This is a genomic window from Pseudodesulfovibrio thermohalotolerans, assembly GCF_021353295.2.
GTDB classification, from domain to species: Bacteria; Desulfobacterota; Desulfovibrionia; order Desulfovibrionales; family Desulfovibrionaceae; genus Pseudodesulfovibrio; species Pseudodesulfovibrio thermohalotolerans.
In genome coordinates, this window is the sequence record NZ_CP120635.1 from 3,831,391 (window position 1) to 3,887,578 (window position 56,188).

The following is a 56,188-nucleotide window of genomic DNA, read 5'->3' on the forward strand; positions in this document are numbered from 1 at the left end:
GTTCCCGATGGGTTTGCCGTTCAGGGACAAGACCGAATCCTCACCCACGCCGGAGAGGCTGTACGCGAGCCCGTCGAGCGCCTTCTCAAGGTCCTCTTCGGACCAATTCCAGGCTCCTTTCCCGAGCTTCCAGGCCACGGACCGGAACATGGCCCCGGTATCCAGGTAGGGAATGGAAAGCAGCCGGGCCAGACGCTTGGCCATGGTGGACTTACCCACACCGGCCGGGCCGTCGATGGTCACGATCAGCGGGCTACCCATTGAGGATGTCCCCCATCGCCTCGATGAACTGCCGGTTCTCCCCGTCCGTGCCCACGTTCACGCGGATGCAGTCGCCCAGGCCGAAGCTCCCCAAGTGGCGGACGATGATGCCCCGCTCCAGGAGCGTCTGGAAAATCGACTTGGCGTCCATGGGCGGACGGAACATGACGAAGTTGGACTGGCTCGGCCAGACCTTGCAACCGAGCCTGGTCAGCTCCTTCGTGAAATACTCGCGTCCGCGCATGACCACGCTCAGGGTCTCGTTGAAGAACACCTCGTCCTCCAGCGCGGCCAGCCCGGCCTCCTCGGCCAGCAGGTTGACCGTGAACGGAATGCGCGCATTGGCGAGCAGCGCGGCGAGGTCAGCGGGCATGATCCCGTACCCAAGCCGCATACCAGCCAGGCCGTAAGCCTTGGAAAAGGTCCGCAGGCAGACCAGATTCTCAAACTTGTCGAAGGCCTGCACCGGAGAATAGGACTCGGGCGGCCAGGCGAACTCGATGTACGCCTCGTCCACCACCAGCAGGCAATCCTTGGGCAGCACGCCCGCAAGCACGCTCAGGTCCTCGACCCCGGCGGCCAGCCCCGAAGGGTTGTCCGGGCTGGTCACGATGACCATGGCCGTGTTCTCGTCCGCGGCCTCGGCCATGGCGTCCAGAGGCAGCTCGTACCCTTCGCCGCGCGGAACCTCGCGGTACTCCAGCCCGCACAGCTTGGCGCACATGCGGTACATGGCGAAGCAGTGCTCGTAGCAGACCACATTGGACTTGCCGGGGATGCCCTTCATGCGGAAAAGCATGTCGATAATCTCGTCCGATCCGTTGCCCACCAGTACGCACTCCGCAGGCACTCCCGCGTTCGCGGCAATGGCCTCTACCAGCCGGGGCGTATGGTTCTCCGGGTACCGGAAGGCCCGCGCGGCGTTGCGCTCGATGGCCTTCTTCACCAGCGGCGACGTGCCGAGCGGATTCTCGTTGCTCGCCAGCTTGATGACCGAGGTCAATCCGTAACGGGCCTGAATCTGCTCGATGGTCAGACCCGGCACATACGGGGCGAAATCCAATATCTCCGGACGAACGGTAAATTTCCTCATCATGCTCTCCTCAAAAAAAGGTGGCCTTGTCGGACGGGCGTCTCCGACGGCCAGGGCGCCGCCCTGGACCCGCCAGAGAACCTTTTGAAAAAGGTTCTCTGGACTCTCCAAAACTTTTTATGTGCCTTCGGCAGACTTGTATGAACGCGATTGGTCATACGATCGACATTCCATTCCCATATCCTCACCCGCGAAGCGCCCAACAAGTGTAGGACGGGAGAGAGGATGGGGGTCCGGGGGAAGGGGAGAGGGAAAGCCCTTTTCTCAAAGGGTTTCCCTCTCCCCTTCCCCCGGCCGCCGGAGGCCGCAAAAAAAGGAACGGTCGAGACCGTTCCTTTATATGGTTTAGGTCAGTCCGTAAAGGAACTAGCTGGGCCGGACGGTGAGGACCGGAGCCTTGGAGCTCTTGACGACCTTTTCGGCCACGGAGCCGAAAAGGATGCGGTCGATGCCCTTGCGGCCATGAGTGCCCATGACGACCATGTCGCAACCCTCGGCTTCACTGATGGCGAGAATCTCCTCGGCGGGATAGCCGGTGACGACCTTCCCTTCGACCTTGATATCGCTAAAGTTTTCCTTAACAAAGGCATTCATGGTGTCTTCGGCGCCGGTGACGATCTCACCCACGAAGCTTTCGATGGAGCTGGGCGGCACGTGGAAGCCCACGTACTGGCTGAGGGAAGGCGCGACATAGAGCACCAGGACTTCCGCCCCGGAACTCTTGGCCATCATACCCGCATAATCAGCGACCATCGGGCTGTAGTCCGAGAAATCGACAGCGCACAGAATCTTCTTGATTTCGACCATGGGTTCTCCTCCTTATGTTGTTTTCCCCGCCTAAAGCGAAGGAAAGAATTCTTGCCTAATTCATTTATGCCTTTCCAGCTCCCGATAGACAACCTTTTTCTTCTACATTAGTGTGTATCCGAAGCAGGCCGTCTTTCCACGATCGGCGGCAGAATTTGCCGGGCCTCTCACAAAAAAAGAATAATACTTTACAGCAAGTTGTCAACGTTCAGCCATTGGCAGGCTTCTTGCTTTATTTTAGGCAAACCACAGGATAGGAGTTGAAGTATGAAGATCCGTCCTGATCAGATCGAGGGCGTCCAGCCGGAACAATTGCAACGCCGCAACAAGGCGGGGCAGTCCGAATCGGCCTTCGGGGATTTTCTCAATCGGGAAGTGGCGCGAGGTGAAACGACCGCCGCGTCGAACATTGCGCCGCCGCCGATCGTGAACCCCCTGCTCGCCGCCGGAGCGGTCGCCAACGTGCGTCCCGTGTCCGAGGACGGTGCCCAGGTCGCGGGTCAGGTGGAATCCATTCTCGACAAGTGGGACGACTACACCGCCGCCCTCGCCGATCCCGAGGCCGGACTCAAATCCGCCTACGGCACCCTCGACGAGATCGCCGACGATGTTGCCAGCCTCAAGGCCGGACAACCGGACCTGGCGAGCACCCACCCCGGACTCAAGTCCATCGTCGACGAACTGGAAACCCTCGCCGCCGCCGAACAGTTCAAGTTCAACCGGGGCGACTACGTCTAAACGTCACCAGGGACCCGAACCTATTTGCCCGGCCCGGCCCGCATCAGCGGACCGGGCCGCCTTCTTTTCCCATCCGGAAAATCCGCTTTTCCAACCCCTTGCATCCACCTGAGACCAAGTTCGATTTTTTTCGGGCAATCCCGGCAGCACCGCTGCTCTCAATGCCGCCAGGCGCATTGCGCAAAGAAAATCCCGAAGGGCCTTAAAAATGCTTGCGGATATAATCGAGTCGGCATAAGTCTCGCCTGCCTTTTGATTAGGCGATTGTGTTCGCGGACGGCCTCGGCCTTTTTTGGGGTCAGGAAAGAGCGGTTCTCATGCCTCCTTCAAGCCCCTGAACATGGGATTTGCCGCCCAAGCGAAAGCTCGGCAAATCTCTCCCGGCAGCTCGTTCTCACCACAATCAAGAAAGGACCGACATCCTCCACCTGGTATTACGGCTTTTCGTTTTCCTTGGGGAGGTTGGCCTGGGCGGGCATCCGTCCGCTCAGGCCTATATTTCAAGGAGATTGGGGATATGACTTTCCGCCTTTTTCGTCACACTCAGGCTGCGGGTTACTTCTTCATCACGCTGGGCATCATGTTCTGGAGCGGCAATTTCGTGGCCGCTCGCGGACTGGCCCAGGAACTTCAGCCGGCCACCATCAACCTGTTGCGATGGATTCTGGCCACCCTGATTTTCCTGCCCTTCGGCTGGCGGGCTTTCTGGCGCGAACGGGAGGCGGTGCTCCGCCACTGGAAAGTATTGAGCCTGCTCGCGCTGACCGGCATCTCCCTGTACGATACGGTCGTCTTCATGGCCGGACACACCACGGGGACGCTAAACATGTCGCTGATCGCGACCCTCTCGCCCCTGCTGACCGCTTTGACGGCCCAGTTCCTGTACAAGGAACGCATCGGCCATTCCATGTACCTCGGCATCGCCGTGAGCAGTTTCGGCGTGGCCTACCTGGTCACCGGCGGGCAGCTCGGACGGCTGTTGTCCCTGCATTTCACCCCGGGCGACCTGCTCATCCTGTCCACGACCTGCATGTCCGCCGTGTACAACACCGCAGTGAGCAAGGTGGCGAACAAGCTCAGCCAGACGACCCTCTTTCTCTCCATCAGCCTGCTGGGCACCCTGTACCTCGTCCCCCTGTACCTGTGGGAAACCGGGGGCCGTATCACCCTGCCGCCGATCTCCGGCGACGTGGCCGTCTCCCTGATCTATCTGGCGGTGCTCGCCTCGATTCTCTGTTTTCTTTTCTGGAACTCCGCCGTCCAGATCCTCGGCGCGCCCAAGGCCATGTTGTTCTATTACACCCTGCCGCCGGTCAGCGCGCTGATCGCCTGGTTCGTCATCGACGAGCCGGTCAACAGGACCCAACTCCTGAGCGGAGCATTGATTCTCGGGGGAATATTCGTCGCTCTCTACGAGGGCGCCCCCCGATCGGCCGGAAAGGGAGGCATGAGAAGACAACACGCAATGGGAGTCGCCCATTGACGTCCCGACCGGATGCGGCCGTCCCAAGCCCTTGGGAACGCCGGTACGCCATGGCTCGCTCCGGCATAGCGGAACGCCCTGATTTCATTTAGGTGTCATAGCCTGAATGCAAAGGATGACAGCGCTTCGCCGCGCTGGAAACAGGCTGTCGGGAATAATGCGGACGCGCCGCCCGAAGCACTCCGCCCCGGGGCAACGCCTTTACCCGCCTATTCTCCCAGGTACGCCTTGCGGATGTCGGGATTCGCGAGCAGCTTCCGGGCATCGTCTTCCATGACGACGTTGCCCGTCTCCAGCACATAGCCGCGCGTTGCGGCCTGGAGCGCGAGGTTGGCGTTCTGTTCGACCAGAACCACCGTGACGCCCTGCTCGTTTATCATCTTGACGATGTCGAATATCTGCTTGACCAGAAGCGGGGCCAACCCCATGGACGGCTCGTCCAGGAGCAGGACCTTGGGGCGGCTCATGAGCGCGCGGGCCATGGCGAGCATCTGCTGTTCGCCGCCTGACAGCGTGCCGCCCAGTTGCTTGCGCCGCTCGCGCAGCTTGGGGAACAGCTCGAAGACGCGTCCCACGTCCTCCTTTACCTCGACGGCGTCACGGCGGAAAAACGCGCCCATGTCGAGATTTTCGAGCACTGTCAGACGGGGAAAGATCCGCCGCCCCTCCGGCACCTGGCACAGCCCCATGGTCGGCAGGACGTCGGAGTTCACTTCGTTGATCCGTCGGCCCCGGTACATGATGTCGCCGGACACCGCCTTGACGATGTTGCAGATGGTCATCAACGTCGTGGACTTGCCCGCGCCGTTGGCTCCGATAATGGAGACCACCTCGCCCTCGAACACCTTCAACGAGATGCCCTTCAGGGCCTGAATCCGCCCATATGCGGAAACCACGTTCCGCATTTCCAGAATCGGTGTATTTTCAGCCATGTATTGTCGCCTCCGGTCCCCCGGCCCGTATCCCGTCCGGGACGCTGCTTCGCCGTTTCCGGGGGTGGGGTGGTTATCCGTGTTTCAACTTAGTACGCGCAGTCTGAACGCGCCGCGCCGCCGTATGGATCGTTGTTCAACTCTCTTCCGCTCGACGTGCCGGGGGGCGGGAGCCGAAGATGACCGCGATGGAACGGCCCGCTCCGGTTTTCCGGCGTTAATCCGCTTCCTCCGATCTGCGGCCGACGCGCTTGGCGGGCCAGATGCCCGCCGGGCGGATCAGCATCATGAGAGTCATGACGCCGCCGAACACGAGCATACGGTACATCTCGAACTCGCGGAACAACTCGGGCAAGGCCACCAGGGCGAGGACGCCGAGGATGACGCCGGGAATGGACCCCATGCCGCCGAGGATGACCATGGCGAGCACCATGGCGGATTCCAGGAACGTGAACGACTCCGGGCCGACGAACTTCATGCGCGCCGCGAAAAACGCCCCGGCGAACCCGGCGAACGTCGCGCCCATGGCATAGGCCAGGAGCTTGAGCAGAAACGTGTTCACGCCCATGAGCTCTGCCGCGGTCTCGTCCTCCCGGATGGCCTCCCAGGCGCGCCCTATGCGCGAATAATTGAGGCGGTAGACAGAAATTATGGTCACCACGGCCAGTCCGAGGACGACGTAGTACATGCTCGACAGGGAACGAAACTCGTAGCCGAGGAACTCGGGCCTCGGGATGGACAGGATGCCGTTGGGACCGTTGGTCAGGGACATCCAGTTGTTCAGGATGAGTCGGACGATCTCGCCGAATCCCAGGGTGACGATGGCCAGATAGTCGCCGCGCATACGCAGGGTCGGATAACCGATGATGCAGCCCGCTATGGACGCGACAAAGGCGGCGATGGGCAGGCAGAGCCAGAACGAGATGCCGAAGTGCAGACTCACGAGCGCGTAGGTGTATGCGCCCACGCCGTAAAAGGCGATGTACCCGAGGTCCAGCAGGCCCGCCAGGCCGATGACGACGTTCAGGCCAAGACCGAGGCAGACGTAGATGAGCACGCTGATGGCCACGTCGTGCGCGTAACGTCCCGTGAGCAGGGGAAAGACGATGGCTCCGGCCATGACGATACCCAACAGCACCCAGTTGGGCGTCTTTTCGTAGATCGTGCCAATGAGGCCGGTGGCGTTTTTCGCGGGTTTGCCCACGGAATCGAGGTAGCCCGCCTCCTTCACCTGATAAAAAAACATGATGAAGATCGCGGCCACGGCCACGTAGCCGAAGACCTTGAAGGTCGTGGCGAACTCCAGTCCATCCGGCTTGATGCCGAGCATGGGCCACAGCAGGATAAGGAACCAGACCAGCCCGACGCCGCAGGCCAGCCACAGGCGTTTAGACTCGCGTATCGTCAACGTTCTCTCCCATGATGCCGGTGGGTTTGAAGTACAGCACGCCGATCAGGATGATGAAGGCGAAAACGTCCTTGTACTCGCCGGAAATATATCCGGCGGCGAAAATTTCGACCATGCCGATAATGAGCCCGCCCACGAGCGCGCCGGTGATGTTGCCGATGCCGCCCAGCACGGCTGCGGCGAACGCCTTGATGCCCGGCACGAACCCCATGGTGTAGTTGACCGAGCCGTAATACAACCCGACCATGATGCCCGCGGCGGCGGCCAATCCCGCTCCCACCGCAAAGGTCAGGGCGATGATCCGGTTGGAGTTGATGCCAACCAGAGCGGACATGACCTTGTCCTGGGCCGTGGCGCGCATGGCCCTGCCGATCCGCGTCCTGAACACCAGGACGTTCAGCCCGACGAGCAGCAGCGCGGTCACGGCCACGATAAGAATTTGCATGTAGGAGATCGAGATCGCTCCTATGGCGAATCCGCCGGAGGTGATCTCCGTGGGGTAGGCCCTGTCGTACACGCCCTGCGTCAGCATGAGCCCGTTTTGCAGGAAGATGGACATGCCGAGCGCGGAAAGCAGCGCGGCCAGCCTGGAAGCCTGCCGGAGCGGCTTGTAGGCGAGCTGCTCCACGGCCATGGCCAGCAGGGCGCAGTAGCCCATGGACAGGACCAGCGAAATGGCCAGGCAGGCGTACGGGTGCAGTCCCTGCGAGGAAAGATAGGAGATCAGGATCACGCCCATGTACCCGCCTGCCGCGAAAAACTCGCCGTGGGCGAAGTTGATGAGCTGAATGATGCCGTACACCATGGTGTAACCCAGAGCGATGAGGGCGTAGACCCCGCCGAGGGTGATGCCGTTGATGAGCTGCTGAAGAAAAAAGTCCATATTGTTCCGGTGCCCGGGGTCCCGCCTGGACGGGACCCCGGTTGGTTAGACGGATTAAGTCCTAATACTTCTCGCCGGTCAGGGAATTCCAGTAGGGCACGAACTTGCCGTCCTGGACCTTGTACACGGTGTAGTTGGAGCCGGAGTCACCGTTCTCCTGGTAGTTGATCTGCTTGGACGCGCCGGTGAAGTCGAGCTTCAACAGCTCTTCGCGGACCTTGGCGGGATCGGTGGTACCGGCCGCCTTGACGGCCATCAGGTACGCGGTGGCGGAGTCGAAGGAGTACGCGGAATACGCGCCGGGCTCATTGCCGGCCAACGCCTTGTACCTGCTCTGGAACTCCTTGAACTTCGGGGCGTCCTTGTCGATGGCGCCGAAGGTGCAGTACATGCCCTCGGAATCGCCCTTGGCGATCTCGATGAGTTTGGGATGGTAGACGGCATCCTGGCCCATGAGGATGGCGGTGATGCCCATGCGCTTGGCCTGGATGACCATGAGCGCGCCGGTGGCGGAGTTCTGCAGGGAGATGTAGAACAGGTCGGGGTTGGCGGCCTTGACCTTGGTCAGCACGGCGGAATAGTCCTTGTCGCCCTGGTTGACGTGGTCGTGCTCCAGGACCTTGATGCCCGCGGCGGTGGCGGCGGCGGCCACGCCCTCGGCCAGTCCCTGGGAGTACGTGGTCTTGTCGTCCACGATGAAGATGCTCTTCACGCCCTCGACGTCCTGCATGAATTTGACGGCGGCCGGAGCCTGGTGGTCGTCACGCCCGCAGGTGCGGAACATGTAGGGCAGGCCGCGCTCGGTGACCTTGGGGTTGGTGGAGGCCGGGGTCAGCATGATGATGTTTTCCTCGGCGAGGGTCTCGGAAGCGGGGATGGTCGAGCTGGAGCAGTACGCTCCGACCACGGCGGCGACCTTCTCGTTTATCAGCTTGTTGGCTGCCGCGACGGCCTGCTTCGGATCGCAGGCGGTGTCCTCGGAAACGATTTCGATCTTGGAGAAGCCGGGAATGCCTCCGGCCTCGTTGAAGACCTCGACGGCGATCTCCGCGCCCTGGCGAATATCGTTGCCGTCGGCGGCATAGGGGCCGGTCAGCGGCGACATGGTGCCTATCTTGAGGACCTGTTCGGCCTTCTCCTCTTCGCCGCCGCAGCCCGCGAGGAGCAGGCCCAGAGCGAGCATGGCCACTGCGAATACCAGTAAACGTTTCATAACCACTCTCTCCATTCGTTGCGGTTCAGCCAGCCTCTCTTACTGGCCCAAATATGCCTCGATCACGTCGGGATTCCGCTGAATTTCCTCAGGCCGCCCCTCGGCGATCATTACTCCGTGGTCAAGCACGACGATGCGGTTGCAAATGCCCATGACGACCTTCATGTCGTGCTCCACCATGAGCACGTTGATGCCCAGGCCGGTAATCCTGCCGATGGATTCCATGAGCTCCTTGGATTCAGCCGGATTCAGTCCGGCCGCGGGTTCGTCCAGCAGGATGGTATGCGGCTCGCTGGCCAGGGCGCGGGCGATCTCCAGCCTGCGCTGATGGCCGTAGGGCATATTGGAGGCCACCTCGTCGGCCCGGCGGCCCAGCCCCATGAAATCGAGCGCCTTTTGCGATTTCTCGATGATCCGCTTCTCCTCGCGCCGCTGGCTGGGGCTGCGCAGAATCGCGCCCGCCACGCCGGATTTGGACCGGCTGTGCTGGGCGACCATGCAGTTTTCCAGCGCGGTCATGTTCTGAAAGAGGCGGATGTTCTGGAAGGTCCGGGCGATGCCCATGGACAGGACCTGGTAGGGCCGCATCCCGGTGATTTTCGTGCCGTCGTAGGAGACCGAGCCGCTGGACGCCTTGTATACGCCGGTGATGACGTTGAAGACCGTGGTCTTGCCCGCCCCGTTGGGACCGATCAGTCCCACGACCTCGCCCTCGGCCACGGAAAAGGCCACATCGGTCAGAGCCTGCAAGCCGCCAAAGCGGACACAGATGTCGTCTAGAATGAGATTTGCCATATCAACCCAATAAAATAGAAGGAATCACCCGTCATGACAAAAGGGGCGCGCCCCTTCCGGCATTTCCATCGCATGAAGCGCCAATCATTTTGGGATTAGACGTAACTTCTTACCTTATCTGGGGAAAAATGTCTAACTCTCGGCGTATTTCTTGTTCATCAGGTGAAAATTTGGCGATTCCGAGGCTATCATGAATTTAATTCGTCGACAGGTGACCGAGGCTGAATCTATACTGTGTTTTAGTGTGAATTCGTGACTTCCAAACACAATCATGACAAGGTATCTAATACACCACCGGAGCCGCCACAGGCGGCCCCTCGATTAAAAAGGGAAAGGAGATCACAATGGCGAAAACCATACTCATCACCGGCGCAACCGCCGGATTCGGCCAGGCCATGGCCCACCGATTCGCGGCCGAGGGCTGGAATCTTGTCATCACCGGCCGCAGGGCCGAACGGCTTGAGGACATCAAGGCGGAGCTCGCACCCGCCAAGGTACATACCCTGGCCTTCGACGTGCGCGACCGCGAAGCGTGCGAGCAGGCCGTGAAGTCCCTGCCCGACGAGTTCGCGGCCATCGACGTCCTGGTCAACAACGCGGGCCTGGCCCTTGGACTGGAACCCGCCCAGGCGTGCAACCTGGACGACTGGGAATCCATGATCGACACCAACATCAAGGGCCTGACCTACATGACCCGCGCCATCCTGCCCGGCATGGTTGAACGCGACCGGGGACACGTGGTCAACCTCGGTTCCGTGGCCGGAACCTACCCCTATCCGGGCGGCAACTGCTACGGCGGCACCAAGGCCTTCGTGAACCACTTTTCCAAGAACCTGCGCGCCGACCTCCTCGGCACCAAGGTCCGCGTGACCAACATCGAACCCGGCCTGTGCGAAACCGAGTTCTCAGTGGTTCGCTTCAAGGGCGACAAGGCCGCAGCCGACAAAGTCTACGAGGGCACCCAACCCATCACGCCCGAAGACATCGCCGAATGCGTCTTCTGGACCACCAACCTGCCCGCACACGTCAACATCAACTCCCTCGAAGTCATGCCTGTTCAACAGGCATTCTCCCCCTTTGCCATTTCCAGGGACAAATAGGCGCCTCCGGCGGCCGGGGGAAGGATGCTTTGCCAGAGAGTGAATCCGTTCACGGAGAAGGGGGGCCAGTCATGGTCGGCGGCGCGGTCTAGGACCGCTTTCCGATCGGCGATGCGGGGTTTGCGCACTCTGCCGAGGGTGAGGTGCGGCCGGAACCGTTTCTTTTCGCGGGGGATGGAGACGGCGTACAGTTTGTCTTCGATGACCCGGGCCAGAGCCGCGCTTTCCTTGGCTCCCTGGTCGAGCCCAAGCCAAAGAGTCTTTGGGCGTTTGGCGTCGGGGAACGCTCCGGCGGCACCTGCCCGCATGGTGAAGGCAGGGAAGTCGATGGCGGACAGGGCGTTTTGGATGGCCGGGATGCGTGCTTCGTCGGTTTCGCCGAGGAACTTGAGCGTCAGGTGCCAGGTTGTGGGCCTGGACCAGTTGATGCTGGTATCGGTAAGTTCGGAAATGCTCTTTATAAGAGGGGAAAGCTGTTGTCGGTAAGTGCCCGGTAGCCTCATGCCGATGAACAGCCTTGGCACGTTAGCTGTCCTTTTTATTTAGTGCCTGGCCGAAGATGGCCAGATCGCCGAGGACGTCGGCCATGGCCGCGCTCAGCGGCTCGGGCAGCCGGTCGTTCCCGGCTATTTCCAGCAGCCGGTCGGGATCGATGCCGTTTCGTTCGGCCAGTTCGCGCAGTTCGTCGAGGGTGGTTTCATCCATGGGACGAACATAGATGACATCGGCCGGGCAGGCAACGTGGAGGATGTGAATCTCTTGGGCGCCCCTGTCGTCCGATAAGTTTGCGGTTTCAAAAAAAAGGCCCCGCTCCGAACTTTGGAGCGGGGCCTTTCATTTTGGTCAGAAGGCTAGATGTCGTAGCCGAATGAGTCCACCACCAGTTTGGTTCGGGCCTTGGAAGCGGCCATGCGGGCTTCCAGGTCTTTGGCGTACTGGTCGAGGTCCAGCTCGACCTGGGCCACGCCGGTGTCCATGGCGGCCTTGGCCACGGCCGGGGCGAGCCAGGTCAGGACGCGCGGGTCCAGCGGCTTGGGGATGATGTAGTCGATGCCGTATTCGAGCTTGTCCACGCCGAACGCCTCGCAGATTTCCTTGGAGACCGGCTCCTTGGCCAGACGGGCCAGGGCGTCGGCGGCGGCGAGCTTCATCTCCTCGTTGATGGTGGTGGCGCGGCAGTCGAGCGCGCCCCGGAAGATGAACGGGAAGCCGAGCACGTTGTTCACCTGGTTGGGGAAATCGGACCGGCCGGTGCCCATGATGATGTCGGGGCGCACTTCCTTGACGTCCGGGTAGGGAATCTCGGGATCGGGGTTGGCGCAGGCGAAGATGATGGCGTTTTCGGCCATGGTCTTGACCATGTCCTGGTTGATGGCGTCCTTGACCGAGAGGCCCAGGAACATGTCGGCTCCGACCATGCAGTCGGCCAGGGAGCCCTTGTCTTCGGCCTGCGCGTAGGCGCGCTTGAATTCGTTGAGGTCGGTCCGCCCGGCATGGATCAGGCCGCGGGAGTCGAACATGAAGATGTTCTCGCGCTTGACGCCCATGTGCACGTAGAGGTTGGAGCAGGCGATGGCTGCCGCGCCCGCGCCCGAGACCACGATCTTGATCTCGTCGATCTTCTTGCCGGAAATGTCCAGGGCGTTGATGATGCCCGCCGCCGAGATGATGGCCGTTCCGTGCTGGTCGTCGTGGAAGACCGGGATGCCCATTTCCGCTTTGAGTCGGGTCTCGATCTCGAAGCATTCCGGGGCCTTGATGTCTTCAAGGTTGATGCCGCCGAAGGTGGGTTCCAGCAGTTTGCAGAATCCGACAACCTCGTCGGGCGTTTTGGCGTTGATGTTCAGGTCGTAGACGTCGATGTCGGAGAAAATTTTGAACAGGACACCCTTGCCCTCCATGACCGGCTTGCCCGCCTCGGGGCCGATGTTGCCCAGGCCGAGCACGGCGGTGCCGTTGGACACAACGGCCACCAGGTTGCCCTTGTTGGTGTAGTCATAGACCTTTTCGGTGTCCGCGTGGATGGCGCGGCACGCCTCCGCAACGCCGGGGCTGTATGCCATGGACAGGTCCTTCTGGTTCCTGCACGGCTTGATGGAGATAACCTCCAGTTTGCCCTTGCGTTTGGCTGAGTGATAGTCGAGCGCTTCTTCCTTCGTGAACAATGCCATAAATCCAACCTCCTGAAATTTACAGTTTGTCCAATGTTCTAAAGAGGTTTTTCGCTTTCCGTCAAGCAGTATCGCCCCGGCCGGGGCCGGGCTGCGTTCGTTTGGACACGGCGTTGGGGCGGCGGCCGTTCTTCGAAGCGGCCGGGACCGCTACGGCATGAGGATGGGCGGGATGTCCAGTTTGTGTTCGGCCCAGAAGCGGAGCGCGCCGGGATGCAGGGGGATGGACAGGCTGCGGATGCCGTTTAGCAGGCTCATGTCAGCGGCTGCGCCGTGTACGCGTTGCAGTTCTTCGAGTCGTTTTTCGCTGAAAATGGCCTTGAGGCCGTCATATACGGCGTGGCCGTCCAGGCCGGAGCGGGCGCACCACAGTGCGGCGTCCTGGAAGGTGGCCACGGGCTCGGTCTGGCCGTAGTAGGTGCCTGCCGGGATGGTTGCCCGCGAATAGAACGGATAGAGCTGGTAGAACCCGGAGACCATGGCGGCCTCGTGCAGATTCAGGATGCGGACGGGCGTTTTTGCGGCCGCTTCCATGACCGAGGCGTTGGGGTGGCCAGCCAGAATCCAGAATCCGTCCACTTCGCCCCGGGCGAAGTCTTCGGCGGCCTCGGCATAGCCTGTGGGCAGGTGGTTGAAGCTGGTCCAGAGTTTGATGTGGCGGAAGAAACGCTCGGCGGACAGGGCCGCGCCCGAGCCGGGGTTGCCCACGGCGATGGTCTTGCCCCGGAGGTCCAGGACGGTGTGGATGCCGGAGTCCATGCGCACCACGAGTTGCGCCGGGGTTTCGTAAAGAAAGGAAATGGCCTGGACATCGGCGAACTTCTTGTTGGTGCAGCGCAGTTTGCCGGTGCGCCCCAGGAACGCGTCGCCCGCATTGACCAGGGCCATGTCCGCCTTGCCCGAGCAGAGGGCGAGGAGATTCTCCACGGAGCCGCCGGAGGGCTTGGTCTGGACGTTCAGGCCGGGCGCGTCGGCGGAGATGACCTCCGCTATCTTGTTGGCGAAGTGGTTGAAGGTGCCGCCGCGCGGGCCGCCGTAGAAAGTCAGGGCCTGCGTGGCCGTGGCCTTGGGCGCGGCCGGGTCGTTTCCGGGCTCGGCAGAGCAGCCCGCTATCGGGGAAAGCCCCAGGCAGCAGAGCAGTAACAAGGCGTGGAAGAGACGTGGCATCGGACCTCCGGCCGGTGATTCGGTGTGCCGCCCCATGCGGCGTCAACCGGGACAGTTCGTTTTTGCCATACCCCTGCGTCGAAGACAATGCGCGTCCATTCCGCACCCGAATTTTATAACCTTGCGCGCAAGCTTCTCGTGAGTGGAGCGCGAAGAAAAGGGGCGGTTGGCCGCCCCTTTGGTTTTGTATCACATTGCCGCCGGATCAGGCTGTGGACATGCCTAGGAGGCGTTTGAGGGGGTTGACCCAGATGAAGCTGAGGAACCAGGCATAGGCGAACACCGCCACGGCAATGAGGGAGAACCACATGAGGATGTTACTGGTGGGCGCGTTCAGGGAGAAGGCCGGTACGTACGCGAAGAGGAATGGGGCGAGGTAGAGGAACTTGGCGAATTTGAATGAGGTGAAGGCGGTGCGCCACATGTTGGCCCCGGCAATGGTGGCGCCCGCAAATGCGGCGATGCAGACCGGTGGGGTGATGTTGGAGTCCTGGGAGAGCCAGTACACGATCATGTGCGCGGCCACTTCGTTGACGCCGAGGTGGGTCAGGGCCGGGACCGCGACCACTGCGGTAATCAGGTAGGCGGCGGTGACGGGCACGCCCATGCCGAGCACCAGGGAGGCGAGGGCCACGAGCAGGATGGTCAGAACCAGGTTGCCGTGGGCCAGTTCGATGACGATGTCCGCGAACGTCAGGACGAGCCCGGAGTACGTCAGCACGCCGATGATGATGCCGATGACGCCCACCGTCGCACCGATCTTGAGGGAGTTGATGGTTCCGTAGCGGGCCGCGACGACAAAGGCTCCGAGTTCGCTCTTGAGGCCTTCCACGGTCTGCCTGCGCCAGGCGAAGACCGCGGCTGCGGCGAGGAGGCCGTAGAGGAGCAGGATGCGGCCGGAGAGGAACGGCCGCACCGCCGCCGCCGCTTCTGGCCCGGCGGCCTTGCCGATGAGTTTGATGACCCAGGGGCAGAGGACCATGAAGGTCATGATGAAGAGCAGGGTCGGGTCGATGCGCGAGCCCTCGTCCTTGAACGACAGGCCGATGCACGCGGCCAGCCCGACGATGGCGGAATAGCCCGGGGAGTATCCGGCGAGCATGAAGATGGTGATGAGGATGAGCGGCAGGGTGTAGAGCCATTCCTTGCGCAGAATCTCCATGGCCCCGAGCTTGTACCGTTCGCCCACGATGTTGTTCTTGCGGGCTTCGTAGTGGACCATGACGAAGACCGAGAAGAAGTACATGATGGCCGGGAAGATGGCCACGAGCATGATGTGGGAATACGGCAGACCGGTCATTTCGGCCATGATGAACCCGCCCGCGCCCATGATCGGGGGCATGAACATGCCGCCGATGGAGGCCGCAGGCTCGATGCCGCCCGCCACATGCGGCTTGAACCCGGCCTTCTTCATCATGGGAATGGTGAAGGTGCCGGTGGAAACGGTGTTGGCGATGGCCGAGCCGGAGATGGACCCGAACAGCCCTGAGGCTATGACCGAGACCTTGGCCGGTCCGCCCACCTTGTGCCCCACTGCGGCCAAGGGGAAGTCGATGAAGAATCGCTGCGCCCCGCATCTTTCGAGAAAGGCCCCGAAGAGCACGAACAGGATGATGTAGGTGGCCAGCACGTTGGCCATGATGCCGAACACGCCGTCCGAGCGGTAGAAGATGGAGGTGCACAGGTCCGGGAAGCTCGCTCCCGCGTGGGCGATGAGCTCGGGCATGTGTGCGCCGTACATGCCGAAGAGGATCATGATGACGCCGATGATGACGAAGACGTTGCCGACCACCCGGCGGGCCAGCTCGATGCCGATCAGCACGCCGACCATGGCCATGGTCTTGTCCATTTCCGTTTCGATGCCGATGCGGTAGTTGATGGCCTCGAAGTTCAATATCCAATAGCTTACGGAGACCAGTGAGGCCAGCATGAGCAGGTAGTCCACCAGCCGCATGAGGCGGCTGCGGGATTTGTAGATCAGGAAGACGAGCATGTACGTGATGATTACGTAGATGCCCCGGTGATACTGTGTGGCCGCCGGTTCGAAGATCGCCGACCAGGAGTAGAAGAGGACCATCGAGACCGACAGGAAGTCGAAGAGAAATCTCTCGTATCTGTTTAATTTGTCATACATTGTAGCGCGCTCTCGGCTGCGGGGCAGCGGTTGGAGAATGTGCCGCGCCGTCAAGGCCGACCGCGTGCCGGGCGCCCATGAAGGGAGACCGGCCGTTCGGCCGGGCGGGGCGGATCGGGGCTGTGCGCGGTCCGGACGGACGTGGCCTGGGCCGCCGGGAACGCGCTGCGCGGGCGGACTCTCGGCCCGCCCGCACACGTTGTCGGGAGCGGGGAGCCTACTTCAGGACGCCCATTTCCTTCCAGAACTTCACCGCGCCCGGATGCAGGGGGGTCGCGGCGGGGTTGATGCCCTTGAGACCGTCGGCCAAGCTCATGGCCTTGAAGGTCTTCTTCTGGCCGACCATGTGCTTGAGGCCTTTCTCGGACCAGACGGCCTTGAGGAGCGCGTACACGTCCTCGGCGGGCACGTCGGCATTGGCCACGAGCAGTGCGGAATCAAAGAAGGAGGGAGTGTCGTGATCCACCCCGCGGTAGGTGCCCGCCGGGATGGTCAGCTTGCCGAAGTAGGGGTACGCCTTGAAGTAGCCGGAATTTTCGGCGTCGGCGCCGACGTTGACCAGGTCGATGTCGTTGGTCTGGGCGGCCATGATGACGGCCCCGGACGGGAAGGCGGTGAGAAGCCAGAAGGCGTCGAGCTGCTCATTGCCGAAGGCCTGGGCCGCGTCGTTGTAGCCCATGGCGTTGCGCTCGATCTTGTCCCAGATGCCGAGGTGGGTGAAGAACCGCTCACAGTTGGCGAACGCGCCGGAACCGGCGTTGCCCACGCCGACCTTCTTCCCGACCAGGTCCTTGGCGGACTTGATTCCGGAACCCTTGCGGATGACCAGCTGGGCGGGCGCGCCGTAGAGGTAGCCCACGGCCAGGACGTTTTCATATTTGTTCGGGTCGCCGGTCAGCTTGCCGTTGCGGCCGAGGTAGACTTCGCCCGCGTACACGGTGCCGAACGCGCAGCGGCCGGAATTGACCGTGCGCAGGTTTTCGGTGGAGCCGCCGGAGGACTGGGCCTTGATGGAAAAATTGGGGTTGTCCTTGATGGGGCCGAAGACCTGGATGGCGTTGGCCACGATCTGGAAGGTGCCGCCGGCCGGACCGCCGCCGAAGACGTAACGTTTTTTGGCGTGCGCGTTGAAAGACATGCCGAAAACAACGGCAACAGCTAAGGCCAGGATGTAAATCCGTTTCATGTTTCCTCCTAGGGAACCACAGAAGTTAATATGGACCGCAACTTTTTCTACCTGTCCCGCATTGCACGGGCGGTAAAACACACCCCCGAGGGGAAGGCTCTTCCACTCGGTATGCTATTGTCGCACAGAATGGCGATTATTTCAACGCAATTCTCCAATGAGATGATTCCCACTACCTGAATTAATTATCTTTTATATAACCGGTTTTTATATTCGTATCCGGGGAAAACAGGACGTCTCCCGGCGGGGAAAAGCACGAAAGACGGCTTTTGACATCGCCCGGCGGTGTGGTACATGCGTCGTCGTCAACGCCCAAGGAGGGTACCCATGCTGGAAAATCTCGTGGTGGTCCTGTTCCGCCCAAAATATCCGGAGAATATCGGTTCCGCGGCTCGCGCCTGTCTGAATATGGGGGTGACCGAGTTGGTGGTGGTCGATCCCTATAATTTCAACATGGAAAAGGCCCTGCCCCTGGCCACGGCCCACGCCCGGCATATTCTGGAATCCGCGCGCATCGTGGACACCCTGGCCCAGGCCGTGGACGGCTGTACCGCGATTTACGGAACCACGGCGCGCACGGGCGGCTGGCGCAAGGGGATCATGAATCCCGACACCCTGGCGAACGTGGTCGACGATCGGCTGCGCGGCGGCGGAAGGGTCGCCTTGGTCTTCGGCCCCGAAGACAAGGGGCTGACCAACGAGGAGACCTCCATCTGCTCCGGGCTGATGACCATCCCGACCAGCCGCGACGGCACCTCCCTGAACCTGGCCCAGGCCGTGGTGGTGGTTCTGTACGAATGCTTCAAGCGTTCGCTGGCCCATCCGTTCGTGCCGGGCGGTCCGCCCGAGGAGCGTCCCACCACGGTGCGGGAACAGGAGGCCCTGTTCTCCAACCTTCAGGAAACCCTTTTGGCCATCGATTTTCTCAAGGACGACAACCCGGATTACTGGATGCTTCCGGTGCGCCGTTTCTTCAGCAAGGTCAACCTCAAGCGCAACGAGTTCAACTTGCTCATGGGCGTTTGCCGACAGGTGCAGTGGTTCGTGGATAAATACGGGCCGAAGAAGGGCGGCGGAGCCGAATAGAGGCTGTACCCTTCGGTTGCCTTTTGTCCGGCACGAAAAAGCCCCGTCCGACCCTGTCGGGCGGGGCTTTTTCACGGGCCGGATCAGCCGTTCTTTTTCGAAGGGCAGGTCAGGCGCGCCGCTTGCAGTTTTTCCCTGGTTCGGTCGGCCGTGTCGCCGCTGCGCCGCTTGAGGAGTTCCCTGGCCTTGGCCGCGCTCATGGGCTCGTGGAAGTAGAATCCCTGAACGCGGTTGCAGTTCAGGTCGAGGAGCAGGCAGATCTGCTCCGGGCTCTCCACGCCCTCGGCGATGACGTCGAGGTCCAGCGAGCGGCCCAGGGCGATGACCGCCTTGACGATCTCCATGTCCTCCGGGTCGTTTTTCATGCGCGCGATAAAGGTCCGGTCCACCTTGAGGGTGTCCACGGGCAGTTGCTGGAGCTGGGACAGGGAGGAATAGCCCGTGCCGAAATCGTCGATGGAGAAGCGCACTCCGGCGTCCCGCAGCCGGTTGAGAATGCGCAGGGACGACTCCGGGTTCCCCATGAGGGATGATTCGGTGATTTCGAGCCGCAGGCAGGAGGGCGGGAGCCCGTACTTGGCGAGAAGCGAGACCACGATGCTGTCCAGCTCGATGCGGGCGAACTGCTTGCTTGAGAGGTTCACGGACATGAATATGTCGTCCACGCCCTCGGTTTCGTTGCGCCATCCGGCCAGGGTCCGCAGGGCTTGCTGAAGAACCCTCTCGCCCAGTTGGACGATGAGCCCCGACTCCTCGGCCTTGGGAATGAATTCCGCGGGCGGGACGGCCCCCCGTTCGGAGTGTTCCCATCGGGCCAGGGCTTCGAAGCCGATGACGTCCGACCCGTCCAGGTCCATGATGGGCTGATAGACCACGTGGAACTCGTCGTCCGCCAGCCCCCGGCGCATGTCGTTTTCGAGGGTCATCTGGTCCACGGCGGTTTCAAGCATCCGCTCGGTGAAGACCTTGAAGCGGTTGCGTCCGGCCTCCTTGGCATAGTGCATGGCGATGTTGGCGTGCTGGAGCACGTCGGCGGCCTTGCGGTCCCCGACCGGGCTCAGGACGATGCCGAAGCTGGCCGAGGTCTGAACCTCGTTCCCGTTCAGGCGAAACGGCTCGGACAGGCGGCTGCGCACGCGCTTGATGATGCGGATGGCCTCGGCCGGGCTGGACAGTTCGTCCAGGAGCAGGACGAATTCGTCGCCGCCGAACCGGGAGACCGTGTCCAGGCCGCGCATCTCTCCGGCCAGCCGCAAGGCCGTTTCGGTCAGGACCATGTCGCCGAAAGTGTGGCCCAGGGAGTCATTGATGATCTTGAATCGGTCGAGGTCCACGAAGACCACGGCGAAGAAGTAGTTCTCGCGGCGTTTGGCGCGGCGCATGGCCTGCGCCAGGCGGTCCAGGCACAGGGTCCTGTTGGCCAGATTGGTCAGGGGGTCGTGCAGCGCCTGGTGCCGGAGCTGCTCCTCCATGTTTTTGCGCTCGGTGATGTCGCGGAAGCTCAGGCGCATTCCCAGCGGCTTGCCGCCGATGCCCGCCACCGCGCGGCCGACCGCGCCGAGCCAGCGTGTGTTGCCGTCCGCCGTCAGGATGCGGAAGTCAAGGGTGTCGCCCCTGTCGGAGTTGGCCTCCACCAGGTAGGCGTCCCAGGCGTCCCGGTCGTCCTCGATGACGATTTCCCTGACCAGGGACGGGGCCTCGAAGAACCGTTCGGGCGGGTAGCCGGTGATTCGTTGGCTGGCAGGAGAGCAGTAGTGGACGGCATTGTCCGTGCCGATCCACAATTCCCAATCGTAGCCGAAGTCCGCGATGGTCCGGTAGCGTTCCTCGCTTTCCTGGAGCACGCGCACGAGCTTTTCCCGCTGGCCCTGAATCTGGGCTTTCTTCTTTTCCGTGATGCCCGATTGGCGGATGATGTAAAGGGAGAGCAGGGTGATGACGAGCAGGACGGCGAGGAAGATGAGGGCGACGCCGTCGCGGTATTCATTGATCTCGGTGCGCACGTCGTCCATGTACAGCCCTGTGCCGATGATCCACCCCCATGGTTCGAACAGGCGTACGTGGGAGAGCTTGCGGGCGACGCGATCGGGCTGGTCCTGCCACTGCCAGTGGTACTCCACGAAGGCGTCCCGGCCCTTGCGGGCGGCGCGGGTGAACTCCATGAACACCCGCTTGCCGTCCTGGTCGCGGTAGTCGGTCAGGTCCAGGCCGTCCAGGTCCGGTCTGTACGGGTGCATTATCATGCGCGGGGTCAGGTCGGTTATCCAGAAATAGTCCTTGGATTCCGGACCATAGCGGGTGGTCCTGACGATCTCCGCGCCGAGCCGTTTGGCGTAGTCCCGGGAAATCTCGTCCCGGGCGGCCATATCCTCAAGGTGCGTCAGGGTGTCGATCAGCGTGTCGGTGATCTCGACGACCTTTTCCTTTTCGGCTTCCAGCAGGGCCGTTTCCATGGACGGGAGCAGGTACAGGAATATGGACCCCGCGATGAGCAAAAGCATTATCACCGAGGGGAGCAGGATGCGTACCGGGGCGAATTTCAGGTAGTGGGAGTGCTTGTCCTTCGGCATGGTGCGGCTGTCCTGTTCGGAGTGTCTGGTAATCGCATTCTCCATATAACGTAAGAATGGGGAAAAAGAAAACGGGACACAATTATTGTTTCCAAAGCGTCGGCGTGATTCCGGCGCGTGTGCGGTCAGCGCTTCGGCGTCGGAGGCCGGAATACGGCCACCTGGTTGCGGCCGCCGTTCTTGGCCGAGGTAAGGCCGGACTGGAGACGCTGCCGGAAGGATTCGGCCGTGTCGTCCGCTTCGGCCAGGGCCACACCGAGGGAGAGGGACATGCGGATTTTGCCCCCGAAGAGCTTGTGTCCCGCGAGAATGCGCATCTTTTCGGCCACGACGGCCGCCTTGTCGATGTCGGTGTGCGGGCAAAGAACGATGAATTTACCGCCGTGCCAGCGGAAGAGGAAATCGTTGGAGCGGAGCTGGGCGTCGAGACCTCGGGCCAGATCGGCCAGGACGCGGTCCCCGGCGCGGTCCCCGTGGGCCCGGTTGATGTCACGGAGGCCGTCCACGTCGAGCATGATTCCGGAAAGGGCGGGACCGTACCGTCGTACGTGGTCCAGTTCCCTGGTCGCGACATCTTCGAATTTGGCTCGGTTGTACGCGCGGGTCAGGGGATCGAGGACCGTGCGCCGTTCCAGCTCCCTGGCCAACTCGTCGGCCCTGGCTGCGTCCCTGCCCAGGAGCGGGACGACCTGTTTCAGGATGAGCAGGGCCTGGCCTCCGAGCACGAGAATCCCGGCCGCCATGCACAGATGGGAGAGGGCGAGAAGCCCCTCGTGGCTCTGTTCCGGTTCGGTGCGCAGGGTGAGGACTATGCCCGCGAAGACGCACAGGAGTGCGGCCATGGCCAGCACGCTTGCGATGTAAAGGACCTTGTAGCGCGTTCTGAGTCCGGGGGTGGCGATACGGTCCTTTATCATGTCTGGGCGGGGGCTATTGGGGGGAGCCTTCGAATGTGTAGTAGAGGCTGCCCGTGTCGTTGTCGTTGTTGTAGTTCAACTCGATGGAGAAGTCGGGCCACATCCAGCCGTAGCGGAAGCCGATGCCCCGTCCCGCACCGTAGCGCTGCATGAGCATGTCCTTGAGGAAGAACTGGTTGACCCGGCCCTTGAAGGCGATGCCCACGCGATAGAGCTTGTCTGCGTGGAAGTAGTAGGCGACGGACGTGATTTCGGCCTTGCCGTATGTCATGGGCTCGTCGCGTTTGAAGTAGGTGTCCTTGAAGCCGGGTTCCTGCACCGGGGCAAGACCGGGAATCTCGGATAGGGGAGTGCCCCAGGTGATTCCCCGGAAAGCGGTGGGGCGGGGAGCCTGGACATAGTCGGAAGCGGCGGCGGGCACGGCTGCGATTATCAGGACGATTAGTAGTGTCAGGGTGAACAGTTTGTTCATGACCGGTCTCTCTCTGGCAAAGTATATGGAAGCATCCAGAATGGACGCATTGTACGGATTTATGGACGAAACGCAAGAAGGAGGAAGGTCCGGCCCGCGTCGGCGGGGCCGCTTGCGCATTGTCAGCCCGATGGGGGTTGTGGTATCGCAGGGCAAGCGAAGGAGGCGCTCATGAAACGATTCGCGGCATTGGCCCTTGTGTTGTTCCTGTCCGCCTGCGGCGGCCCCGGCCCGGATGCCGGTCGGCTCGACGCCCTGGAAGCCGAGGTCCGGACTCTGAAAGAGGAAGCCGGAGCGCACGACAAGGCGTTTCGCGAGGAGCTTGCCCAGGTGCGCCAAAACCTCGACGCCATCCGGGCGCTGCTCGAAAAGGGGCAAGGCGGGGCGCTGGACCGCGAGGACACAGCCCCTGGCGCGGTTCCTTCGGACGAGGAGCTGGACGCCAAGGCCAAGTCCTTCGTGAGCGAGAATCTCGATCGGCTTATGGCGCTGACCCGCAAGCTTCTGGACAAGATGGAGTCCGAGCTGGACAACAAGCCCCGGGAGACCGGGGAGCCGCCCGCCCAGGGCGACGAAATTTGATGGAGACTATTCGATGAGGACATATATGAAATGGCTGCCGCTCGCGGCCCTGGTTCTGGCCCTGCTGACCGGGTGCGCCGCAGGCAACGCCATCAAACTGAAATACGCGCTCATCAGCACGGATTCCCCGTGCTCGGGCGAGGTGACGGTTTTCCGGTTCGAGGACAAGCGGCCCGCGGGGGTGCTGGGCAAGACCTCCGACAAGGAGACCATAACCACCCTGTCCGATGTGGCCGACTGGGTGGGCTGGGCACTGTTTGACGAGCTTGAGAACGCCGGGTGCAAGGCCCGGTACAGAACCACCGCGCTCACGCCCGCCGACGACCTTGTGGTTACCGGCGAGGTTCTCGACTTGACCCTGAATCAGACCGGCGTGACCACATACAAGGGCCGCGTGTCGGTTCGGATAGTGGTGTCCCGGAGCGGTAAAACCCTGCATACCGAGAAGTACACCAGCGAGGTGGAGGACGTGGTTGTGCCCGGCTATTCCTCCCAGGCCGACATCCTTGCCGAGGCCCTTCGCGGGGTCATGTACGAGGCCATCCCGGCCATTGCCGCGGCTGCCGAGAAATAGCCCGATTCCCCTTTCCTCCCGGTTCGCCGGGCCCAAGCCCCTTCGAGGAGCAAAGATGTTTGCCGACAAGGATATCTGCAAGCGCTGCGGCGCGTGTCTGGACGAGTGCCCCTTCGACCTCATCGTCGAAGACCGCGAGGGCTTTCCCAAGCTTCGCCCCGCTGCCAAGAAAACCTGCATCAACTGCGGCCATTGTGTGGCCGTCTGCCCCGTGGGGGCCGTGACGCTGCCCGAGATGCCCGTGACCGCCGGCCTGTCCCCGGCCCAGTGCGCCCCGTTCGACCGCGAGCTTAAGGTGACGCCCGAACAGGCCGACCAGTTCCTCAGCGGACGCCGCTCGGTGCGCACCTACAAGGACAAGGTCGTGCCCGGCGAGGTCCTGGAACATCTCTTTTCCGTGTCCGGGTTCGCGCCCAGCGCCAAGAACGGCCAGCCCGCGCGGTGGATCGTCACCCGCACGCCCGAGGCCACCCGCCGCCTGGCGGGCATGACCGTGGACTACATGGCCACCAACTCGATCATGCCCGGCGTGGTCAAGAACTGGGCGCGCGGCGTGGACAAGATTCTCCATGGCGCTCCCCACGTGGCCGTGGCGCACGCCCCGGAGGACGGTTTCAACCCGGCCGAGGACTGCGCCCTGGCCGCTGCCTACCTCGAACTGGCCGCCCACGCCCACGGCCTTGGCGCCTGCTGGGCGGGCTTCCTCATGGAGGTGGCCGAAGGGTGCTGCAACATTCGCCGTGAGCTGGGCATTCCCGAAGGCCACGGCGTCTATGCCGCCCTGATACTCGGTTATCCGAAGTACCGCTACAAGCGAATTCCCACCCGTCGTCCCGTGGAAATCGGCTGGCTGGATTGATAGGAACCTTTTCCCGGAGCCTGTCCCGGGCACGGAGAAGGCGAAATTCCATGAGAAAGGCCCCGCTCGAATAATCGAGCGGGGCCTTTCTCGCGCGTCCCGTCGGCTAGATGTCGAGGAGCGCGGCCTTGATGTTCTTTCTCCCGAACTCGCGGGCCCGGGATTCGTCCCACATGAAGATGTCGATGCGCTGGTGATAGCGCTTGTTCATGAGGTCGTTGATCTCGAAGATGCCGTAGCCTTCGATGCGGACCTTGCGTCCGAAGACCCATCCCTGATCGAAGAGGTCGCGGGACACGGCGATGGTGCCGGAACGGACCTTGCGCATGGAGGCGGCGATAAGCGGGTCGTCGTCGCACTGGTCGGTGGACGGGTTGTAGGCGGTCACGGTGACCGTGCGCACCGGGGATCGGTTCTTGGCCTTTTGGAGGAGGCGGGCCTCCTCGACCAGTATCTTGCGCGCTTCGGCGGTCTTCTGGACCAGCTCAAGGCGGTGGGTCAGGTCGTCGATTTTCTGTTGTTTCACGACGACGACTACCGCCAGGATCACGAGGGTCGCACAGAGGACCGGGGTGAAGGTGTAGTTGAAGAGTATTCGCATATAGGGATTGCTCCGTTGTCGTTTTTGGTCCGTGGCATATAATGATCGGAAAATAACTTGTCAACGCCAAAACCTTTTCGATGCAAGACGTGGGCCTTTCTTAGCTAACATATTGAATTTAATTATGATGTATGAATATCGTTCTTGCGATCAACCGGTGCCGTCAAGAAAGCGTTTCATTTTTTCAACAGCTTGGGAGACTCCGGTTTTTTCGATGAAATTATTTCTTGATATAGAATATCGCTTTCAATATAGTGTCAACGAAACGATAGCTATTTTCCTAATTTTATCAAGGATAATAATGGATTCGACAATGTTTAGAATGCTCCCCGCGTACAGTGGGGATGCCTGCCTGCTGACCACCCGCCGGGGGACATATCTTTTCGACGGCGGGATTTTGTGTGGAGATTTGTCCCGAATGCTGCGTGAGCGACGGGTGGGCAAATTGCGGGTCGCGGTGTGCACATCCGCGTCGCCTGAGCGGCTCGGCGGCATTCTCGATCTCATGGAGAGCGGGTATCCGGTGGGCGAATACTGGCTGCCGGACAGCCTGCGCGTCCTCGCCGCAGCGGCTCGCGACTTTGATGGCGGGTTTCCCGACTGGCTTGTCCGGTGCGGCTGGCCGGTGCCGGTGGAGGCGTCCTTTCCCATGCCCAACACCATGCCCCCGGTTCAGGAAGGTCATCCGCTGACCGCGTGCGCGGAGCTTGCCCTGCTCGGGACGGCCGCCTGCACGGGGCGGCTGCCGGTCGAACCTCGGCCGTTGGCTCCGGCGGAGACGTTCCCGGCCGTGTCGAGGATGCTATTGTCTTCCTTGGCGGAGACCGGGAACGGCGGACTGCTGCAACTGTGTCTGGATGCCCTGGGCAGGGACGAGAAGCGGAATCTCCCGGCAAGCGCGGTGCTTTGCGGCAGGCTGCTGGCCAATCGCGCGGAGGCGTTGCCTCCGTCCACGCACCGGGTGGCCCGGCAGGTGGGGATGACGTTTGCCCTGGCCGTCATGGCCGAGGGGTTGCTGGCGCGGGGCGGTATCCGGGTGCGCTGGTTCCGGCAGACGGGACGGCTTGAGGAGCACCTGGTGCCGAGGCATCCCGTCATGTGCCTGAACGGCGTGGAAGCGGCGGACAGGGGAGCGGAGCCGCGCCGGATGTCGGCGGCGTCCTTGCTCCAGGCGGCCAGACGCATTTCCGTGCCCGGGGCCGGGCTGGTCTTCCGCTATGGCGACGCGGATTGCGGCGTCCTTGTCTGCGGCAACTCCAGGCTTTCCTTTTTGGGACGGCGCGGAGTTCTTCCACTTGCCCGCCCCACCGTCATAACGGCCCCGCAACTGGGATCCCCCGGCGGCGAAGGGGCATACGGCCGCGTGCGGTCCGCCGATCCCGGGGCCGACGCCTGGGTGCGCGCAAAGTGTTTCCGGTCCAGGCGGGTGGCCGAGGGGTTTATGCGGCAGGCGGTCCGTTATTGCCTGTGCAACTGTAGGGACCGGACCCTTCAGGAAATTCTGCTCGTCTTCGATCGAGGCCGGTGGCGTCGGCTGGCCGGAGGCGTGTGCACCTGCCTCTGATCCGCTGCGGGGGCGGGCGGTCATCCCGGCACGGGCGACCCTCTTTCCAATTCGTCTGCAAAATGGTATTATATATGTCTATATATTATTGGAGGGGAGCAATGATGCGGGATTTGTTCGATGCCGACCATTTCCTGGACAGCGTTGTCCAGGACAGGGAGCTGGCCGTTGACCTCGTCGAAGCCTTTATCGAAGACTGCCCGGAACGGCTGGCCGAGTTGACCGAGGCTCTGGCCGAAGGCGACGCCGACAGGGGACGCAAGTTGGCCCATTCGTTGAAAGGCATGTGCGGTGTGGTCCGCGCCGGGGTGTTGAGCAGGCTGGCTTTGGAAATGGAGTCGGCCGCGCAGAAGGGCGATTTGGACGGCGTGCGCGAAAGGATGGGCATGTTCACCGAGGGCCTGGCCCGGGTCATGGCGCTCATGGAAGATTTCAGGAAACACGGCTGAGTCCGGGACGCCGGGGCGAAAAAAAGGCCTGTCCGTATTGGACAGGCCTTTTTTCGTGTCGATAGGGGAGCGCTATTTCGTGGCCTCTCCGCCCTCGGGAGCGGTCTTGGCGGGAGCCTCGGCAGGGGCCGGAGCGGCTTCCGGAGTCGGGGCATCGGTCTTGGGCGCTTCGGGACGGGTGAAGTCCACCTGCACCTTGTCCATGGCGGCCACGATATCCTTGGTGATGTCAACGGTTTCGCTGGACGCGATGATGGCCTGCCTGCTCAGGATCAGGGTCAACCCCTTCTCCTTGCGGTAGTTGTCCAGGACTTCGTTGAACTTGGCGTCCACCAGGCCGACGACGCGCTGCTGCTCGGCGGTCATGGTGTTCTGCAGTTCGCCCATGGCCAGCTTGTAGGCGGCCACGGTCTCTTCGGTCTGGTCGGCCTGCATGGCCTTGTAGGCGGCTTCGGCTTTTTCCTGCAGAGGCTTGCCCATCTCCTGGAGGTGAGCCATGGCCTCGGTGGCCAGCTTGTTGTCCTTGAAGGCGGCTGCTTCGTCCACAACGCCTATCTTGACCGAAGGTTCCTGGTTGCAGGCGCTCAGGCCGAGGACCAGAGCCGCGACGAGGAACAGGGGAAGAATCCGTTTCATTGCCATATCTCCATTGTTTCGTTTGAAGTCGATTGGATCAAGAAGTCGCGCAAGACTACGCGCGCCGGGGATATCTGGCAAGGGAAACATCGGATAGCCTGTTGTGGCGGCATCGCCTGGGCCGAGTCGGGCGCGGCAGGAAGTTCCATCGTTCAGTTCGTCGTTTCCCCTTGGAAATATGGGGGATTCGTGCTGGCACATCCCTTGCTTTCAATCTCATCGAGAAGGCATCGGGAACTTCTTGCCGGGGAATGGGTATCCCTGCGGTTCCCGCGAGTCCGGCCAGCGCCGGATCGGAGGAAGTATGAGTTTCGGAAGTATGTACGTGGGCGCCACCGGCGTGGTGGCCCATAGCGAAGGAATGCAGGTCCTGGCCAACAACCTGGCCAACGTCGACACCATCGGCTACAAACGCTCGGACATTCTGTTCGGCGATCTTATCAGCCAGCAGGTGGCTTCGGGCGGTGCATTGTACGAATCCGGTTCGGTCCGCACCAGCCAGTTGGGCAAGGGCGTGGGCGTGTCGTCCATCCGGGGCGATTTCACCAGCGGAGCCCTGTCCGGGACCACCTCCGCCACTGACCTGGCCATCTCGGGCGAGGGCTTCTTCGGCGTCAACGATCCCTCAGGAACCATTCGTGGGGCGTCCCACTATACGCGGGCCGGGGATTTCCGTTTCGACAACGAGGCCTATCTGGTCAACGCCCAGGGGTACCGGCTGCAAGGGTTCGCCTATGACCGCGAGACCGGCGAGTGGTCGGGCAGCGTGTCCGACATCCAATTGCCTTACGAAGACGTGACCGTGGACGGCCAGACCGCCCGCGTGGTTCAGTCCTCGCCGCTCGCCACCTCTTCGGTGGAGGTCGTCACCCGGCTGGATCATTCGGCCCTGAGCCAAATCTCCGATGAAAACAATCCGTTTTTCGCCATGCTCGGGGCGTACGCCGCCAACGGGACCGATTCGGATTCCCCGTTCGGCGACGCGCAGCCGCAGTATTCCACGGCCGTGGACGTGTTCGACGAGAACGGCGTCAACCACGAAATGACTATCTATTTCGATCCGGTGTCCACGGCGGGACTCTCCAACGCCGTGCCCGGCTACACCTATTGGGAATACCTCGTCGCCCTGCCCGGCGAGTCGGACGGCTCGACGGCCAACGGCACCTCTGCGGCCGGATTGGCCGGGATGGGGGTGTTGACCTTCAACGACAGGGGCGCACTCATCAACCAGTCGGCTTTTACTTTGGACCTCGCGAACGCGTCCGGAGCCGGCGGCACGAGCCTGGGAGCCTGGGTTCCCGCCGAGTTCAGCGAGGACGGCCTGGCGCAGTTCAATTACACCTTCGCCAGCAACGGCGGGGCCGGGACCATTGCCTATGATTTCGGGGTCAACTCCGATACGGCGTCCTGGGCGGGCGGGTCCGTGGCCTCGGCCGCTGACATCGGGACGAACGCGAACCTGCTCCCAGAGATGGACTCCATGAACCGGGACGCCCGCGTGACCACCAGTTACGACCTGCCGTCATCCACCTTGTTCAGCCTTCAGGACGGTTACTCCTGGGGATATCTCAACTACGTCAGCGTGAACGAGGAGGGCGTGCTCAGCGGCCACTTTTCCAACGGCCAGACCGAGGAGATGTATCAGGTGGCCGTCTACAAGTTCAACAGCCCGTGGGGGCTCAAGCGGGACGGCGGCACCAATTTCGTGGCCACCGAGGCATCGGGCGAGGCCATCCTCGGCACGGCCGGGGACCGGGGGCGTGGGCTCATCAATCAGAACACCCTCGAAGAGAGCAACGTGGACATGGCCCGGGAGTTCTCCAACATGATCGTCACCCAGCGGGGATATCAGGCCAACACCAAGGTCATCACCACCTCGGATTCGATCCTGAACACCCTCATTTCCATCAAGCGCTGATCCCTTTCTCCATCGCATCACGGGGCGTTGTCCGGCAGGTCCGGGCAACGCCCTTTTTCGCGCCCCGCCTTGAATTTCCCTGACAAAGCGGATAGTCAGAACGTGATCCGCCAACAAGGAGTTTCACGTGACGGAGACAAGCGACGCCCGCAGCCGGGAGGCCGTCATGGCCCTGGTCCGGGAGGTGGAACAGGAAGCCCCGGGCGGGGCGGAATCCCTCTACATGGCCGCCATGCTGGCCGATGCGCCCCTGCCCTACGATTTTGCCCTTTCCGTGGAGGGCACCATGCACAATCCGGCCCTGGTCAACCCCGCCGCCGCCTTTTTCGCGGCCACGGCCATCATGACTCCGCTCATCGATCGCGGATTGGTCTTCGCCGATCCGGACGCCCAGGTATTCACCCTGCCGCCGGATGTGCGTGAGATTCTGCGCGCGGGCATGGACCGGCAACAGGCCGCCGAGTGGGCCGGGCGGGCCGTCTACGCCCTGAACCTGTCCCTGCCCGACGCCGAGCCGCAAAGCCTGCCTGTCGTGGAATGGCTTCTGCCCCATGTGCTGGCCTGCCGGGACCTGGCGGCCGACCTCGGCGTGAACACGGCCGCCGCCAACCGGGTCCTGCATCAGGCCGGATTCACATTGTATTACGGTCAGCGCCACAAGGAAGCCGCCGGACTGCTGGAAGCGGCCATGGCCGTCGACGTGGCCCTCAAGGGCGGCCATCATCCGGACATCGCCGCCGACCTGGAAGGGCTGGCCACGGTCTATCAGGCCGGAGGGAATTTGGCCCGCGCCGAAGCGACCTTTTCCGCCTGTCTGGACCTGCAACGCGAGATACTCACCGAGAACAATCCGTCCATGGTCCCGGTGCTGCACGGTTTGGCCATGGTCCGACAGGCGCGCGGCGACCTGGCCGGGGCCGAGTCCGCCCTGAACGAGTGCCTGGCCGTCCTGCGCGCATCCGGGGAGGAACGCCACCCGGCCGCAGCCTCCTGCCTGCACAATCTGGCCCTGCTCATGGATGCGCTGGACCGCCCCGAGGAAGGGTTGCGCCTTGCCCTGGAGAGTCTGGGCATGACCGTGGACCTGTACGGCGAACACCATCCCGAAGCCGCCGCCGGGCACAATCTCGCCGGGCTGCTTTTCGAACGGCTGGGCAAGGGGCCCGAGGCAGAGGCGCATTTCCGCAAAAGTCTTTCCATTCGCAGCCGGACTTTTGGCGAGGACCACCCCGAGACCGCCCAGGCATTGTGCAATCTGGCCCTGTTCCTGGACGGGCGGGGCGCGGGCGAAGAGGCCTTCGACTGCTTCGAGCGCGGCTTCGCGGCCTATGAGGCTGCTTTGGGACCGGATCACCCCTACATGGAGTCCGCCCTGGACAATCTCGTCGCCTTTCTGGAACGGACCGCGTCGTCGGATTCGCCCCTGCGGGAGCGGGCCGAAGCGCGGCTCAGGCTGATCGTGGAAAAAGCGGGGCGTTGATGGAGCCGATACTTGCCGTCGGGTTGGGGGAAATCCTCTGGGACGTGCTGCCCCATGCGCGTCTGCTCGGCGGCGCGCCCGCCAATTTCGCCTATCAGGTCAACGCGCTGGGCGGGGCCGGGGTGCCCGTGTCCCGCGTGGGCGACGACGAGCTTGGCCGAGAGGCTCTGTCCCTGTTGGTTCGCAGGGGAGTGAACATCGACGCCGTGTCGCTTGACCCGGAGCATCCCACCGGCACGGTGGACGCCAGCGTGGACGAGAACGGCGTGGCCGTTTACGTCTTCCCGGACGACGTGGCCTGGGATTTCCTGACCCTGGACTCCGCCGCACTGGCTCTGGCCGCCAATGCCGACGCTGTTTGTTTCGGCACATTGGCCCAGCGCGCCGACGTGTCGCGCCGGGCGATCCATCGCTTTCTGGACGCCTCGGAAAAGGCGCTCAAGGTCTTCGACATAAATCTGCGTCAGAATTTCTACTCCTCGGAGATCATCGCCGACTCCCTGCAAGCGGCTCATGTCCTCAAGATCAACGACGACGAACTCGGCGTGCTGACTCGGCTGTTCTCCCTGCCCAAGGGCGAGCAGCCCGCCATGCGGACGCTCATGGAGCGATACGACCTCGACCTCGTGGTGCTCACCAGGGGCGGGGCCGGAAGCCTGATCGTCGCGGCCGACGCCGTTTCCGACCTGCCCGGCGAGCCGGTGGAGGTCGTGGACACCATCGGCGCGGGCGATGCGTTTACCGCTGCTCTCGTGCTCGGTTATCTCAAGGGGATGCCTCTGGACGATATCAACAGGTATGCCGCCAAGGTGGCGGGCCATGTTTGCGGGCAACCGGGCGCCATGCCCGATATGCCCGACGAATTGAAGGTCGTTTAGGGAAGGCCGCCCCGAGGGGCGGCTTTTTTATTTGGTGCAGCCAATTCCATATTGGAAGTAGAGAGGGCGCGCCGGACGGTGCGTTCACTCGTTAAGGCAGGCGCGCCTTTGGCGCGAGAGCCAGTGTGGAGGCTTTGCCTCCTCAGCTTCCATGCCCTCCCGGCGGGGTCCATTTCTTTTGCTGGCCCAAAAGAAATAGACGAAAGAAAAGGGCCTTGCGCCAGCCCGGCCGCCCGCAGGATCTTCGGCAAGAATCCGATCCGCTCGGGTCGGCTCCACCCAATCAAAAGTATAAGTCCTTCTCTTGTGGACAGCTCTCCACTCTCGGTAGCATTCCCTTGCTCCTCACAGGAGCCGCCGCCCCTTCGCGGTCGGCTTCTACGCCGCTGATCCAGGGCTGGAGTTGAGTTATTCTTCACAGGAGCTTGGTCGTGGGAGAGGTCTTATTTGCGGGATGGTGCGCCAGCTTGATAAGGCAGGCGCGCCTTTGGCGCGAGAGCCAGTGTGGAGGCTTTGCCTCCTCAGCTTCCATGCCCTCCCGGCGGGGTCCATTTCTTTTGCTGGCCCAAAAGAAATAGACGAAAGAAAAGGGCCTTGCGCCAGCCCGGCCGCCCGCAGGATCTTCGGCAAGAATCCGATCCGCTCGGGTCGGCTCCACCCGATCAAAAGTATAAGTCCTTCTCTGGTGGCCCGCTCCCCACTATCGATAGCACTTTCTTGATCGTCACAGGAGCCGCCGCCTCTTCGCGGTCGGCTTCTAGGCCGCCAATCCAGGGCTAGCGTTCGTAGGGCCTTTGAGGGTGCGCGGTCGCCTTTGGGTGTTCATTGGAGACCGAAGAGCCTGAAATAGGTCCTTTTCGCGTTGGAAGACAGGGCCTCGCTTGCGCGGGAGACGTTCGAAAGCCGGGGCCTAGAGCCTGTCTGAAGCGGCGAAGCGTGGGCCGACTGCGTCTGCCGGAGGCAGACATCCTGTCGGGCAGCGAAAGCCGCTACAGGCTCTTGGCCACTGCTTTCGGGAGCACGCAGGGCCAAAAAAGCGCAGTTTTTGCTTCCTTTTTTCTGCGCCAGCAAAAAAGGAAGTCGCCGTAAAGGCGAAACAACACGTAAGGATGCCGTGCACCGTAGAACGCGAAGCGCGCTAATATCCACGCGCTACATCACACTTGCCTTTGGGAGGGCCTTCATTTCGCTTATGGAAGCTCCTTCGAGAACGAAGAACCCAAATGAGCCATCCCGCGTTGGAAGACAGGACCTCGCTTGCGCGGGAGACGTTCGAAAGCCGGGGCCTAGAGCCTGTCTGAAGCGGCGAAGCGTGGGCCGACTGCGTCTGCCGGAGGCAGACATCCTGTCGGGCAGCGAAAGCCGCTACAGGCTCTTGGCCACTGCTTTCGGGAGCACGCAGGGCCAAAAAAGCGCAGTTTTTGCTTCCTTTTTTCTGCGCCAGCAAAAAAGGAAGTCGCCGTAAAGGCGAAACAACACGTAAGGATACCGTGCACCGTAGAACGCGAAGCGCGGCACTATTCCCCGAGCTGCAAAATCAAAGGAAAAAGAAGCCCCCTCCGTCTAGAACAACCGCTCTCCGTCAAAATCAAACACGAGGTATTCGACCGAAATGCGGCCGTCGGAGAACGCTTCGGCAGCCCCCTTGGCGCGCGAGGCGAGCAGGGCGACGAGAGCCGGGCGGGCCGGGTCGTCCTTGAGAAGGTCGAGGACCTGCCGCGCGGTGTTGGCCGTGCGAATGGTCGTTTCGCTGGCCGGGTCGCAGCCCGCTTCGAGACAGCGTTCGGCCAGCAGCCCGAAGTCCACGGGATACGTCCGGGCGTGGGTGTACGGCAATCCCTGCGCCTGCTTGACGAGCTTGCCGAAAAACACGGACCAGGCGACGCGGCGGAACCCGTGATCGGCGGCGGCGCGCATGGAGAATTCGAAGAAGTCGGCGGCCTGGATCAGGGCCGTTTCCGGCGTGTCTGGCCGGGTTTCCTGGTAAAGCCGTTCGCTTCGGCGGCCCGTGGTCATGACCGCCAGATCGAGCCTCTGGGCGCGGGCCACGCTCAGCCCCTCCTCGATGGTCGCCATCCAGGAAGCGTGCGAGTACGGCTTGACGATGCCGTGGGTGCCGAGGATGGAGATGCCGCCGACGATGCCGAGCCTCGGATTCATGGTCTTCTGCGCGATGGCCTCGCCCTCGGGGACTTCGATCGTGACGAGAATGCGCCCGGACTCAAGCCCGGTCGCGGCCAGCCGGGCCGCCTCTTCGATCTGTCGGCGCGGATCGGGGTTGATGGCCGCCTCGCCTACGTTCACGGGCAGGCCGGGCAGGGTGGCGCGGCCCACGCCCTGGCCGCCGTCGACCGTCACGGCGGGCGGCGTCGGACCGTCGCGGTCCAGCCGGACGACGGCCTGGATTTCGTGGCCGTGGGTGACGTCCGGGTCGTCGCCGCCGTCCTTGATGACGGTAACACGCACCTCGTCCCCCTCGGGATCGATGCGGTCGATGGGCACGGCCAGAAAGCCGCCCGGCGGCAGAGGGGCGTCTACGGCGCCGGGCCGTTCGCCCGTGAGCAGAAAACGAATTCCGGCCATTGCCGCGGCCGCTGCGCAAGTGCCGGTGGTCCGGCCGGTTCGAAGCGGTTTTTCCATGATTAACGGACTCTTCTGGCGGGTTCGTAGAGAATGGTCCCCGCGAGGTCGGAGATGTTTTCGATGATGTTTTTGAACAGCAGCACATGGAAGGGGTACATGGCGTACCAGTAGAGGATGCCGGTCAGGCCGCGCGGCAGGAATTTGGCGGTCATGGACAGGTCCACGGCATTGTCCCACTGGGAGTCCATGCGGAATTCGAGCAACGCCTCGCCCGGCAGACGCATTTCGGCCAACAGGAGTAGCCGCCGTCCCTCGTCCGAGGCGATCACGCGCCAGAAGTCCAGGGCGTCGCCCACATGCGGGGTGTCGTCGCCGTGCGGACGGCCGCGATGCATCCCCGGTCCGGCGAGCAGGCGGTCGATGAAGCCGCGAAGCCGCCACAGGGGATCGCCGAAATACCAGCCATGCTCCCCGCCGATGCGGGCCACCTGCTCCCAGACTTTTTTCGGGTCGCCCTGCAACCGGGCCTTGTAGCCCATTTCGAAGCGTGTTCCGCCCGCGTAGTGCGGGTCGTCGGCCGAAGCCCATTCGGGCATACAGGCGGACCCCACGTCGAATAGGCAGGTCTCCACCGTTTGCTGTTTGGTCTTTTCAAGGGCGCGGCGGATGGACTCGCGGCAGGAGAGCAGCTCCTGTGGCACGAGGTCGCGGATGCGTTCATCCCGACAGATCACCTCGTTGCGCAGCCCTTCGATGAGGGCGCGGGACAGGGGCATGGGAACCGGGGTTATCAGGGACACCCAGAAGGAGGAGAGGCGCGGGGATACGAAGGGCAGGGGCAGCAGCCGCCGCCGGGGGATGCCCGCCACTTCGGAGTAGAGGTGGAAGAGTTCCTCGTAGGAAAGGATGTCCGGTCCGCCGATGTCCAGGGTCAGCCCGGCGGTGGCGTCGTTTTCCAGACATCCGGCGAGATAGTCGAGCACGTTGCGGATGGCGATGGGCTGTGTCCGGGTGCGCACCCATGCCGGGGTAATCATCACCGGCAGGCGGTCCGCCAGGTAGCGGACCAGTTCGAAGGAAGACGAGCCGGACCCGATGATCTGGGCGGCCCGCAGGGTGGTCACTTCGGCCGGGCCGAGGGTGAGGATGCGGCCCACTTCGGCCCGCGAACGCAAATGCTTGGAGAGGGGGTGGTCCTCCCGGTCTTCGCCCAGCCCGCCGAGATAGATGATCCGCTTGAGGTTCGCGTGGGTGGCGGCTTTGACCATGTTGTAGGCCGCGTCACGTTCCTGCTCGGCGAAATCGCGTCCCGGCTTGGTCATAGAGTGGACCAGATAGAAACAGGCGTCGCACCCCTCGGCGGCCTTTTTGAGGCTTTCGAGATCGTGCATGTCGGCCTGCACGGCCTCCACCTTGTCGCCCCAGGACCGCGCGTGGATTTTCTCCACGCTGCGTCCTGCGGCCCGGACCCGGTGTCCGCGTTCCAGAAGCAGCGGCACGAGCCGCCCGCCAACGTAGCCCGTGGAACCCAGTACGAGAACCTGCGCGGCAGTCATGGCTTCACCGCCTAGCGGGGCTTGGTCCGGAAGGTGATGCCTTCGCCGTCCGGGTGGTAGTTCCATCCCAGGTCAGCCATGCACATGAGGAACTGCTTGTTCTGCTTGTGTTTGTCCAGGGGGAACATCTCGCCCGCCTGCACCTCGCATTTCAGGGAGTCTTCCTTGAACTTCCGGTTCAGAGTCTTGCCCGAGTAGTCCGGGTGGGTCCAGGGCTTGGCGCAGCCGCCGAGAAGCAGGGCGGCCGAGGTCAGCGCGGCGAAAAGGATGGCGATAAGGGTACGGCGCATGGCGAAGCTCCGGTTATTCGTCCTTGAGGTCCCGGCTCATCAGGTCGCGGGTTGCCTGGCCAGGGTCTTTGCCTTCATACAATATACTATATACCTGTTCGGTGATAGGCAACTCCACATCGAGTTTTTTGGCCAGATGGTGCAGGGATTTTGTGGTCTTGACGCCTTCGGCCACGGCCTTCATCTCGCCGACGATATCTTCCAGCTTGGCCCCCTGGCCGAGCCGCAGGCCGACCTGACGGTTGCGCGACAGGTCGCCGGTGCAGGTCAGGACCAGGTCGCCCATGCCGGACAGGCCCATGAAGGTGCGCTCCTGGCCGCCCATGGCTTCGCCCAGACGGCTCAACTCTGCCAGGCCCCGGGTAATCAGCGCGGCTCTGGCGTCGTGGCCGAAGCCCAGGCCGTCGGCCATGCCCGCGGCGATGGCGATGACGTTCTTGACTGCGCCGCCCAGCTCGACGCCCCGGTAGTCCGGAGTGAAGTAGACGCGGAAATAGGGGGTGGAGAAGGCTTCCTGCAGCTCTCGGCCCAGGTCGTGGTCCTCGCAGCCCAGGGATACGGAGGTGGGCATGTCGCGGGAGACCTCGGCGGCGAAGGAGGGGCCGGACAGGGCGGCGTAACGCGGCCGTTTGCCCTCCAGCGCGTCGGCAACCACGCGGGAGATGGGAGCCAGGGAATCCAGCTCGATGCCCTTGGACGCGTTGACGATCACAGGACGGCTCGGCAGCAGGTCGCGGAACCCGGAAAGAGCCGGGCGGATGAACTGGCTGGGGATGACCACCAGGAAGTAGTCGGCTCCGGCGAAGGCGGTTTCGGGGTCGGACTCGACTTTCAGGGCCTCGGACAGGGTTACGCCGGGCAGGAAAACCCGGTTTTCCCGGTGCTTGCGGATATCCTCCACCACCTCGGGCTCGCGTGCCCACAGGGTGGTGTTCCTTCCGTTTTTGGCGAGCATGTCGGCGAGAGTTGTGCCCCATGCGCCCGCGCCCAGAACAGCTATTTTCATCAGATGGTCTCCTTGGGTGGTTTGTCGAGTCGGTAAGCATACGTGGCGCGCGCCACGGTGGCAAGGGCGGGGGGACCGGGAAAAGCGCCCGTGCCGGTTGCATCCGGGAACGGTCGAAGGTATAGACCCCACATGGCAATACAATTCACCGAAACCGAGGAAAGGATACTCGCCCTGGCGGGCGGGGATTTGCCGGACACCGAGCGGCCGTTCAAGACCATCGCGGACGCCGTGGGTGTAACCGAGCAGGAGGTTATCGACCTTATTGGCGACCTCAAGGACCGCAAGATCATCCGACGTTTCGGGGCCACCCTGCGTCACCAGAAGGCGGGCTACGGGCACAATGCCATGGTCGCCTGGCGGGTGCCGGCAGAGCGCACCGACGAGGTGGGCGGCATCTTCGCCGCGCGGCCCGAGATATCCCATTGCTACGTCCGGCGCACCTATCCGGAGTGGACCTACAACGTCTACACCATGATCCACGGCGAGCGGCCCGGCCATACCGACGAGGTGGTGGCCGAGCTGGAAAAGACCGTGGGCATAGACGACCATTGTACCCTCCGGTCGCTCAAGGAACTCAAAAAGACCTCCATGGTCTATTTCAAATAGGAAGCACGACATGGATTCGAAATCGCTTTACGCCAAGGCGCTGACCCTCATGCCCGGCGGCGTCAACTCGCCGCTGAGGGCCTGCAAATACGTCAATTCCGAGCCGGTCTTCATCGCCGACGCCAAGGGGGCGCACCTCTTTGACGTGGAAGGCCGCGAGTACATCGACTACGTCTTTTCCTGGGGGCCCATGCTGCTCGGGCACCAGGACCCGGCCGTGAACGCCGCTGCCCACGAGGCCGTGGATCACGGCTCCAGCTACGGCGCGCCCTGCCTGGGCGAAGTCCTGCTGGCCGAGGAGATCAACAAGCTCATCCCGTCCATGGAGATGATGCGCATGGTCTCCTCCGGCACAGAAGCGACCATGTCCGCCCTGCGGCTGGCGCGCGGCTACACCGGCCGCAACAAGTTCGTGAAGTTCATCGGCAACTACCACGGCCACGCCGACGCCTTTCTGGCGGCGGCCGGTTCCGCCGCAGGCACCGTGCCCGGCACCCCCGGCGTGCCCGAGGCGGTCATCAGCCATACTCTGCTGGCCCAGTACAACGACCTGGACGCCGTGCGTAAGCTTTTCGAGGAGTCCGGCGACGATATAGCCTGCGTCATCGTGGAGCCGTGCGCGGGCAACATGGGCCTGGTGCTGCCGAAACCCGGCTTCCTCCAGGGATTGCGCGACCTGTGCACCGAGTACGGCGCTGTGCTGATTTTCGACGAGGTCATCACCGGCTTCAGGCTTGCCCCCGGCGGAGCCCAGGAGCGGTACGGCATCACCCCGGACCTGACCACGTTGGGCAAGATCATCGGCGGCGGGTTCCCGGTGGGCTGCTACGGCGGCAAGCGCGAGATCATGGAGCACATGGCCCCGGTGGGCGGCGTGTTCCAGGCGGGCACCCTGTCCGGCAACCCCGTGGCCATGGCCGCCGGTCTGGCCACCCTGAAACGGTTGCAGGAGTGCGACTACGAGGCCCTGGAGGCCAAGACCAAGGCGCTGACCAGCGAGCTGGCCGCCATCGTCGAGTCCAAGGGCAAGCCTGTTTACGTGGCCCAGGCCGGTTCGGCCTTTACCATGTATTTTTCGGACAAGCCCGTGACCAACATGGTCGAGTCGGGCCAGTGCGACGGCGACGCCTATGCGGCCTACTGGCAGCAGATGATGTCCCGGGGCGTCTATCTGGCCCCGGCGGGCTTTGAATGCGCCTTCACATCCTTCGCCCATTCGGATGAGGATTTCGAGAAGACGCTGGCCGCAGCCCGCGCCGTGACGTTCTAAATCGCGTCGAAACCGTTTATACGATCGGGCCGGGAACCCCTTCGGGGACCGGCCCGTTTTCCGTTGGTTCGCGCCGAAAAATAAAAAACACCCCACTATGTATCGTTTTTTTCTTCCCCCAGTTGAAGGTTGCTGATAAATGAAACGAATGCCAGCAAAAAAAATAGCCGTATACGCACTGACCTCCCAGGGATTGGCGGTGGGCAGGCTCTTGGCCGCCCGACTGCATGGAACGCTCTATGCTTCCAAACCGTTGGAAGCGGAGGGCGCCATTCCCTTCGAATCCCTCAAGCACCTCGTCTCGGCCACCTTCAATGCCTTTGACGGGCACGTCTTCGTGGCGGCCGCGGGTATTGTTGTCCGATGCATCGCGCCTCATCTCCAGAGCAAGGAGACCGATCCGGCCGTCGTCTGCATGGACCAGGGCGGGCTGTTCGCCATCAGTCTGTTGTCCGGCCATCTCGGCGGGGCCAACGAGCTCGCCGACAGGTGCGCGCGGACCATGGGCGCGCAGTCGGTCATCACCACAGCCACGGATTCGGCGGGCGTGCTGTCCATCGACAGTCTGGCCATGGCCAAGGGGTTGGCCATCGGCACCATCGGCAAGGTCAAGGACGTGAACATGGCCCTGCTTGAGAACCGGATCGTCCAGGTCTACGACCCCGAGGATTGGCTCGGGCTGGCCTGGCACGCGGGATTCGAAGGCCGGGCCGGATACGAGGACTGGAACGAGTCGAGCCCCGGAATCTGGGTTTCGTGGCACAACGACGCCCCGGAGGGGAGCCTGGCCCTGCACCCGAGGATGCTGCATCTTGGCATCGGCTGCCGCCGGGACATCACCACCTACGAGATTCTCGACCACGTGCACATGGTCTTCAAGAAACACGGCCTGGCCATGGATTCCATCGCCTCAGTGGGGTCGGTGGAGGCCAAGCGCAACGAGGCGGGACTGCTTGAGGCCGCCGAAGAGTTCGGCGTGGACCCCGTTTTTTACACCACGGCTCAGCTTGCCGCCGTGGATGCGCCCACGCCTTCGGATCGCGTCCAGCAGCACATGGGCGTGCCGAGCGTGGCCGAGGCATCCGCCATGCTCGCCTCCCACGGCGGGCAGCTCCTCGTCAGCAAGGAGAAGACATCAACCGTGACGTTGGCCGTGGCCAGGAGCAACCGTGCTTAAGGCCGTAAGCTTGGGGCCGGGCGACGAGTCCCTTCTTACGCCGGCGGCGCGCGCGGCCATCGGCGAGGCCGATGTCGTGGCCGGATATAAGGGGTACATCGAGCTGGTCCCGGAAGAATTGTTGCAGGACAAGATCGTGGTCTCCACGGGCATGATGGGCGAGGTGGACCGCGTCCGGCAGGCCGTGGAACATGCCCGCGAGGGCCGGAAGACGGTCATGGTCTGCTCCGGTGACGCAGGTATCTACGCCATGGCAGGTCTGCTTCTGGAGGTCCTTGAGAGCGAAGGGCTTCTTGAGGCGGTGCCCTTTGAGGTCGTTCCGGGCGTGGCCGCCTTCAACGCGGCGGCCGCATTGCTTGGCGCGCCGCTCATGCATGATTTCGCCTCCATCAGCCTGAGCGACCTGCTGACTCCCTGGGAGCGCATCCAGCAGAGGCTTCAGGCCGCCGCCAGCGCGGATTTCGTCATAGCCATCTACAACCCCCGCTCCAAGAAGCGCAGCGGCCATCTGCGCGAAGCCCTGGAGATCATTGGCCGGTTTCGCAGGCCGGAGACGCCGGTGGGCATCGTGCGCAAGGCGTACCGCCCCGGCCAGATGGTCGAAGCCGTCCGGCTCGACGGCGTGGATGTGGAAAAGGTGGATATGCAGACTGTCCTCGTCGTGGGCAACTCCGCCACCCGGCTGGTTGGCGGACGGATGCTCACGCCGCGCGGGTATCACCGCAAATACGCACTCTGATGCGGTAAATCAAAGTGGAAATCCCCCTTGCGTTCAATGTCCTTTATCGGGTAAAAGCAAGGGTCTACGATGGCAGCCCCCTTCTTGACAGGGGGTGGATACTTATTTATCCCGCATAGTAGAGAGTGTGACTGTTTATCTTTTATGCAACAGGAGGAACTAGGTAAATGAAGAAGTCTCTCATCATCAGCTTGATGGTGGCCGCCCTGGTTTGTGTCTTCTGCCTGCCCGTGGTCATCGCTGCCAACGCGCCCGCAGACACCATCACCATCGAGGTCCCCGCCGGCGCCAAGGCGACCAAAACGCCCGTGACCTTCCCGCACAAGAAACACGTGGACGGCGGCATCGACTGTCTGGTCTGCCACCACAAGTCCGCCACCCCTGACGAAGCCAAGAGCTGTGCCGCCGAAGGCTGTCATGTGGATGCCAGCAAGGCCGCCAAGAAGGAGCCCACCGGCTTCTACTCCGCCTTCCATAGCAAGAAGGCCGACGCTTCCTGCCTGGCCTGCCACAAGAAGGAAAAGAAGGCCGGCAAGGCCGTTCCGGTCAGCTGCAAGGAATGCCACCCCAAATAAACCTTTAGGGTGAATACCAGGGGGGCTGTTCAAAACGGCCCCCCTTTTTAAACCGGTTTTCCGGAGGTAACCCATGACCCCTGCCCCGCCGCCTCCTCCCAAAGACGACGCCGATGTGCGCGACGTGCTGAACGAACCCGCTGTCGATAGCGAAGGTTTCGACCTCGATTCCGTGGATGCGGATTTCGAGCAGGAACTCGAAGACCTGTTCGCCGACGACCTTGAGGATACTCCCGTTCCCGATGAGAGCGGCGGTCCCGTCGTGCTTGACGACGAAGTGGAAGCCGAAAAGGCCGCGCCCGCCGGTGAGGAACTGCTGGTCCTGGACGACGTGGTGGAGGAACCCGCCGCGGCCGAATCCGCGCCGGAGGCCGAGGAGCTTCTGATCTTGGATGATGTGGCCGAAGAGCCTGCCGAGGAAGTTGACGACGAGAGCGAGTTGATCGTGCTCGACGAGGTGGTGGAACTGGTCGAGAAGGCCGATGCCGCCGAGGGCGGGGCACAGGCTGTGACCGCCACCGAGGCCGTGGTGACCGACTTGGAGCTTCCCTCCGAGGAAGATGACGAGGAGGACGAAGAGATCATCAACCTCGACGATCTGGTCGAGGAGCCTGTCTCCTACGAGTCCCAAGAGGCCGAACAGGCCGAAGAGCTCGAAGAAGAGCCGCTCATTGATCTCGACGATCTGCTCGGGGAGGAGTCTCCGGCCGAGCCGGAAACGGAAATTTACGAGTCCGGGACGGAACCCGTCCGGGACGATGAGGCGGAGGGTGGTTTCGAAGATGCGCCCGCCGTCGAAGAGCCTCTTGCGGAGCCGGTCGACGAGGCCGTGCCTGCCGGTGAGGCGATGAACGAGTCCATTCCCGCCGAGGAGCTGGACGCCGTCATGGACGAGCCTGAAGAGGCCCGGTCTGCCGAAGACGAGGTGTTTGTCTCAGCGGCAGACGATCTGCCGAGCGCCGAGCCGATGGACGCCGAACTCACCGGCCTTGAAGAGCTGGGAGACGACGACATCGAGGATGTGGACAGCCTTCTGGACAACGTCGAGGTGGACGTGTCCGATGTTGTGGACACCGAAGCGGTAGACGCCGAGATGGATGACGACATGGTCATGGATTTGGACGAAGGGTCCCTGGACGAGGTGCTGGCCGTCGAATCCGAACCGTCCGACGTGGACATGGACGAGGAACCGGATCTGCTCCCGATCATTCCGGCCGGGGAGGGCGAGCCCACCCTGGCGGAACTCCAGGCCAAGGTCCGTCAGTTGGAGGGTCGGGTGGAGGAGCTTGAACTGCGCCTTCGCGACGAGATCGCCCAGATGGTCCCGGCGGAAGCCGCCAGAATCATCCGCGAGGAGATTGCGGCGTTGACCGCCGACTTCGACGAATAACGGAAAATTCCGATCGAGCGGTCCGCCCCGGATCGTTCCAGAAAATTTGTAAAGGCCTCACCTTCAGGGTGGGGCCTTTTTTCATGCGCATTCGGCCAAAGCCCGTTTCAAGCACTCCACTCCAAAGAACACAAAACCACCCGCTCCAATCTGTCTCATTTAAATCCTCTTCCCTAAAAAAAGACTGCCTGTACCTCCCGCGAAGCGGCAATAAAAAGTTTAGGAAAAGAAGGGGATGGGGGTCCGGGGGAAAGGGAGGAAAGAACCCTTTTCAAAGGGGTTTTCCTCCCCTTCCCCCGGTCGCCGGAGGCTCCTTCGCCTACGTGCCGCAGAAAGTCTGCTCGACGCGTTCCTCGGGTCGCGGCGGAGCGGCGTATTCGGCGTTTTCCGGCTGATCTTCGTAGGGCCGCCGGAGCACTTCGATGAGCCTGTCGACGAGGGTGAAGTCACCGACCTCAGCCGCCTGGATGGCCTGCTCGATGCGGTGGTTTCGCGGGATGAAGGCCGGGGTGGCGGAACGCATGGTTTCGCGGGCCGTGCCGACGGAGCCTGTCAGCGCCAGTCGGGCGCGCCAGTCGTCGAGCCAGTGGCGAATCTCCTCGTTTGTGGCGAAGAGGGCCGTGAACGGGGCCGGATCGGTCTGGGCGTCGCAGAGGGCGCGGAAGGCGTTGGTGAAATCTGTCCCGTTGCGCCGCATGAGATCAAGGAGACCGCGCGCCAGGGCAAAGGATTCGTCGTCGCCGGGCAGCCCGATCTTGCTGCAAAGCCCTTGCGTGTAGTGGGCGGCGAAAGCCGGGATGAACCGTTCCAGAACCGCCTCTCCCGCCGTATGCGCCCGGGATTCGTCGTCGTCCAGCAAGGGGATGAGACAGCCGCCGAGACAGGCCAGGTTCCAGGCCATGATGGTCGGCTGCCGATTGAAGGCGTAACGCCCGAAGTGGTCGATGGAGCTGAACACCGCCTCGGGGTCGTACTGGTCGAGGAAGGCGCACGGGCCAAAGTCGATGGTCTCGCCGCTCACGGCGGTATTGTCCGTGTTCATGACGCCGTGCACGAAGCCGACGCACATCCATCGGGCCATGAGCTCGGCCTGGGCGGAACAGATGGCCTCGAACAAAGCGAGATACGGATTGTCCGCCTGGCTCGCGGACGGGTGGTTGCGTTCGATGACATGATCGGCAAGTTGCCGGACGGCGTCTTCCATGCGCCGTGCCGCGAAATATTCAAAGGTGCCCACGCGCACGAATCCGGATGCGACGCGGGTAAGGACCGCGCCGTGAAGCTCGGCTTCGCGGAACACGGGCTGGCCGGTCGATGTCATGGCCAGGGCGCGGGTGGACGGGATGCCCATGGCGTGCATGGCCTCACTGACCACGTATTCGCGCAGGACCGGCCCGAGCGGGGAGCGGCCGTCGCCCCCGCGCGAGAATTTGGTGCGGCCGGAGCCCTTGAGCTGGATGTCGAACCGTTCGCCCGCCTTGTTGACGGTTTCGCCCAGGAGATGCGCCCGGCCGTCGCCGAGCTGCGGAACGAACTGGCCGAACTGGTGGCCCGCGTATGCCTGCGCGATGGGTTCGGAGCCGGGCAGGAGCCGGTTGCCGGAGAACAGGGCGGCCAGGTCGGCGTCGTCTTCGGGCAGATCGAGCTCAAGGCGTTCGGCCAGGGGCCGGTTCAGCCGAATGAGCGAGGGCGCGGCGACCGGTTCCGGGTCGATTCGCTGATAAAAGGGCTCGGGAAGATGCGCGTAGCTGTTGATGAAGCGCATGGCGTTCATTCCCCCAGGAGGTTGAACCAGGCCGGGAGCAGAGTGTCCAGCGAATTGGCCAGCAGGCGCATGTAGTGGGCCTCGATCCCGATCATTTCCTCGTCGCGGCGGCGGAGCCATTCGGACATCCAGGCGAAGCGGAGGGCGAGCACCAGTTCCGGCAGCAGGGAGAGGGAGGTCCGGTCCAGGCACACTCCTTGCCGCAGGGTTTGCAGTAGGGCCGGGGCCAGGCCGCGCACCAGGGCGTGCGGGTCCTCGATGCCAACGCAGCCGAGACAGTTGGCCGCGTCGAACAGGCAGGGACGGATTCCGGCGAACTCCCAGTCGATGACGGCCGCGGCGGACGTGCCGTGCCAGATGATGTTCAGGGGGTGAAAGTCTCCGTGGCAGAAGGAAACCGGCAAACTAGGCCACGCCTCGAAGAGAGGCGTCAGCGCGGGCAGGACCGGGGAGAGGGCTTCATGGAGGTCCGGCCTGCGACCGGCCATGGCCGCCATCAGTTCGTCGATGTATCCCTCCAAGAGGAAGGCCGGTTCGTCGTCGAATTCGTGAATGCAGCCAGAGACCTCGCGCAGGCGGCAGAGGAACTTGCCCAGGCTCTCGCCGCGCGCGGCATCCTCTATGTATTCGGGCTGGGGGAGCGGGTCGCCGGGGATGAACGGGGAGAGCTGGTGCTGCTGTCCCTCGTGTTCGATCACGAAACGTCCGTCCGGCCCGGCCAGGTAGGCGGGCACGGGCAATCCGGCACGGCTTAGCCTGTCCAGGGCGCGGGCGATGCGCTCGCGCCTGTCAAACTGGCCCGGGCGCAGTGTTTCGAGCATCCAGACGCGGCCCTGGTCATCTTCCTCGGCGCGGCGGGACAGGCATCGCTCGGGGCTGCCGGGCAGAACGATATCCGTGCGGTGGCGGCCGGAGGACAGCCCCCAAAGGGTGAGCAGATCGGTCATGACGGGCTTACTCCATGTCCGGAGCGGTCCGGATCGCGGCGGCGGTGTCGAGGCCGGTGGTGATTTTCATGGTGAGGCGGCTCCCTGGGAAAAGGTTGTCGTATTGAGGGCTATATGAATATGGGAGCCGGGCGTCAACCTGCGAACCTGTTTCGGGACGGATCGGGGTTTTATTCCGGTGTGAAGTCATATATGTTTATCCTTTGTCTTTGTTATCCGTTTCAATGAGAGAGTACCCCATGTCGCTGAAAGTGAGCAAGCGCAGGCCGCTTGTGTCCCAGTCGGAAATTCGGAACATGACCCTTGAATGCGCCCGGGTGTCGGGCGTGAACCTGGCCCAGGGCGTGTGCGACCTGCCCGTGCCTGAACCTGTCATTCGGGGCGCGGAAGAGGCCATGCGCGCGGGAGCCAATATCTATACCCGCTTCGACGGGCTGGCTCGCCTGCGGGAGGCCGTCGCGGCCAAGCAGCGGCGGTTCTCCGGCATGGAGGTCGACCCGAACGGACAGGTGGTTGTCTCGGCCGGAGCCACGGGCGCGTTCTACTCCGCCTGTCTGGCCCTGCTGGACGAGGGGGATGAGGTCCTGGTTTTCGAACCGTACTACGGCTACCACATCGTGACCATGGCTTCCCTGGGCATCAAGCCGGTCTACGCCACCCTGGAGCCGCCCGAGTGGGGATTCTCCGCCGAGGACCTGGAACGGGCCGTGACCGCGAAGACCCGCGCCATCATCTTGAACACCCCGTCCAACCCGGCGGGCAAGGTTTTTACCCGCGAGGAACTCGCCCTTGTCGCGGATTTCGCCGAGGCTCACGACCTGTTCGTGTTCACCGACGAGATATACGAGCATTTCGTCTTCGACGGCCGCGAGCACGTGTCCCCGGCGACTTTACCCGGCATGGCCCGGCGGACCGTCACCATTTCAGGGCTTTCCAAGGTTTTTGCCATCACCGGCTGGCGGCTCGGCTACGCCATCTGCGATCCCGAATGGGCGTTGGCCATCGGTCATTTCAGCGACCTGGTCTACGTGTGCGCGCCCGCGCCGCTGCAACTCGGCGCGGCCAAGGGATTGGAGGAGCTTGGCCCGGAATATTACCAAGGGGTGTCCGACGACCACCAGCTCAAGCGGGACAGGTTCTGCGACGCCCTGCGTTCGATCGGGCTGACGCCGCATGTCCCGGCCGGGGCGTATTACACGCTCGCCGACGTGACGTCCCTGCCCGGGAAGACCGCCAAGGAGCGAGCCCTGTACCTGCTGGAAAAGACCGGCGTGGCCTGTGTGCCCGGCTCGGCCTTTTATTCCGGCCCGGTGGGCGAGACGTTGGCCAGGTTCTGTTTTGCCAAGGAAATGAATGTGTTGGAGGACGCCATGCAACGGATGGGGAGGCTATCGTGACCGAAAAGGAAAGAGCGGAATTCAAGCGGTTTGCCGCCGAAGAGATCGCGGCTCTGGAAACGGAGATCCCCCGGCTCGCGGAACTGGTCAAGCCCGTGGCCCCGGACAACGCCATCGGGCGCATCTCGCGCATGGACAATATCGTCAACCAGTCCGTGGCCGAGGCCCAACTCTCCAAGGCCAAGGTGCGCCTGGCCCGGTTGCGGGAGGCCATGAAACGGGCGGACGAGGACGAGGAGTTCGGCCTGTGCCTGGATTGTGGGGACCCCATACCCATGGCCCGGCTCAAGGCCATGCCCGAGACCGGTTACTGCGTGGACTGCGCCGAATAGGGGCTACAGGGCCCCGGCGGCCATCGTGTAGAGCCGCTTGAGCATGTCCGGGGGCAGGGGGTTGTCCCAGACGCCCGCGTAGCCCGCCCATATTCTCGCCGCGATCAGGACCAGCACGGCCCCGACAGCCACGGTCGGCCACGGGATGCTGTGTCCAACAGCCTTGAATTCGAGACATCCGTTCACCGGACAGGCCCCCACGCATTGGCCGCAGCCGATGCAGTCCGGGGAGAGAACGCGATCCTTCTTTTCCACTTGTATGCCCGAGGGGCAGCGGGCCGAGCATCTGCCGCAGTGCGCGCAGGCTTCGGCGTCTCGCTGCACGCGCACCGGCCCGAACCAGGCGATGAGGCCCAGGAGCGCGCCATAGGGGCAGAGATAGCGGCACCAGAAGTTGCGCACCACGAGGCTGAGCAGGGCGAGGGCCGCGAATATGGCCAGAGCCGTGCCGGACGGATGCAGAAAGAAGTCGAGCATCCTGGCGTCCGAGGTCATGTTGAACGGACTGCGCAGGAAGGATTCCAGTGAGCGCGGGCTCATGGAAAAGACCGCGAACAGGAAGCCGCTCATGAGCACGTATTTCAGGGCGTGGAGGGGCAGGTCGAGCCAACGGGGCGGAATCTTGGCCAGTCCCATCCTGCGTCCGGCCCGTTCCAGCAGGCCCGAGAGGAACCCCACCGGACAGATGTAGCCGCAGAATCCCTTGCGGAAGAGAAAAGCCATGACCAGTGCGGCCAGGAACACGGCCAGCCCGGCCGGGTGCGCCTGGTCCCAGAGGCCGGAGGCCAGAAGTCTGCGGAAGCCGAGCAGCGCGCTGATGGGCAGGAAACCTTCCACCGCGCCGGGTTTGGGCACGAAGACATCGGATCGGCCTGCGGCCCAATCGAGGAAGAGGATGAAGCGGTAGCCCGCGTAGAGGGAGAAGAGGGTGAAAGCCGCCTGGACGGCTTGCCGGAAACGCTCGGGAGTCATTTTTGTCATGGGAACCTATCCTGTCAGGCGGGTCCCTATACTCATCGCGTCCGGACCGCAACCGGCTGCAAGCGGCTGCACAAGCGGCGGGTTACTTCCGATCCTTCTTTTTGCCGCCCACGCCCCTTGTGATGATGCCGACCGTCAGCGCGAACATGAAGTAGCTGATGAGGCTCTGGACGACGAGCAGGACCTTGCCGTCCCATGTGTGGGGCACTATATCGCCGAAGCCGAGCGTGGTCATGGTGACTACCGTGAAGTAAAGGGAGTCCAGCAGGGGCTGGGCGTCGCCGGTTCCGAAACCGAAGGGCGGGGGCGAGCCTGCCAGGAAGTGCATTCCCTCCAGAGTCGCGTTGACCAGTGTGAAGCCGATCAGGGTGGCCAGGTAGATGCGCAGGAGTTCGCCCACATCGGTCCAGCGTATCTCGCTGTCGGGCACAAGCAGGGCCACGGCGCGGTGCGTGAAGGCGTGGATGTTCCAGCCCAGGACGGACAGGACCAGGATGGCGAGGCAGAGGACGCCCCAAACGCTGAGGGTCAGAAGGATGTCCGCCGCTCCGGCCAGAAAACCGACGGTGGCGGCGTAGCGCAGGCGCGCTCCGGTGTATAGCCCCAGCGTGGTCCGCCAGCGGCGGCGTAGGCGCCGGTTCCTGTTCAGGTGATAGGCGACGGTGGCGGCTGCCACGGCCGCTCCGTTGAGCGCGGCCAGGAGCAGCACCCGGGCGTTTCCGTCCGGCAGCGCCTTTGGCCTGGGCATTTCACTTGCCCCGAGCAGCAGGACGGCTCCTACAAAGAAGCAGGGCACGAAGTGGGTCAGCCAGACCTGGATGAAGAGCGGTTCCCTGGGATGCTGCATGTCTGTGAATCGCTCGGGCATTGGCGGCCTATGCCGTTTCTTCGATGGCCTTGGCGAACTGCTTGTAGCTCACGGTGACGATGGGCTTGTCCAGGAGCGAGTCGACGAGCCGGATATGCAAAGCGTCCCTGTCCTCGTGCGAGAGCCCGGCCAGAACGTCTCCGTAGTCGCGGTCGTTGGTCTTGATATGCGTGACCCACCACTTCGCGATGGGCCGCAAGAGGTCCGAGCCGCTGTCGCCGGATTGCACCCGGAGCATGATGTCATGGCGCAGACGGGGCATGATCTCGCTGCGGAAAACATGGTGGCGCAGTTTGTGCTGCTCCGTTGTTTCGACGGAGTATCCGAATTGGTCCGCGAGAATATCGAGAATCCGTTCCTCCAGTTCAAGGTGTTGCTGGGTGAATCGGCTCAGAAAGCTGAATATGTTGGAGAGATTCTTTTTGGTGGGGTTGAATTCCCCGGCGTTGAGCTTCCGCCACCACGTGTCGATGAGCCGCAGGATGCTGCGGTGCTGGCTGTCCAGATTTTCCATGTGGACGGAGAGGTCCGGGGTCCAGATCAGGGCTGTTTTCGGTTTTGCGTTCATATTGTATCGTCGGAGTTTGTTTCGGATAATATATATATTATCATGCCCATGTCCAGCCGGGAGCGGTGTGGCGGGCCAGGACGGCGAAGGCTGAACGCGCCGGTTCTAATGCGTTTCGGCAGCGGTTTGCCGAAGGGGTGTTTCCCCCCGGAGCGGCCCGCTGCCCTTGACTATCCGGGGAATCTGGCTTAACAAACGTCCTCTTTGCCCGCGCTGGACGCTGGTCTCTACGCAGGTAAAAATAATAATTTTATTTATTTCAGGGAGTTGATAAGTTGTTCGAGAGCTTGCAAGAAAGACTCAGCTCCACCTTCTCCAAGTTGGGCGGCAAAAAGACCCTTGATGAGAACAATATCAAGGAGGGTTTGAGGGAGGTGCGTCTCGCGCTTCTCGAGGCCGACGTCAACTTCAAGGTGGTCAAGCAGTTCGTTGACCAGGTCAAGGAACGTGCTCTCGGCGACGAGGTCCTCAAGGGGCTTGAGCCCGGCCAGCATTTCATAAAGATCGTCAACGAGGAGCTCGTGGAGCTTCTGGGCGGCGAGCAGAAGGACCTGGACCTCAAGGCCCGGCCCCTGAAGCTGATGATGGTCGGCCTTCAGGGCTCGGGTAAGACGACTTCCTCGGGCAAGATCGCGCTCTATCTGCGCAAGCACCACGGCAAGAAGCCGTACCTGGTGCCCGCGGACGTCTATCGCCCGGCGGCCATCGACCAGCTCAATACCCTGGCCCGCCAGCTCGATGTGCCGGTGTATCCGTCCACCACGGACATGGACCCGGTGGACATATGCCGCGACGCCGTGACCAAGGCCGAGGAACTGGGTTGCGACCTGATTCTTTTCGATACGGCGGGTCGTCTGCACATCGACGAAACGCTGATGGGCGAGCTTGAGAACATCAAGCGCGAGTGCGAGCCGCAGGAAATCCTGTTCGTGGCCGACGCCATGACCGGCCAGGATGCCGTGACCGTGGCCGAGAGCTTCAACGAGAAGCTCGGCATCACCGGCGTTGTCCTGACCAAGATGGATGGCGACGCCCGAGGCGGCGCGGCCCTGTCCATCAAGACCGTCACCGGGCGGTCCGTGAAGTTCGTGGGCGTGGGCGAGAAGCTCTCCGAGCTGGAGCTTTTCCACCCGGACCGTATCGCCTCGCGCATCCTCGGCATGGGCGACATGATGACCCTCATCGAGAAGGCGCAGGGCCAGATCGACGAGGACGAGGCCAAGGCCATGGCCGAGAAGATGGCCAAGGCCGAGTTCGATTTCGAAGACTTCCTCGGCCACATGAGGAAGCTCAAGAAGCTCGGCTCCATGGAGGGACTGCTCAAGCTCATTCCCGGCATGGGCAACATCATGAAGCAGCTTGGCGACAACGCCCTGCCCGAGGATGAGTTGAAGCGCACCGAGGCGATCATCTCTTCCATGACCCTCAAGGAGCGCCGCCAGCCCGACCTGCTCAAGAATGTGAGCCGCAAGGAGCGCATCGCCAAGGGTTCGGGCGTGAAGCTCGCCGACGTCAACGCGCTTATCAAGAATTTCAAGCAGATGAGCAAAATGATGCAGTCCATGATGGGCGGCGGCAAGAAGAAGGGCAAGTTCGGCCTGCCCAAGCTGCCCGGCCTGGGCGGGGGTGGAATGCCCGATCTGAATGCGCTTGGGGGCGGAATGCCCGGAATGCCCGGAATGCCCGGAATGCCTGGTATGCCTGGCATGGAGGATGACGGCCCCAGGCGGACCGTCTCCAAGAAGACGCTCAAAGAGCGCAAGAAGAAAAAATTGAACAAAAAGAAGAACAAGAAGGGTCGCAAAAAGTAGGCGGCCGACAACTTAGGTCCTTCAGTGATAAAACTTGCCATCTCGTGGGCAAAAACGTATTAATTAACTATTGGGAGTATAAGAACCATGGCAATGAAAATCAGACTGACCCGGATGGGTTCCAAGAAGCGTCCCTTCTACCGCGTCGTGGCTCTGGAGAGCACTACCCGCCGTGACGGACGTCCTGTCGAATACCTCGGGCACTACAACCCCATGGTCGAGCCGAATGAGATCGTTCTCGACATGGAGAAGATCGAAAAGTGGTTGGAAAAGGGCGCTGAGCCCAGCAACACGGTTCGTTCTCTGATGAAGAAGGCCGGCAAGTAGCTTGCGCTTCTTCCCACAGGCGGGTCTCGTCGGCCCGTCCTGCAGGGTCCGGATCACGTTTGGCAGCTCATATTCACGGCGCGCGGCGACGCGTCGGCACCGGAGGTGACGTCATGTTGAAAGAGATGATTGAGTACATTGCCAAGTCCCTGGTGGACAACCCGGACGAAGTGCAAGTTTCTGAAGTCGAAGGCGAGCAGACCTCGGTTATCGAGCTGAAGGTGGCCAAGGAAGACCTTGGCAAGGTGATCGGCAAGCAGGGCCGCACGGCGAGAGCCATGCGCACTTTGCTCGGAGCCGCTTCCACCAAGGCGAGAAAACGCTCCGTTCTGGAGATCCTCGAGTAGCTTTCTCGTTTGAGAACGGCTGAACATTTGCACGTCCGCGTGAGGGCTTGAAAAGGCCTGAGGCGAGACGCGAACGATCACGGACCGGCGTGCGGGCTTGCCCCGCGCGGCGGCCCCGGTCTTTTGCAGCAAGCGAACGGATGGCCCATGAAAGAAGAGCCCGGTTTCATCCCCGTGGGCGGGGTGGTAAAGGCGCACGGAATCAGGGGGGAGTTCGGCATACGGTGCTATGCGGACTCCCCGACCCTTTTCGACGGCACGCCGCTGTTCCTGTCCAACGGAAAGGGACGCCCCAGACCCATTGAGGTCAGCGCATGGCGTGAGCACAAGGACCTCGTCCTGATAACCTCTCCCCAGGTCCGGGATCGCGACCGGGCCGAGGCCCTGCGCGGGAGCGAACTCCTGGTGCGCGCCGAAGACCTGCCCGACCTCGACGAGGGCGAGCACTACCTGTATCAGCTTGTCGGCTGCCGGGTGGTTCTGGAGGACGGAAGCGAGGTCGGTGAGCTCAAGGGGTACTACGAGACCGGCGAGCAGGACACCTGGGTCATCGTCGACAAGGCTGGCACCGAGATTCTTCTGCCCGCCGTGCCGGAGTTCGTCCTGGACATCGACCTGGACGCCGAAGTCATCGTCATCGAGCCGCCCGAAGGGCTGCTGGACCTGTACCTCAACCCCGAGCCGCCCAAAAACAAGACGGGCCGCCCCCCGCGCCGCAAGAAGCAGACTTCATGAATTTTCACCTCGTCTCCATCTTCCCGCACTTTTTCGAGTCGCCCTTTACCTGCGGCCTCATGTCCAAGGCCGTGGAGACCGGGCTGGTCAAGCTCGACTGCGTGGACGTGCGGCAGTTCGCGGGCGGTGTCCACAAGTCCGTGGATGACCGTCCCTTTGGCGGCGGGCCGGGGATGCTCCTCAAGCTCGACCCCATGATAAAGGCGCTCGACTCCATCGAGTCCCGGGGGCGGGTCCTCATGCTTTCCCCGCGCGGCAAGCCCCTGACTCAGGCCCTTTCCCGCGAACTGGCGGACCAGGAGGACCTGACCGTCATCTGCGGCCGGTACGAGGGTATCGACGAGCGGCTCCTTGATCTCTATCCCATTGAGCTGGTGTCGGTCGGCGATTTCGTGCTCAACGGCGGAGAGGCCGCGGCCGTCTGTCTGGTCGAGTCCGTGGCCCGGCTCCTGCCCGGGTTCATGGGACACGAGGAATCCGGCGACGAGGAATCCTTTTCAGCCGGACTGCTCGAATACCCGCACTTCACCCGGCCCGAGGACTTCGATGGTCTGGCCGTGCCCGAGGTGCTTCGCTCCGGCGACCACGGCAAGATCGCCGAATGGCGTCGAGATCAATCCCTGACCGCCACTCTGCGCGACCGGCCCGACCTTCTGCCCGAGGCGCGGCTGACCGTTGAGGACGTCGATTTTCTGCGGACCCTGCCGCGCACCCGACTCGGCCGCAATCTGTATATCGCCCTGTGCCACTACCCCGTGACCAACAAGTTCGGGGAAAAGGTGGCTGTGTCCGTGACCAACCTGGACCTGCACGACATGGCCCGCGTGGCCCGCAGTTACGGTCTGGGCGGGTTCTACGCGACCACGCCCATAGAGGACCAGAAGGCCCTGGCCGAAAAGCTTCTGGGCCATTGGCGCGAGGGCGCGGGCTCGCGCGCTAATCCGGACCGGGCCGAAGCATTTTCCAAAGTCAAGGTTTTTGATGATATCGAGAGTGCGGTCCTTGACATTGAGGCGCAAACAGGGCAATGTCCGCGCCTCGCGGCTACTTCAGCTCGGCTGGATCGCCGCAAGCAAGCCCAGCCCGCCCTGACCTTTGGGGAAGTGCGAAGCTGGCTCGCCAACACTCCGGTATTATTGATTTTTGGTACCGGACACGGTCTGGCGGAGGAAGTCCTCTCCAAAACGGACGGCATTGTGAGGCCGCTTCGGTATTTGGATGACTACAACCATCTGTCTGTACGCAGCGCGGTGGCGATTATCGTCGACCGGCTCGTCGCGGATGAGTACTAGAGGCGGATAATTCCTTTCCGTCGCTTCGGCGGCGCGAGGATTGTCCAGCACTCTTCACTTTTAAGGAGATCATCATGGACATCATCAAGAAAATCGAAGCCGAACACATCCGCTTGGATATGCCCGATTTCAAGGCCGGCGACACCGTCAAGGTGCACTACCGGATTATCGAGGGCGAGAAAGAGCGCATCCAGGTCTTCCAGGGCGCGGTTCTGCGTCGCCGTCGCGGCACCACCAACTCCACCTTCACCGTTCGCAAGATTTCCGACGGTATCGGCGTGGAGCGCGTGTTCCCCATGCATTCCCCCTTCATTGACCGCGTCGAAGTGGTCTCCGAGGGCAAGGTTCGCCGCTCGCGCATCTACTACCTGCGTAACCTGCGCGGTAAGGCCGCCCGCATCAAGTCCAAGCAGATCTGGGAATAGTTTTTCGGATAGGCGGCGCGATCCGCGACGCCGGTTCCCTAAAACATATCAGATTATATGGATATATATGCCCGGAGTGTTTAACTGCACTCCGGGCTTTTGTGGTTTTGACTCAGGCCGGCTGCCGTTGCGCGGCCCTAGGTCGGCCGAGCGGTCTCCGCGCTTCCCTTCCCGGTCCGTTTCAGGCACAACAGCTCCATCATGACGCAGGGGTCGCTTTTCATATCTTCAGGATTCTCCCCCATCGAAATCGCCGGGGTCGACGAGGCTGGGCGCGGGTGTCTGGCCGGGCCGGTGGTGGCAGGGGCGTGCATCCTTCCCGCCGAATACGATCTGCCGGGGCTGAACGACTCCAAGCAGCTTACCGCCGAGAAGCGCGAGACGCTTTATCCGCTCATTCGCGAGCAGGCCGTGGCCTGGGGGCTGGGCGTGGCCTGGCCGTGGGAGATCGACCAGATAAACATCCTCCAGGCTACGTTCCAGGCCATGGGCAGGGCCGTGCGGGCCATGAAGGTCCACCCCCGGTTCCTGCGCATCGACGGTGACAAGATCGTCCCGAAGCACGCGCTGCTGCTCGATATCCCCCAGGAGTGCGTCATCAAGGGCGACGGCACGGTTCCAGCCATCTCCGCCGCGTCCATCCTCGCCAAAACCTTCCGCGACCGCCTCATGGTCAGCCTTGCCAAACGATATCCCGGCTACGGCCTGTCCCAGCACATGGGATACGGCACCAAAACGCACGTAGAGGCCATACAAACCCTTGGCCCCTGCCGAATCCATCGCCTGACCTTCAAGAAGGTCAAACCAGAAGACAAACCGCAGGTCCAGGGCTCCCTCTTTTAGGGGATGCCTCCGGCTGCCGGGGCGCTGCCCCGGACCCCGCCAGGGAACCTTTTGAAAAAGGTTCCCTGGACCCTCCCAAACTTTTTGTGTGCCTTCGGCAGGGGCATTCGAGTGCGGGCATATTGGATTCTGGCCGCTATTGCGATCCATGCGTTTCTAAATGATAAGTCAGCGACAAAAAGAATTGGAACGGAGAGGATGCCTCCGGCGGCCGGGGCGCTGCCCCGGACCCCGCCAGGGAACCTTTTGCAAAAGGTTCCCTGGACCCTCCCAAACTTTTTGTGTGCCTTCGGTAGAGGCATTCGAGTTTTGGTGTGTGGAATTTTGGATGATGTTTGTCGTTCATCAAAGAAGGCAAACTTCGACCCAAACCGCGAAGCGGCTACAAAAAGTTTAGG

At 62.6% G+C, this 56,188-nt stretch carries 55 protein-coding genes (1 of these 55 cut by a window edge); 27 read left to right on the plus strand and 28 right to left on the minus strand.

The genetic code is table 11. The features are described 5' to 3' along the window. The 3 genes from cmk to LF599_RS17990 all read right to left on the minus strand — a co-directional run. Nucleotides 1–261: the start of a (d)CMP kinase gene (cmk, locus tag LF599_RS17980; RefSeq protein ID WP_279521772.1), read on the minus strand. It extends 399 nt beyond the left edge of the window; the window shows 261 of its 660 coding nt (coding positions 1–261); the start codon lies at nt 259–261; its stop codon lies beyond the left edge, outside the window. Further along, complete coding sequence (hisC, locus tag LF599_RS17985; RefSeq protein WP_279523122.1) at nt 254–1,354, minus strand: histidinol-phosphate transaminase; 1,101 nt, start codon at nt 1,352–1,354, stop codon at nt 254–256. The genes cmk and hisC overlap by 8 nt, the downstream gene beginning before the upstream one ends. Nucleotides 1,355–1,720: 366 nt before the next feature. Then, nucleotides 1,721–2,161, minus strand: a complete 441-nt coding sequence (locus tag LF599_RS17990; protein ID WP_269940351.1) for a universal stress protein — start codon at nt 2,159–2,161, stop codon at nt 1,721–1,723. 267 nt (nt 2,162–2,428) lie between these two features. On the opposite strand from LF599_RS17990, the gene LF599_RS17995 reads away from it, so the two are divergent. After that, nucleotides 2,429–2,899, plus strand: coding sequence for a hypothetical protein (locus LF599_RS17995; protein WP_279521773.1), 471 nt, complete (start codon nt 2,429–2,431; stop codon nt 2,897–2,899). A 517-nt stretch (nt 2,900–3,416) separates the two neighbouring features. Further along, nucleotides 3,417–4,382, plus strand: coding sequence for a DMT family transporter (locus tag LF599_RS18000; RefSeq protein WP_279521774.1), 966 nt, complete (start codon nt 3,417–3,419; stop codon nt 4,380–4,382). 209 nt (nt 4,383–4,591) lie between these two features. On the opposite strand, the gene LF599_RS18005 is transcribed toward LF599_RS18000, so the two are convergent. From LF599_RS18005 to LF599_RS18025, 5 genes are all read right to left on the minus strand, one after another. Continuing rightward, a complete protein-coding gene (locus tag LF599_RS18005) occupies nt 4,592–5,314 on the minus strand; it encodes an ABC transporter ATP-binding protein (RefSeq protein WP_269940346.1) in 723 nt (240 codons plus the stop codon). 217 nt (nt 5,315–5,531) lie between these two features. Further along, on the minus strand, nt 5,532–6,722 hold the full coding sequence (locus tag LF599_RS18010; RefSeq protein WP_279521775.1) for an ABC transporter permease subunit: 1,191 nt from the start codon (nt 6,720–6,722) through the stop codon (nt 5,532–5,534). Next, the gene (locus LF599_RS18015; protein ID WP_279521776.1) at nt 6,703–7,605 is read right to left on the minus strand and encodes a branched-chain amino acid ABC transporter permease; all 903 of its coding nucleotides are present in this window, start codon (nt 7,603–7,605) and stop codon (nt 6,703–6,705) included. The genes LF599_RS18010 and LF599_RS18015 overlap by 20 nt, the downstream gene beginning before the upstream one ends. A gap of 61 nt (nt 7,606–7,666) precedes the next feature. Next, nucleotides 7,667–8,818 carry a branched-chain amino acid ABC transporter substrate-binding protein gene (locus tag LF599_RS18020; RefSeq protein WP_279521777.1) on the minus strand — a complete coding sequence of 384 codons (1,152 nt, stop codon included), beginning with the start codon at nt 8,816–8,818 and terminating at the stop codon, nt 7,667–7,669. Nucleotides 8,819–8,857: 39 nt separating this feature from the next. Then, complete coding sequence (locus tag LF599_RS18025; protein ID WP_269940345.1) at nt 8,858–9,613, minus strand: ABC transporter ATP-binding protein; 756 nt, start codon at nt 9,611–9,613, stop codon at nt 8,858–8,860. Between the two features lie 344 nt (nt 9,614–9,957). Here LF599_RS18025 and LF599_RS18030 point away from each other — a divergent pair, with 344 nt between their 5' ends. Further along, the gene (locus LF599_RS18030) at nt 9,958–10,713 is read left to right on the plus strand and encodes an SDR family oxidoreductase (RefSeq protein ID WP_279521778.1); all 756 of its coding nucleotides are present in this window, start codon (nt 9,958–9,960) and stop codon (nt 10,711–10,713) included. Here LF599_RS18030 and thpR read toward each other — a convergent pair. The 6 genes from thpR to LF599_RS18060 all read right to left on the minus strand — a co-directional run bounded on the left by thpR (nt 10,671) and on the right by LF599_RS18060 (nt 17,371). After that, nucleotides 10,671–11,237 (minus strand): RNA 2',3'-cyclic phosphodiesterase, encoded by a 567-nt coding sequence (thpR, locus tag LF599_RS18035; protein ID WP_279521779.1) that lies wholly within the window; start codon nt 11,235–11,237, stop codon nt 10,671–10,673. The two genes, LF599_RS18030 and thpR, sit on opposite strands and share 43 nt — an antisense overlap. Before the next feature lies 1 nt (nt 11,238). Beyond that, nucleotides 11,239–11,418: a hypothetical protein gene (locus tag LF599_RS18040; protein WP_279521780.1), complete on the minus strand. Its 180-nt coding sequence runs from the start codon at nt 11,416–11,418 to the stop codon at nt 11,239–11,241. 146 nt (nt 11,419–11,564) lie between these two features. Then, nucleotides 11,565–12,884, minus strand: coding sequence for a malic enzyme-like NAD(P)-binding protein (locus LF599_RS18045; RefSeq protein ID WP_269940343.1), 1,320 nt, complete (start codon nt 12,882–12,884; stop codon nt 11,565–11,567). 150 nt (nt 12,885–13,034) lie between these two features. Continuing rightward, on the minus strand, nt 13,035–14,051 hold the full coding sequence (locus tag LF599_RS18050) for a TAXI family TRAP transporter solute-binding subunit (RefSeq protein ID WP_279521781.1): 1,017 nt from the start codon (nt 14,049–14,051) through the stop codon (nt 13,035–13,037). 205 nt (nt 14,052–14,256) lie between these two features. Then, a complete protein-coding gene (locus LF599_RS18055; protein WP_279521782.1) occupies nt 14,257–16,185 on the minus strand; it encodes a TRAP transporter permease in 1,929 nt (642 codons plus the stop codon). Nucleotides 16,186–16,402: 217 nt separating this feature from the next. Continuing rightward, nucleotides 16,403–17,371 carry a TAXI family TRAP transporter solute-binding subunit gene (locus LF599_RS18060; protein WP_279521783.1) on the minus strand — a complete coding sequence of 323 codons (969 nt, stop codon included), beginning with the start codon at nt 17,369–17,371 and terminating at the stop codon, nt 16,403–16,405. A 327-nt stretch (nt 17,372–17,698) separates the two neighbouring features. Here LF599_RS18060 and LF599_RS18065 point away from each other — a divergent pair, with 327 nt between their 5' ends. Beyond that, nucleotides 17,699–18,457 (plus strand): RNA methyltransferase, encoded by a 759-nt coding sequence (locus LF599_RS18065; protein ID WP_269940341.1) that lies wholly within the window; start codon nt 17,699–17,701, stop codon nt 18,455–18,457. Between the two features lie 83 nt (nt 18,458–18,540). On the opposite strand, the gene LF599_RS18070 is transcribed toward LF599_RS18065, so the two are convergent. The 3 genes from LF599_RS18070 to LF599_RS18080 form a co-directional block, all read right to left on the minus strand. Continuing rightward, nucleotides 18,541–20,979 carry an EAL domain-containing protein gene (locus LF599_RS18070; protein ID WP_404823759.1) on the minus strand — a complete coding sequence of 813 codons (2,439 nt, stop codon included), beginning with the start codon at nt 20,977–20,979 and terminating at the stop codon, nt 18,541–18,543. Nucleotides 20,980–21,152: 173 nt separating this feature from the next. Continuing rightward, complete coding sequence (locus LF599_RS18075) at nt 21,153–21,944, minus strand: GGDEF domain-containing protein (RefSeq protein WP_279521785.1); 792 nt, start codon at nt 21,942–21,944, stop codon at nt 21,153–21,155. Between the two features lie 13 nt (nt 21,945–21,957). Then, the gene (locus tag LF599_RS18080) at nt 21,958–22,416 is read right to left on the minus strand and encodes a hypothetical protein (RefSeq protein WP_279521786.1); all 459 of its coding nucleotides are present in this window, start codon (nt 22,414–22,416) and stop codon (nt 21,958–21,960) included. A 171-nt stretch (nt 22,417–22,587) separates the two neighbouring features. Here LF599_RS18080 and LF599_RS18085 point away from each other — a divergent pair, with 171 nt between their 5' ends. From LF599_RS18085 to LF599_RS18095, 3 genes are read left to right on the plus strand one after another with little or no spacing between them, the layout of a single operon-like run. Continuing rightward, entirely contained in the window at nt 22,588–22,998 is a 411-nt protein-coding gene (locus LF599_RS18085; RefSeq protein WP_279521787.1) for a hypothetical protein, read from the plus strand. Between the two features lie 13 nt (nt 22,999–23,011). Next, nucleotides 23,012–23,572 (plus strand): hypothetical protein, encoded by a 561-nt coding sequence (locus tag LF599_RS18090; protein WP_279521788.1) that lies wholly within the window; start codon nt 23,012–23,014, stop codon nt 23,570–23,572. 55 nt (nt 23,573–23,627) lie between these two features. Then, the gene (locus LF599_RS18095) at nt 23,628–24,431 is read left to right on the plus strand and encodes a nitroreductase family protein (RefSeq protein WP_279521789.1); all 804 of its coding nucleotides are present in this window, start codon (nt 23,628–23,630) and stop codon (nt 24,429–24,431) included. A 106-nt stretch (nt 24,432–24,537) separates the two neighbouring features. Here the strand turns inward: LF599_RS18095 and LF599_RS18100 are convergent, their stop codons facing one another. Next, complete coding sequence (locus LF599_RS18100) at nt 24,538–25,032, minus strand: 3D domain-containing protein (RefSeq protein ID WP_269940335.1); 495 nt, start codon at nt 25,030–25,032, stop codon at nt 24,538–24,540. 313 nt (nt 25,033–25,345) lie between these two features. On the opposite strand from LF599_RS18100, the gene LF599_RS18105 reads away from it, so the two are divergent. Further along, nucleotides 25,346–26,596 carry a hypothetical protein gene (locus LF599_RS18105; protein WP_279521790.1) on the plus strand — a complete coding sequence of 417 codons (1,251 nt, stop codon included), beginning with the start codon at nt 25,346–25,348 and terminating at the stop codon, nt 26,594–26,596. A gap of 101 nt (nt 26,597–26,697) precedes the next feature. Further along, nucleotides 26,698–27,045: an Hpt domain-containing protein gene (locus tag LF599_RS18110; protein ID WP_269940332.1), complete on the plus strand. Its 348-nt coding sequence runs from the start codon at nt 26,698–26,700 to the stop codon at nt 27,043–27,045. A gap of 72 nt (nt 27,046–27,117) precedes the next feature. Here LF599_RS18110 and LF599_RS18115 read toward each other — a convergent pair whose 3' ends face one another. Beyond that, nucleotides 27,118–27,681 (minus strand): OmpH family outer membrane protein, encoded by a 564-nt coding sequence (locus tag LF599_RS18115; protein ID WP_279521791.1) that lies wholly within the window; start codon nt 27,679–27,681, stop codon nt 27,118–27,120. A gap of 304 nt (nt 27,682–27,985) precedes the next feature. Here LF599_RS18115 and LF599_RS18120 point away from each other — a divergent pair, with 304 nt between their 5' ends. From LF599_RS18120 to LF599_RS18130, 3 genes are all read left to right on the plus strand, one after another. Next, a complete protein-coding gene (locus tag LF599_RS18120) occupies nt 27,986–29,599 on the plus strand; it encodes a flagellar hook protein FlgE (RefSeq protein ID WP_269940330.1) in 1,614 nt (537 codons plus the stop codon). 127 nt (nt 29,600–29,726) lie between these two features. Beyond that, nucleotides 29,727–31,079, plus strand: a complete 1,353-nt coding sequence (locus tag LF599_RS18125) for a tetratricopeptide repeat protein (protein WP_279521792.1) — start codon at nt 29,727–29,729, stop codon at nt 31,077–31,079. Next, entirely contained in the window at nt 31,079–31,957 is an 879-nt protein-coding gene (locus tag LF599_RS18130; protein WP_279521793.1) for a carbohydrate kinase family protein, read from the plus strand. The genes LF599_RS18125 and LF599_RS18130 overlap by 1 nt, the downstream gene beginning before the upstream one ends. Nucleotides 31,958–33,520: 1,563 nt before the next feature. Here LF599_RS18130 and cbiD read toward each other — a convergent pair. Genes cbiD through LF599_RS18150 form a run of 4 tightly spaced genes read right to left on the minus strand, consistent with a single transcriptional unit; the run spans nt 33,521 to nt 37,392 of the window. Beyond that, nucleotides 33,521–34,597, minus strand: coding sequence for a cobalt-precorrin-5B (C(1))-methyltransferase CbiD (gene cbiD / locus LF599_RS18135; RefSeq protein ID WP_269940325.1), 1,077 nt, complete (start codon nt 34,595–34,597; stop codon nt 33,521–33,523). A 2-nt stretch (nt 34,598–34,599) separates the two neighbouring features. Then, nucleotides 34,600–36,096, minus strand: coding sequence for an SDR family oxidoreductase (locus tag LF599_RS18140; RefSeq protein WP_279521794.1), 1,497 nt, complete (start codon nt 36,094–36,096; stop codon nt 34,600–34,602). 11 nt (nt 36,097–36,107) lie between these two features. Continuing rightward, entirely contained in the window at nt 36,108–36,386 is a 279-nt protein-coding gene (locus LF599_RS18145) for a hypothetical protein (protein WP_279521795.1), read from the minus strand. A 13-nt stretch (nt 36,387–36,399) separates the two neighbouring features. Further along, nucleotides 36,400–37,392 carry an NAD(P)H-dependent glycerol-3-phosphate dehydrogenase gene (locus LF599_RS18150; protein WP_279521796.1) on the minus strand — a complete coding sequence of 331 codons (993 nt, stop codon included), beginning with the start codon at nt 37,390–37,392 and terminating at the stop codon, nt 36,400–36,402. 132 nt (nt 37,393–37,524) lie between these two features. Between LF599_RS18150 and ahbB the strand changes: the two genes are divergently transcribed. From ahbB to LF599_RS18180, 6 genes are all read left to right on the plus strand, one after another. After that, nucleotides 37,525–38,001, plus strand: a complete 477-nt coding sequence (gene ahbB, locus LF599_RS18155) for a siroheme decarboxylase subunit beta (protein WP_269940320.1) — start codon at nt 37,525–37,527, stop codon at nt 37,999–38,001. A 10-nt stretch (nt 38,002–38,011) separates the two neighbouring features. After that, on the plus strand, nt 38,012–39,271 hold the full coding sequence (gene hemL, locus LF599_RS18160) for a glutamate-1-semialdehyde 2,1-aminomutase (RefSeq protein WP_279521797.1): 1,260 nt from the start codon (nt 38,012–38,014) through the stop codon (nt 39,269–39,271). A gap of 139 nt (nt 39,272–39,410) precedes the next feature. After that, entirely contained in the window at nt 39,411–40,448 is a 1,038-nt protein-coding gene (locus tag LF599_RS18165; protein ID WP_279521798.1) for a cobalt-precorrin 5A hydrolase, read from the plus strand. Beyond that, nucleotides 40,441–41,187 (plus strand): precorrin-3B C(17)-methyltransferase, encoded by a 747-nt coding sequence (gene cobJ / locus LF599_RS18170; RefSeq protein WP_279521799.1) that lies wholly within the window; start codon nt 40,441–40,443, stop codon nt 41,185–41,187. Before LF599_RS18165 ends, cobJ begins: the two co-directional genes overlap by 8 nt. Nucleotides 41,188–41,354: 167 nt before the next feature. Further along, the gene (locus LF599_RS18175; RefSeq protein ID WP_269940318.1) at nt 41,355–41,762 is read left to right on the plus strand and encodes a cytochrome c3 family protein; all 408 of its coding nucleotides are present in this window, start codon (nt 41,355–41,357) and stop codon (nt 41,760–41,762) included. Between the two features lie 73 nt (nt 41,763–41,835). After that, complete coding sequence (locus LF599_RS18180) at nt 41,836–43,152, plus strand: hypothetical protein (protein ID WP_279521800.1); 1,317 nt, start codon at nt 41,836–41,838, stop codon at nt 43,150–43,152. A gap of 319 nt (nt 43,153–43,471) precedes the next feature. Here LF599_RS18180 and LF599_RS18185 read toward each other — a convergent pair whose 3' ends face one another. Continuing rightward, complete coding sequence (locus LF599_RS18185; RefSeq protein ID WP_279521801.1) at nt 43,472–44,917, minus strand: protein adenylyltransferase SelO; 1,446 nt, start codon at nt 44,915–44,917, stop codon at nt 43,472–43,474. 5 nt (nt 44,918–44,922) lie between these two features. After that, nucleotides 44,923–45,864 carry a phosphotransferase enzyme family protein gene (locus LF599_RS18190; RefSeq protein ID WP_279521802.1) on the minus strand — a complete coding sequence of 314 codons (942 nt, stop codon included), beginning with the start codon at nt 45,862–45,864 and terminating at the stop codon, nt 44,923–44,925. A 239-nt stretch (nt 45,865–46,103) separates the two neighbouring features. On the opposite strand from LF599_RS18190, the gene LF599_RS18195 reads away from it, so the two are divergent. Beyond that, nucleotides 46,104–47,261, plus strand: coding sequence for a pyridoxal phosphate-dependent aminotransferase (locus LF599_RS18195; RefSeq protein WP_269940314.1), 1,158 nt, complete (start codon nt 46,104–46,106; stop codon nt 47,259–47,261). Next, nucleotides 47,258–47,593, plus strand: a complete 336-nt coding sequence (locus LF599_RS18200; RefSeq protein ID WP_269940313.1) for a TraR/DksA family transcriptional regulator — start codon at nt 47,258–47,260, stop codon at nt 47,591–47,593. Before LF599_RS18195 ends, LF599_RS18200 begins: the two co-directional genes overlap by 4 nt. Nucleotides 47,594–47,596: 3 nt before the next feature. Here LF599_RS18200 and LF599_RS18205 read toward each other — a convergent pair whose 3' ends face one another. The 3 genes from LF599_RS18205 to LF599_RS18215 form a co-directional block, all read right to left on the minus strand. Continuing rightward, nucleotides 47,597–48,574, minus strand: coding sequence for a 4Fe-4S binding protein (locus LF599_RS18205; protein WP_279521803.1), 978 nt, complete (start codon nt 48,572–48,574; stop codon nt 47,597–47,599). A gap of 82 nt (nt 48,575–48,656) precedes the next feature. Further along, nucleotides 48,657–49,442, minus strand: coding sequence for a potassium channel family protein (locus LF599_RS18210; protein ID WP_279521804.1), 786 nt, complete (start codon nt 49,440–49,442; stop codon nt 48,657–48,659). A gap of 7 nt (nt 49,443–49,449) precedes the next feature. Continuing rightward, nucleotides 49,450–50,010 (minus strand): bacteriohemerythrin, encoded by a 561-nt coding sequence (locus tag LF599_RS18215; protein WP_269940310.1) that lies wholly within the window; start codon nt 50,008–50,010, stop codon nt 49,450–49,452. 275 nt (nt 50,011–50,285) lie between these two features. Here LF599_RS18215 and ffh point away from each other — a divergent pair, with 275 nt between their 5' ends. The 7 genes from ffh (at nt 50,286) to LF599_RS18250 (ending at nt 55,790) form a co-directional block, all read left to right on the plus strand. Next, nucleotides 50,286–51,821 (plus strand): signal recognition particle protein, encoded by a 1,536-nt coding sequence (gene ffh / locus LF599_RS18220; protein WP_279521805.1) that lies wholly within the window; start codon nt 50,286–50,288, stop codon nt 51,819–51,821. An 87-nt stretch (nt 51,822–51,908) separates the two neighbouring features. Beyond that, nucleotides 51,909–52,148 carry a 30S ribosomal protein S16 gene (gene rpsP, locus LF599_RS18225; RefSeq protein WP_269940309.1) on the plus strand — a complete coding sequence of 80 codons (240 nt, stop codon included), beginning with the start codon at nt 51,909–51,911 and terminating at the stop codon, nt 52,146–52,148. Nucleotides 52,149–52,261: 113 nt separating this feature from the next. Next, complete coding sequence (locus LF599_RS18230) at nt 52,262–52,495, plus strand: KH domain-containing protein (protein WP_014323320.1); 234 nt, start codon at nt 52,262–52,264, stop codon at nt 52,493–52,495. A gap of 147 nt (nt 52,496–52,642) precedes the next feature. Continuing rightward, entirely contained in the window at nt 52,643–53,230 is a 588-nt protein-coding gene (gene rimM, locus LF599_RS18235) for a ribosome maturation factor RimM (RefSeq protein ID WP_279521806.1), read from the plus strand. Continuing rightward, the gene (gene trmD, locus LF599_RS18240) at nt 53,227–54,522 is read left to right on the plus strand and encodes a tRNA (guanosine(37)-N1)-methyltransferase TrmD (protein WP_279521807.1); all 1,296 of its coding nucleotides are present in this window, start codon (nt 53,227–53,229) and stop codon (nt 54,520–54,522) included. Before rimM ends, trmD begins: the two co-directional genes overlap by 4 nt. 74 nt (nt 54,523–54,596) lie before the next feature. Beyond that, on the plus strand, nt 54,597–54,947 hold the full coding sequence (gene rplS / locus LF599_RS18245) for a 50S ribosomal protein L19 (protein WP_279521808.1): 351 nt from the start codon (nt 54,597–54,599) through the stop codon (nt 54,945–54,947). Between the two features lie 201 nt (nt 54,948–55,148). Next, the gene (locus tag LF599_RS18250) at nt 55,149–55,790 is read left to right on the plus strand and encodes a ribonuclease HII (protein ID WP_279521809.1); all 642 of its coding nucleotides are present in this window, start codon (nt 55,149–55,151) and stop codon (nt 55,788–55,790) included. Nucleotides 55,791–56,188 lie beyond the last annotated feature (398 nt).

Bases quoted from the DNA above. Each gene is read 5' to 3' on its own strand.
- hisC (WP_279523122.1), bottom strand. From the start codon at position 1,354: ATGAGGAAATTTACCGTTCGTCCGGAGATATTGGATTTCGCCCCGTAT.
- LF599_RS17990 (WP_269940351.1), bottom strand. From the start codon at position 2,161: ATGGTCGAAATCAAGAAGATTCTGTGCGCTGTCGATTTCTCGGACTAC.
- LF599_RS17995 (WP_279521773.1), top strand. From the start codon at position 2,429: ATGAAGATCCGTCCTGATCAGATCGAGGGCGTCCAGCCGGAACAATTG.
- LF599_RS18000 (WP_279521774.1), top strand. From the start codon at position 3,417: ATGACTTTCCGCCTTTTTCGTCACACTCAGGCTGCGGGTTACTTCTTC.
- LF599_RS18005 (WP_269940346.1), bottom strand. From the start codon at position 5,314: ATGGCTGAAAATACACCGATTCTGGAAATGCGGAACGTGGTTTCCGCA.
- LF599_RS18015 (WP_279521776.1), bottom strand. From the start codon at position 7,605: ATGGACTTTTTTCTTCAGCAGCTCATCAACGGCATCACCCTCGGCGGG.
- LF599_RS18020 (WP_279521777.1), bottom strand. From the start codon at position 8,818: ATGAAACGTTTACTGGTATTCGCAGTGGCCATGCTCGCTCTGGGCCTG.
- LF599_RS18025 (WP_269940345.1), bottom strand. From the start codon at position 9,613: ATGGCAAATCTCATTCTAGACGACATCTGTGTCCGCTTTGGCGGCTTG.
- LF599_RS18030 (WP_279521778.1), top strand. From the start codon at position 9,958: ATGGCGAAAACCATACTCATCACCGGCGCAACCGCCGGATTCGGCCAG.
- LF599_RS18040 (WP_279521780.1), bottom strand. From the start codon at position 11,418: ATGGATGAAACCACCCTCGACGAACTGCGCGAACTGGCCGAACGAAAC.
- LF599_RS18045 (WP_269940343.1), bottom strand. From the start codon at position 12,884: ATGGCATTGTTCACGAAGGAAGAAGCGCTCGACTATCACTCAGCCAAA.
- LF599_RS18050 (WP_279521781.1), bottom strand. From the start codon at position 14,051: ATGCCACGTCTCTTCCACGCCTTGTTACTGCTCTGCTGCCTGGGGCTT.
- LF599_RS18055 (WP_279521782.1), bottom strand. From the start codon at position 16,185: ATGTATGACAAATTAAACAGATACGAGAGATTTCTCTTCGACTTCCTG.
- LF599_RS18060 (WP_279521783.1), bottom strand. From the start codon at position 17,371: ATGAAACGGATTTACATCCTGGCCTTAGCTGTTGCCGTTGTTTTCGGC.
- LF599_RS18065 (WP_269940341.1), top strand. From the start codon at position 17,699: ATGCTGGAAAATCTCGTGGTGGTCCTGTTCCGCCCAAAATATCCGGAG.
- LF599_RS18075 (WP_279521785.1), bottom strand. From the start codon at position 21,944: ATGATAAAGGACCGTATCGCCACCCCCGGACTCAGAACGCGCTACAAG.
- LF599_RS18080 (WP_279521786.1), bottom strand. From the start codon at position 22,416: ATGAACAAACTGTTCACCCTGACACTACTAATCGTCCTGATAATCGCA.
- LF599_RS18085 (WP_279521787.1), top strand. From the start codon at position 22,588: ATGAAACGATTCGCGGCATTGGCCCTTGTGTTGTTCCTGTCCGCCTGC.
- LF599_RS18090 (WP_279521788.1), top strand. From the start codon at position 23,012: ATGAGGACATATATGAAATGGCTGCCGCTCGCGGCCCTGGTTCTGGCC.
- LF599_RS18095 (WP_279521789.1), top strand. From the start codon at position 23,628: ATGTTTGCCGACAAGGATATCTGCAAGCGCTGCGGCGCGTGTCTGGAC.
- LF599_RS18100 (WP_269940335.1), bottom strand. From the start codon at position 25,032: ATGCGAATACTCTTCAACTACACCTTCACCCCGGTCCTCTGTGCGACC.
- LF599_RS18105 (WP_279521790.1), top strand. From the start codon at position 25,346: ATGTTTAGAATGCTCCCCGCGTACAGTGGGGATGCCTGCCTGCTGACC.
- LF599_RS18110 (WP_269940332.1), top strand. From the start codon at position 26,698: ATGATGCGGGATTTGTTCGATGCCGACCATTTCCTGGACAGCGTTGTC.
- LF599_RS18115 (WP_279521791.1), bottom strand. From the start codon at position 27,681: ATGAAACGGATTCTTCCCCTGTTCCTCGTCGCGGCTCTGGTCCTCGGC.
- LF599_RS18120 (WP_269940330.1), top strand. From the start codon at position 27,986: ATGAGTTTCGGAAGTATGTACGTGGGCGCCACCGGCGTGGTGGCCCAT.
- LF599_RS18130 (WP_279521793.1), top strand. From the start codon at position 31,079: ATGGAGCCGATACTTGCCGTCGGGTTGGGGGAAATCCTCTGGGACGTG.
- cbiD (WP_269940325.1), bottom strand. From the start codon at position 34,597: ATGGAAAAACCGCTTCGAACCGGCCGGACCACCGGCACTTGCGCAGCG.
- LF599_RS18140 (WP_279521794.1), bottom strand. From the start codon at position 36,096: ATGACTGCCGCGCAGGTTCTCGTACTGGGTTCCACGGGCTACGTTGGC.
- LF599_RS18145 (WP_279521795.1), bottom strand. From the start codon at position 36,386: ATGCGCCGTACCCTTATCGCCATCCTTTTCGCCGCGCTGACCTCGGCC.
- LF599_RS18150 (WP_279521796.1), bottom strand. From the start codon at position 37,392: ATGAAAATAGCTGTTCTGGGCGCGGGCGCATGGGGCACAACTCTCGCC.
- ahbB (WP_269940320.1), top strand. From the start codon at position 37,525: ATGGCAATACAATTCACCGAAACCGAGGAAAGGATACTCGCCCTGGCG.
- hemL (WP_279521797.1), top strand. From the start codon at position 38,012: ATGGATTCGAAATCGCTTTACGCCAAGGCGCTGACCCTCATGCCCGGC.
- LF599_RS18165 (WP_279521798.1), top strand. From the start codon at position 39,411: ATGAAACGAATGCCAGCAAAAAAAATAGCCGTATACGCACTGACCTCC.
- LF599_RS18175 (WP_269940318.1), top strand. From the start codon at position 41,355: ATGAAGAAGTCTCTCATCATCAGCTTGATGGTGGCCGCCCTGGTTTGT.
- LF599_RS18180 (WP_279521800.1), top strand. From the start codon at position 41,836: ATGACCCCTGCCCCGCCGCCTCCTCCCAAAGACGACGCCGATGTGCGC.
- LF599_RS18185 (WP_279521801.1), bottom strand. From the start codon at position 44,917: ATGCGCTTCATCAACAGCTACGCGCATCTTCCCGAGCCCTTTTATCAG.
- LF599_RS18190 (WP_279521802.1), bottom strand. From the start codon at position 45,864: ATGACCGATCTGCTCACCCTTTGGGGGCTGTCCTCCGGCCGCCACCGC.
- LF599_RS18195 (WP_269940314.1), top strand. From the start codon at position 46,104: ATGTCGCTGAAAGTGAGCAAGCGCAGGCCGCTTGTGTCCCAGTCGGAA.
- LF599_RS18205 (WP_279521803.1), bottom strand. From the start codon at position 48,574: ATGACAAAAATGACTCCCGAGCGTTTCCGGCAAGCCGTCCAGGCGGCT.
- LF599_RS18210 (WP_279521804.1), bottom strand. From the start codon at position 49,442: ATGCCCGAGCGATTCACAGACATGCAGCATCCCAGGGAACCGCTCTTC.
- LF599_RS18215 (WP_269940310.1), bottom strand. From the start codon at position 50,010: ATGAACGCAAAACCGAAAACAGCCCTGATCTGGACCCCGGACCTCTCC.
- rpsP (WP_269940309.1), top strand. From the start codon at position 51,909: ATGGCAATGAAAATCAGACTGACCCGGATGGGTTCCAAGAAGCGTCCC.
- LF599_RS18230 (WP_014323320.1), top strand. From the start codon at position 52,262: ATGTTGAAAGAGATGATTGAGTACATTGCCAAGTCCCTGGTGGACAAC.
- rimM (WP_279521806.1), top strand. From the start codon at position 52,643: ATGAAAGAAGAGCCCGGTTTCATCCCCGTGGGCGGGGTGGTAAAGGCG.
- trmD (WP_279521807.1), top strand. From the start codon at position 53,227: ATGAATTTTCACCTCGTCTCCATCTTCCCGCACTTTTTCGAGTCGCCC.
- rplS (WP_279521808.1), top strand. From the start codon at position 54,597: ATGGACATCATCAAGAAAATCGAAGCCGAACACATCCGCTTGGATATG.
- LF599_RS18250 (WP_279521809.1), top strand. From the start codon at position 55,149: ATGACGCAGGGGTCGCTTTTCATATCTTCAGGATTCTCCCCCATCGAA.